38 protein-coding genes and 3 pseudogenes (1 of these 41 only partly in view) are annotated in these 41,401 nt (G+C 64.3%); 20 read left to right on the top strand and 21 right to left on the bottom strand.

What is annotated here, in order from left to right; genetic code table 11:
• Positions 1-65: 65 nt before the first annotated feature.
• A pseudogene (locus ACFTOW_RS11745) lies at positions 66-674 on the top strand (mechanosensitive ion channel family protein); the annotation flags it as partial.
• A gap of 94 nt (positions 675-768) precedes the next feature.
• On the opposite strand, the gene ACFTOW_RS11740 reads toward ACFTOW_RS11745, so the two are convergent.
• Together ACFTOW_RS11740 and ACFTOW_RS11735 are read right to left on the bottom strand one after the other, a co-directional pair.
• Positions 769-1,548 carry an enoyl-CoA hydratase-related protein gene (locus ACFTOW_RS11740; protein WP_379915872.1) on the bottom strand — a complete coding sequence of 260 codons (780 nt, stop codon included), beginning with the start codon at positions 1,546-1,548 and terminating at the stop codon, positions 769-771.
• Between the two features lie 48 nt (positions 1,549-1,596).
• Positions 1,597-3,333: a class I adenylate-forming enzyme family protein gene (locus tag ACFTOW_RS11735; RefSeq protein WP_379915870.1), complete on the bottom strand. Its 1,737-nt coding sequence runs from the start codon at positions 3,331-3,333 to the stop codon at positions 1,597-1,599.
• 421 nt (positions 3,334-3,754) lie between these two features.
• Here ACFTOW_RS11735 and ACFTOW_RS11730 point away from each other — a divergent pair, with 421 nt between their 5' ends.
• Positions 3,755-4,945, top strand: a complete 1,191-nt coding sequence (locus ACFTOW_RS11730) for a TAXI family TRAP transporter solute-binding subunit (protein ID WP_379915868.1) — start codon at positions 3,755-3,757, stop codon at positions 4,943-4,945.
• Between the two features lie 171 nt (positions 4,946-5,116).
• Complete coding sequence (locus tag ACFTOW_RS11725) at positions 5,117-7,003, top strand: TRAP transporter permease (protein ID WP_379915866.1); 1,887 nt, start codon at positions 5,117-5,119, stop codon at positions 7,001-7,003.
• Positions 7,004-7,064: 61 nt separating this feature from the next.
• Here ACFTOW_RS11725 and ACFTOW_RS11720 read toward each other — a convergent pair whose 3' ends face one another.
• The 4 genes from ACFTOW_RS11720 to ACFTOW_RS11705 form a co-directional block, all read right to left on the bottom strand.
• Positions 7,065-8,072 (bottom strand): LLM class flavin-dependent oxidoreductase, encoded by a 1,008-nt coding sequence (locus ACFTOW_RS11720; protein ID WP_379915864.1) that lies wholly within the window; start codon positions 8,070-8,072, stop codon positions 7,065-7,067.
• A gap of 102 nt (positions 8,073-8,174) precedes the next feature.
• Positions 8,175-8,723, bottom strand: coding sequence for an ABC transporter ATP-binding protein (locus ACFTOW_RS11715; protein ID WP_379915862.1), 549 nt, complete (start codon positions 8,721-8,723; stop codon positions 8,175-8,177).
• 31 nt (positions 8,724-8,754) lie between these two features.
• Positions 8,755-8,973, bottom strand: a complete 219-nt coding sequence (locus tag ACFTOW_RS11710) for a hypothetical protein (RefSeq protein ID WP_379915860.1) — start codon at positions 8,971-8,973, stop codon at positions 8,755-8,757.
• Positions 8,937-9,266, bottom strand: coding sequence for a hypothetical protein (locus ACFTOW_RS11705; protein WP_379915858.1), 330 nt, complete (start codon positions 9,264-9,266; stop codon positions 8,937-8,939). Before ACFTOW_RS11705 ends, ACFTOW_RS11710 begins: the two co-directional genes overlap by 37 nt.
• A gap of 105 nt (positions 9,267-9,371) precedes the next feature.
• Between ACFTOW_RS11705 and ACFTOW_RS11700 the strand changes: the two genes are divergently transcribed.
• Positions 9,372-10,235, top strand: a complete 864-nt coding sequence (locus ACFTOW_RS11700; protein ID WP_379915855.1) for a YihY/virulence factor BrkB family protein — start codon at positions 9,372-9,374, stop codon at positions 10,233-10,235.
• A 93-nt stretch (positions 10,236-10,328) separates the two neighbouring features.
• The gene (locus tag ACFTOW_RS11695) at positions 10,329-10,745 is read left to right on the top strand and encodes a DUF1801 domain-containing protein (RefSeq protein WP_379915853.1); all 417 of its coding nucleotides are present in this window, start codon (positions 10,329-10,331) and stop codon (positions 10,743-10,745) included.
• A gap of 84 nt (positions 10,746-10,829) precedes the next feature.
• Here ACFTOW_RS11695 and ACFTOW_RS11690 read toward each other — a convergent pair whose 3' ends face one another.
• The 8 genes from ACFTOW_RS11690 to ACFTOW_RS11655 all read right to left on the bottom strand — a co-directional run bounded on the left by ACFTOW_RS11690 (position 10,830) and on the right by ACFTOW_RS11655 (position 18,746).
• A complete protein-coding gene (locus ACFTOW_RS11690; protein ID WP_379915851.1) occupies positions 10,830-11,852 on the bottom strand; it encodes an aspartate-semialdehyde dehydrogenase in 1,023 nt (340 codons plus the stop codon).
• A gap of 67 nt (positions 11,853-11,919) precedes the next feature.
• Positions 11,920-13,098, bottom strand: coding sequence for an MFS transporter (locus ACFTOW_RS11685; RefSeq protein WP_379915849.1), 1,179 nt, complete (start codon positions 13,096-13,098; stop codon positions 11,920-11,922).
• A 73-nt stretch (positions 13,099-13,171) separates the two neighbouring features.
• The gene (locus tag ACFTOW_RS11680) at positions 13,172-14,233 is read right to left on the bottom strand and encodes a branched-chain amino acid ABC transporter permease (RefSeq protein WP_379915847.1); all 1,062 of its coding nucleotides are present in this window, start codon (positions 14,231-14,233) and stop codon (positions 13,172-13,174) included.
• Positions 14,230-15,261 (bottom strand): branched-chain amino acid ABC transporter permease, encoded by a 1,032-nt coding sequence (locus ACFTOW_RS11675; protein WP_379915845.1) that lies wholly within the window; start codon positions 15,259-15,261, stop codon positions 14,230-14,232. The genes ACFTOW_RS11680 and ACFTOW_RS11675 overlap by 4 nt, the downstream gene beginning before the upstream one ends.
• 118 nt (positions 15,262-15,379) lie before the next feature.
• Positions 15,380-16,117 carry an ABC transporter ATP-binding protein gene (locus tag ACFTOW_RS11670; protein WP_379915843.1) on the bottom strand — a complete coding sequence of 246 codons (738 nt, stop codon included), beginning with the start codon at positions 16,115-16,117 and terminating at the stop codon, positions 15,380-15,382.
• Complete coding sequence (locus ACFTOW_RS11665) at positions 16,110-16,874, bottom strand: ABC transporter ATP-binding protein (protein ID WP_379915840.1); 765 nt, start codon at positions 16,872-16,874, stop codon at positions 16,110-16,112. The genes ACFTOW_RS11670 and ACFTOW_RS11665 overlap by 8 nt, the downstream gene beginning before the upstream one ends.
• Positions 16,875-16,928: 54 nt before the next feature.
• Positions 16,929-18,104: a substrate-binding domain-containing protein gene (locus tag ACFTOW_RS11660; protein ID WP_379915838.1), complete on the bottom strand. Its 1,176-nt coding sequence runs from the start codon at positions 18,102-18,104 to the stop codon at positions 16,929-16,931.
• A 99-nt stretch (positions 18,105-18,203) separates the two neighbouring features.
• Complete coding sequence (locus ACFTOW_RS11655) at positions 18,204-18,746, bottom strand: helix-turn-helix transcriptional regulator (protein ID WP_379915836.1); 543 nt, start codon at positions 18,744-18,746, stop codon at positions 18,204-18,206.
• A gap of 75 nt (positions 18,747-18,821) precedes the next feature.
• On the opposite strand from ACFTOW_RS11655, the gene ACFTOW_RS11650 reads away from it, so the two are divergent.
• The 11 genes and pseudogenes from ACFTOW_RS11650 (at position 18,822) to ACFTOW_RS11600 (ending at position 31,831) form a co-directional block, all read left to right on the top strand.
• Entirely contained in the window at positions 18,822-20,117 is a 1,296-nt protein-coding gene (locus ACFTOW_RS11650) for an acetylornithine deacetylase/succinyl-diaminopimelate desuccinylase family protein (protein WP_379915878.1), read from the top strand.
• An 80-nt stretch (positions 20,118-20,197) separates the two neighbouring features.
• Positions 20,198-21,673 (top strand): annotated as a pseudogene (locus tag ACFTOW_RS11645) (ABC transporter substrate-binding protein).
• 138 nt (positions 21,674-21,811) lie between these two features.
• Complete coding sequence (locus ACFTOW_RS11640) at positions 21,812-22,759, top strand: ABC transporter permease (RefSeq protein WP_379915833.1); 948 nt, start codon at positions 21,812-21,814, stop codon at positions 22,757-22,759.
• The gene (locus tag ACFTOW_RS11635; RefSeq protein WP_379915831.1) at positions 22,756-23,571 is read left to right on the top strand and encodes an ABC transporter permease; all 816 of its coding nucleotides are present in this window, start codon (positions 22,756-22,758) and stop codon (positions 23,569-23,571) included. The genes ACFTOW_RS11640 and ACFTOW_RS11635 overlap by 4 nt, the downstream gene beginning before the upstream one ends.
• Positions 23,568-25,175, top strand: a complete 1,608-nt coding sequence (locus ACFTOW_RS11630; RefSeq protein WP_379915828.1) for an ABC transporter ATP-binding protein — start codon at positions 23,568-23,570, stop codon at positions 25,173-25,175. Before ACFTOW_RS11635 ends, ACFTOW_RS11630 begins: the two co-directional genes overlap by 4 nt.
• Positions 25,165-26,619 (top strand): aldehyde dehydrogenase family protein, encoded by a 1,455-nt coding sequence (locus ACFTOW_RS11625; RefSeq protein WP_379915826.1) that lies wholly within the window; start codon positions 25,165-25,167, stop codon positions 26,617-26,619. Before ACFTOW_RS11630 ends, ACFTOW_RS11625 begins: the two co-directional genes overlap by 11 nt.
• Positions 26,616-27,773: a winged helix-turn-helix domain-containing protein gene (locus ACFTOW_RS11620; RefSeq protein WP_379915824.1), complete on the top strand. Its 1,158-nt coding sequence runs from the start codon at positions 26,616-26,618 to the stop codon at positions 27,771-27,773. The genes ACFTOW_RS11625 and ACFTOW_RS11620 overlap by 4 nt, the downstream gene beginning before the upstream one ends.
• A 27-nt stretch (positions 27,774-27,800) precedes the next feature.
• On the top strand, positions 27,801-28,544 hold the full coding sequence (locus ACFTOW_RS11615) for an SDR family oxidoreductase (RefSeq protein ID WP_379915822.1): 744 nt from the start codon (positions 27,801-27,803) through the stop codon (positions 28,542-28,544).
• Between the two features lie 229 nt (positions 28,545-28,773).
• Positions 28,774-30,129, top strand: coding sequence for an arylsulfotransferase family protein (locus ACFTOW_RS11610; RefSeq protein WP_379915820.1), 1,356 nt, complete (start codon positions 28,774-28,776; stop codon positions 30,127-30,129).
• Positions 30,126-30,365, top strand: a complete 240-nt coding sequence (locus tag ACFTOW_RS11605) for a hypothetical protein (RefSeq protein ID WP_379915818.1) — start codon at positions 30,126-30,128, stop codon at positions 30,363-30,365. Before ACFTOW_RS11610 ends, ACFTOW_RS11605 begins: the two co-directional genes overlap by 4 nt.
• The gene (locus tag ACFTOW_RS11600) at positions 30,362-31,831 is read left to right on the top strand and encodes a sulfotransferase (RefSeq protein ID WP_379915816.1); all 1,470 of its coding nucleotides are present in this window, start codon (positions 30,362-30,364) and stop codon (positions 31,829-31,831) included. The genes ACFTOW_RS11605 and ACFTOW_RS11600 overlap by 4 nt, the downstream gene beginning before the upstream one ends.
• A 428-nt stretch (positions 31,832-32,259) precedes the next feature.
• Here ACFTOW_RS11600 and ACFTOW_RS11595 read toward each other — a convergent pair whose 3' ends face one another.
• From ACFTOW_RS11595 to ACFTOW_RS11580, 4 genes are all read right to left on the bottom strand, one after another.
• Positions 32,260-32,565: a helix-hairpin-helix domain-containing protein gene (locus tag ACFTOW_RS11595; protein ID WP_379915814.1), complete on the bottom strand. Its 306-nt coding sequence runs from the start codon at positions 32,563-32,565 to the stop codon at positions 32,260-32,262.
• 61 nt (positions 32,566-32,626) lie between these two features.
• Positions 32,627-34,153: a hypothetical protein gene (locus tag ACFTOW_RS11590; protein WP_379915812.1), complete on the bottom strand. Its 1,527-nt coding sequence runs from the start codon at positions 34,151-34,153 to the stop codon at positions 32,627-32,629.
• Positions 34,150-34,314, bottom strand: a complete 165-nt coding sequence (locus ACFTOW_RS11585; RefSeq protein ID WP_379915810.1) for a hypothetical protein — start codon at positions 34,312-34,314, stop codon at positions 34,150-34,152. Before ACFTOW_RS11585 ends, ACFTOW_RS11590 begins: the two co-directional genes overlap by 4 nt.
• 78 nt (positions 34,315-34,392) lie before the next feature.
• Positions 34,393-35,331 carry a hypothetical protein gene (locus tag ACFTOW_RS11580; protein WP_379915807.1) on the bottom strand — a complete coding sequence of 313 codons (939 nt, stop codon included), beginning with the start codon at positions 35,329-35,331 and terminating at the stop codon, positions 34,393-34,395.
• 363 nt (positions 35,332-35,694) lie between these two features.
• Between ACFTOW_RS11580 and ACFTOW_RS11575 the strand changes: the two genes are divergently transcribed.
• Positions 35,695-36,573: a response regulator gene (locus ACFTOW_RS11575; protein WP_379915805.1), complete on the top strand. Its 879-nt coding sequence runs from the start codon at positions 35,695-35,697 to the stop codon at positions 36,571-36,573.
• 88 nt (positions 36,574-36,661) lie between these two features.
• Here the strand turns inward: ACFTOW_RS11575 and ACFTOW_RS11570 are convergent, their stop codons facing one another.
• Positions 36,662-37,972, bottom strand: coding sequence for a sensor histidine kinase (locus ACFTOW_RS11570; RefSeq protein WP_379915803.1), 1,311 nt, complete (start codon positions 37,970-37,972; stop codon positions 36,662-36,664).
• Positions 37,969-38,517, bottom strand: coding sequence for a putative pterin-binding protein (locus ACFTOW_RS11565; RefSeq protein ID WP_379915801.1), 549 nt, complete (start codon positions 38,515-38,517; stop codon positions 37,969-37,971). The genes ACFTOW_RS11570 and ACFTOW_RS11565 overlap by 4 nt, the downstream gene beginning before the upstream one ends.
• Positions 38,518-38,678: 161 nt before the next feature.
• Here ACFTOW_RS11565 and ACFTOW_RS11560 point away from each other — a divergent pair, with 161 nt between their 5' ends.
• Entirely contained in the window at positions 38,679-39,404 is a 726-nt protein-coding gene (locus ACFTOW_RS11560) for a hypothetical protein (protein ID WP_379915799.1), read from the top strand.
• A gap of 163 nt (positions 39,405-39,567) precedes the next feature.
• Here the strand turns inward: ACFTOW_RS11560 and ACFTOW_RS11555 are convergent, their stop codons facing one another.
• Complete coding sequence (locus ACFTOW_RS11555) at positions 39,568-39,774, bottom strand: ParD-like family protein (RefSeq protein WP_379915797.1); 207 nt, start codon at positions 39,772-39,774, stop codon at positions 39,568-39,570.
• 116 nt (positions 39,775-39,890) lie between these two features.
• Here ACFTOW_RS11555 and map point away from each other — a divergent pair.
• Positions 39,891-40,744 (top strand): annotated as a pseudogene (map, locus tag ACFTOW_RS11550) (type I methionyl aminopeptidase).
• Between the two features lie 164 nt (positions 40,745-40,908).
• Positions 40,909-41,401, top strand: the 5' end (the start) of a protein-coding gene (locus tag ACFTOW_RS11545; protein ID WP_379915795.1) for a LacI family DNA-binding transcriptional regulator. It continues 596 nt past the right edge of the window; 493 of the gene's 1,089 nt are visible here — the first part of the coding sequence; its start codon is at positions 40,909-40,911; the stop codon falls past the right edge of the window.

Raw genomic sequence — 41,401 nt, 5'->3', positions numbered from 1 at the left:
CTACCCCCCGGGTGGGTCATTTTTAAATGATCACGATGGGTCAGTTTTGAATGCAGATTGACACCTCTGCCGGTGTTCTGGGCCTTGCCATCGGTTTCGGCGCGCAGAAGATGGTGCAGGACATCATCACCGGCATCTTCATCCAGTTGGAAAATGCGATGAACGTGGGCGACGTTGTGACCGTTGGCGGGGTGACCGGCACGGTCGAACGGCTGACGATCAGGTCCGCCAGCCTGCGCGATGTTCAGGGTGTGTATCACATCATTCCCTTCTCGTCGGTCGACATGGTGTCGAACTACGTCAAGGATTACGGCTATTTCGTCTGCGACATGGGCGTGGCCTATCGCGAGAACGTGGACGAGGCGAAGCAGGCCATGCTGGACGCCTTTGCCGAGTTGAAGGGTGACCCGGATCAGGAGAGCGGCATTCTGGACGATCTGGAATGGTTCGGCTTGAACAGTTTCGGCGACAGCGCCGTGATTCTGCGCGCCCGGATCAAATGTGTGCCCGGACGCCAATGGGGGATCGGGCGGGCCTACAACGGCGTGCTCAAGAGGGTGTTCGATGACCGCAACATCGAAATCCCTTTTCCGCACCAGACGATCTATTTCGGCGAGTCCAAGGATGGCAACACGCAAAGCGTCAAGGTCGATCTGGAGCAGCAGCCGGCCTGACCAGGGAAAGCACAGTCGGTTTCGCCAAGGCGAAAATGTATCACGCTGAACCTCGCAGGGTCACACCGGCTGCCACTAGCTTGATGCGGTCGCCCTATCGGTTGACCCAATTGGCGGGGCGCTTTTCGACAAAGGCCCTGACCCCTTCGGCGAAATCCTCGGTCTTGGCCAGATCGCGCTGCACCTCGCGCGAATAGGTCAGGCTTTCGGGCAGGCCCTCGGCAACAGCCATGCTGTTCAGGATCCGCTTGGTGGCCTTTACCGACGATGGTGACACGGTGCAGATGTGGTCCGCCAGTTCCAGCGCGCGGGACAATACCTGATCGTGCGGCACCACCTCGTTGCAGCAGCCCAGCCGCAAGGCCTCGGCCGCCTCGATCGTGCGACCAGTCAGCATCAGCTCCTGCGCCGCCAGCCGCCCGATGTAGCGTGACAGCCGCTGCACGCCCGAGGCCGAGGCGAAAAAGCCGACCTTGACCTCGGGCAGCGCAAACTTTGCCCGCTCGGATGCGATGATGATGTCGCACGAAAGCGCGGTTTCAAACCCGCCGCCCATGGCGAAACCGTTGACCGCCGCGATGATCGGTTTTTCCAGATCAAACCGTGACGACAGGCCCGAAAATCCCGTTTCAGGCATGCCACGGGCGGTTCCGCCCGTCGCGGTGGCCTTCAGATCGTTGCCGGCACAGAACGCCTTGTCCCCGGCCCCGGTCAAAACCGCGACCCACAGGTCGTCATCGGCGGCAAAGGCATCCCAGCAGGCGGCCAGTTCGTAATGCATGTCGGCATGGACCGCGTTGTAGACGTCGGGGCGGTTCAGGGTCACGATCAGAATGTGATCGCGCCGTTCGGTGGTGATGAAATCATAGCTCATTCGCGGGTCCTTTCCTGGGATGTGCATTGCATGCCGGTTGCTTGCGGGTCAGGTGTTCAGCCCAAGGCACCTGGCACGGATCGCACGACGGTCGGTCTTTTCGGTGCTGGCGCGCGGCAGGGCATCGTGCTGGCACCAGATCTTTTCCGGGATTTTGTAATGCGCGACGGTGCCTTGCAGGAACTCTGCAATCTGCGACGCCGTCAGATGCGCGCCTGCCCGCAGATGCAGGGCCGCCCCGACCACCTCGCCCAGCCGGTCATCGGGCACGGCAAAGGCGCAGGCCTCGATCACGTCGGGATGCCGGTGCAGCGCGCCCTCGACATCCAGACAGGCGATGTTTTCGCCCCCCCGGATGATGATGTTCTTCTTGCGGTCCAGAATGGTCACGAACCCTTCGGCGTCGATGCAGCCCAGATCACCGGTCAGCAGCCAGCCGTCGCGCAGCGTTTCGGCAGTGGCGTCGGGCTGGTTCAGATAGCAACGCATGACTGCCGGGCTCTTGACCGTGATCTCGCCGATCTCGCCCGTTGGCACCTCGTTTCCGTCGTCATCGGTGATGCGCAATTCCTGCACCGGGGGGTGCAGGCGACCGGCGGCATCGGGGCGCAGGATGTAATCCTCACCGCCCATGCCGATTCCCAGCGCGCAGGTCTCGGTCATGCCCCAGCCCGTGGCGACGACGGCCCGTGGAAAGCGCGCAGCAAGCGAGGCCACCTGCGCCGCCGGGCGTTTTGCACCGCCCGCCCCCATAAAGCGCAGCGATGGCAGGTCCTGCCCGCTGGTTTCCAAAGCCTCCAGCAGGTCTGCCGACTGGGTGGGCACGCCCAGAAACCGCGTGACCTGTTCCTGCTTGATGACTCGGATCGCGTCGTTTGCGTCCCACTTGTGCATCAGTATGATCTTGGCCCCGGCAGGCAGGCTGAGCAGGAACAGCGGATACAGGGCCGTGACATGAAACAGCGGCGTCGTCACCAGTGCCGAGGGGCGCAGGACGGGCGGGTCATCCGGCCCCGGCGGCGCGACCAAGGGGGCCAGAGCGGCCTGCATCAGCCAGCTGTATACTGCCGAAATCGCGGCGCGATGGGTCTGCACCACGCCCTTGGGCGATCCGGTCGTGCCCGAGGAATACATGATCGCGAAATCGTCATCAGGCCCCAGCGTGACCGCGCGCAGCCCCCCGGCACGCCCCTGATCGCGCAGGTCGGAATAGGTCATAGCGGCACCTTCCTCGCCGTCGCGCACCCCGACAAGCGTCCGCCTGGCATGCTGCGGCAACGAGGCGATCGCGGCCCGTCGCGGACCATCCGCAAAAACCACGGCGGGTCCGCTGTCGTGCAGGGCATAGTCCAGTTCAGTCGCGGTCCACCATGCGTTCATGAACACCACCACAGCCCCGATCGAAGCGGCCGCAAGCGTCAGCACCAGCATCTCGGGGTAGTTGCGCATCGCGATGGCCACGCGGTCGCCCGGGGCCAGGCCACACTGGCTTTGCAGGGCCTCGGCCACCCGGTCCACCTCGTCGGTGAAGGCATCGAAGGTCCAGCGTTCGACACCATAGACCAGATAATCCGCAGCCCCGTTATCCTGTGCGCCGCGCGACTGCGACAGCAGCGCAGCCACGGTATCGGGGCAGTTGCGAAACGCCTTGTAGCGAACCCCGTTCAAGGTGATTTCCGTCAGTGCAAACGCAGGCTCATTCGCGACCAGATGGTCGATCGCCTGTTGCAGCGTCATGGGCGGTGCGGCTGCCGCGGCCATGGCCGGTGCGACGTCTTCAGACATGATTTCCTCCCCTTCGGACCCCGCGATACTGGCATGCAACCTGGCCCGATGCCTCCCTTTGAAAAACGGTAGAGCAAAAAAGCTTGACTGGAAATACCGCAATACGGAAGGATATTCCGCAAGAGGAGAAGGCAAAGCGCGCCAGCCATCACGCCAGCATTCCAGAGGAGGGAAGGCCGGGCTGCACGCTGAATTCGGACGCAGAAGTCATGCCACAAGGCCACGCCGCACACGGCGGGCGCGAATGGCTGGCATCGCTGCGGGCAACGGACCGGCAAGGACGACCGGCGCATCGCCGTCAATCCGAGCCGGAGCACCCAAGCCTTATCCGGCACATGCCGGGTCCGGTCACGGACGGGAAGAGTGCAAGGGCACCGGCCGTCCGACCACAGCACCAGTGACATCCATGGGAGGAGAACACATGCAACGAAACAAGATTACGGCCACGCTCATCGGGTCTTTTGCCCTTGCGCTCGGCCTGTCCGGTGCCGCGCAGGCTCAGGACGATTTCAGCTGGCCGCGCCTGCTGGTCATCGCCACCCCCGGCACGTCCTCGGGCAGCTTTGCCTCGACCAATGGCTGGGCCCCCATCCTGCAAGAGCAAAAGGGCGTCACTGTGCGTGTCGTGCCCGAAGACAGCGAACCGATGCGCCACCGTCGTCTGGTCGACCGTCGCGATATCGCGATCGCCTCTGTCTCGGGGGCCGAAATGCGCTCGCAGGCCGAAGGCACCGGAGGCTATGCCCCGATGACACCCGCCTCGCAGCGGATCATGTGGCACCACAACGACACGCCCTGGGGCTTTGTCGTGTCGGGCAATTCCGACATCGAGTCGCTGGACGACCTCAAGAAAGGCGGCTACCGGGTCACAAACGGCATCTTTTCGCCGACCATCGTGGAAACCATCACCGTCGGTCTGCCGGATTATCTGGATCTGACGCAGGACGAAGCTCAGGACCTGATCACCTTCGTTCCGGCATCCAGTTATGCGGAAAGCTGCCGCTCGGTCGTCGAAGGCCGGTCAGACGTGGCCTATTGCGCGCCGATCAGCTCGGTCCTGTCCGAAATGGAAGGCGCGCCCGGCGGAATCCGCTGGCTGGAAATGCCGGCGTCGAACACCGAGGGCTGGGGCCGCCTGCTGGCAACCCGGTCGATGCTGGTGCCGGCCACGATCAGCATGGGCGTGCAATCCGCACGCGGGATCGAATCCGCGACATCCAACTTCGTCTACGCGGTGCCCACCGACGCGGATACCGATTTCGTCTACAACATGGCCAAGTGGATGCACGAGGCCCATGACGACTACAAGGGCACCCATCCCCTTGCCACGCGCATGTCGCTGGAGGAGTTCCGCAACTACCTGGACAACACCCCCATACCCGTACACGAGGGCACTGTCCGCTACCTGAGGGAAATCGACGCCTGGACCGACGAGGACGACGCCTGGAACAACGCGGCGATCGAGTTGATGGACGCCTGGATCGCGGCACGTCAGGAGGCCCTGGACGAAGCGCGCGAAAAGCGGATCGACATCGCCTTCGACAATCCCGAGTTTCTGGAGATTCTCGAGGCCAAGACCGAAGGTCTGGAGATCTTCCGCTCGCGTCTCTGACGTTCCTTGATGATCCCGGGGCAAGGCGGCGCTGCCGTCTTGCCCTGTCCACGGCCATTCGGCCGTCAGCGCACTCAAATTGCGGGAAAACTCATGTCAGGCTTGTCGTCCCACTCCTCCGCTCCGTCCCCTGCACAGCCATCGCCGACGCAGGTTGTACCGCCCGACGAGGTGGCCAACACGCGCCTGGGTGATCTGTATTCGTTCTGGAGCATCGTCTTTGTCATACTGTGTGTATTGGGCGTAACTGCGGGTATCGTCTATATCTTCGGCATTCAGGTCGCGGGTCAGCGGCTGCTGGAAGGTCAGTATTACTGGGTTTTCATCGGGCTGTTCAGTGCGGCGGCGTTCATCGCGTTGCCCGCCTACCGCGGTCAGACGAACGTGCCGTTCTATGATGTGATCGCCGCGATCACGGTGCTGGGCATCAGCCTGTATTTCTCCTCGCACGCCTGGGAGATGATGCAGTCAAGCTGGACCAACTTTCCCATGGGCGTCGTCACCTGGGTGCTGATGCTTGAGATCGCGCGCCGGTCGGGCGGCATGCCGTTCCTGCTGGTCTGTCTGCTGCTTGGGCTATACCCGCTGGTGGCTGACCGCTTTCCCGGCCTGTTGATGGGCATCCCCTATTCGTTCGAGAACATGATCGAGGCGCATATCTTTCGCGTCGAGGGGATGATGGGCATCACGACAAAGATCGTGGCTGAAATCGTGCTGGGCTTTCTGGTCTTTGCCGGCGTTCTGATCGCCACCGGGGCCGGGGATTTCTTTATCAAGCTGGCCAGCGCCGGTTTCGGAAAGTACCGCGGCGGACCGGCCAAGGTGTCGGTCGTCGCCTCGGGCTTTTTCGGCTCGTTGTCAGGGTCGGTCTTTTCCAACATCGCTGGCACCGGGTCGATCACCATCCCGACGATGAAAAAGGTGGGCTATCCGCCGCATTACGCCGGCGCGATCGAGGCCTGCGCCTCGACCGGGGGGGTGCTGATGCCGCCCGTGATGGGGGCTATCGCCTTTGTCATGGCCATCACCATCGGGGTCGACTACGCCACCGTCATGATCGCGGCGATCCTGCCGTCGCTGCTGTTCTATTTCGGTGTGCTGCTGCAGGTCGATGCCTATGCCGCGCGCAAGGGGCTTGCCGGTGTCATCGATCCAACGCTGCCAAAGGCGCGCGTCATCCTTGCCCGCGGCTGGCTGTTCCTGCTGGTGCTGGCCTTTCTGGTCTGGGGCCTGCTGTACATGCGCTGGGAGTTCTACGCGCCATGGTACGCCTGCGTCCTGCTGATCGCGCTGTCGTTCCTGCAGGGCCACACCCGCATGAACCTGCGCCAGATGTTCGAGATGGTGCGCCAGACCGGCACGCTGGTCACCCAGACCACGGCGATCATCCTGCCCATCGCCTTTGTGGTCAGCGCCCTGACGATCACCGGGGTGACAGGTTCGGTCACGTCGGGATTGATCGCGCTGGGGGGCGGCAACATCTTTCTGGTCATCCTGTTCGGCGTGCTGGCCTGTTTCATCATGGGGATGGCCGGGCTGGCCATCGTGGCCTACATCTTTCTTGCGGTCACCCTTGCCCCGGCAATCATCGAGGTGGGCGGCCTGAACACCATCGCGGTGCATTTCTTCATCATCTACTACGCGATGCTGTCGGGCATCACGCCGCCGGTGGGGGCCGCCGCGTTTCTTGCCGCCACCATCGCCGGCGCGCGCCCGATGCGGACCTGTTTCACCGCCATGCGGCTGGGGGTGGTGATCTACTTCATCCCGCTGTTCTTTCTGTTCCAGCCCGCGCTTGTTCTGCAGGGCGATCTGACGCCGCTGATCTATGTGCTGCCCTCGATCATCGTCGGGATCATCATGCTGTCCGGCGGGCTTGAAGGATTCTTGCTGGGTGTCGGCCATGTGCGCGGCATCCTGCGTGTCCCGCTGGGCGTGGCGGGCTTTGCGTTCAGCTTTCCGGGCATGCTGACCACGCTGATTGCCGGTGCCGCCTCGATCGCGATTGTCGGGCTGATCTGGATGGACAACCGCAAGACCAGTCCCGACCCGGCCTGATCCCGGGTCGCGGCGCGCTTGACGAAGAGGGCTGGCCCGATGATCCGGGCCAGTTGCAGTGTTACGCTGCCGCCGGGGCGCGGCGCAGGTCCGCCAGGACATCGGCGGCAATTTCGAACGACCTGACCCGCGCGGCGTGGTCATGGATCATCCCGGTGACCATCAGCTCGTCGGGCTGGAACGTGTCGATCAGCAGGCCAAGCTGCTTTTTCACCGTCGCGGGCGAACCGGTGGCGGAACATGACAGCGACTGCTGCACCTGCTGCATGACGGGTGCCGGAATCTCGGCCTCGACTTCGTGGATCGGGCGCGGCAGCTTGCCGGGCCGACCGGTCCGCAATCGCGCGAACGCCAGCAGTTGCGACGAGCGCAGGAACGCCGCCTCGGCATCGGTGTCGGCGGCGCAGACCCCGGCGGCCATCATCACATGAGGTTTGTCCAGATGCGCGGATGGTCGGAAGGTGCTGCGATAGACCGCCAGCGCCTGCTCCAGCATGGCCGGGGCGAAATGCGACGCAAAGGCATAGGGCAGACCCAGATAGGCGGCCAGTTGTGCACCATAAAGGCTGGACCCGAGAATCCAGACCGGAACATGGGTGCCGGTGCCGGGGATGGCGCGCACCTGCGGGGTGTCGGAGGCATCATCGAAATAACCGATCAGCTCCTGCACGTCCTGGGGAAAGCTGTCCTCGGGGGCCATGTGACGGCGCAGCGCGCGGGCCGTGGCCATGTCGGTGCCGGGCGCGCGGCCCAGCCCCAGATCGATCCGCCCCGGATAGAGCGTGGCAAGCGTGCCGAACTGCTCGGCAACCACAAGCGGCGCGTGGTTGGGCAGCATGATGCCCCCTGCCCCGATCCGCATGGTCCGCGTCGCGGCGGCCACATGGCCGATCACCACTGCAGTCGCCGCACTCGCGATGCCCGGCATGTTGTGATGCTCGGCCAGCCAGTAGCGGTGATAGCCGGACCGCTCGGCCGCACGCGCCAGATCGACGGTCGCGGCAAGGGCATCGGCGGCGGTCTTGCCCTCGGGGATGGGCGAGAGATCGAGGAGTGAGAAATTTTGCATGCAAGCCTCCGTTTGCAGAATAGGTAATCATCCCGCACGGTCGCGCCAAGGCCATTGTGGTTTTGCCATACCTTGTAAGCAGGTTCACCGGGCGGGAAAAGGCTAGGCCAGCATCCCGATCACCTCGCGCTGCGTGATCGGATCAAGGCGCGAGGTCGGTTCGTCCGCGAACAGGAAACGCGGCTTGGCCAGCATGGTCCGCAGCAGGGCAAGCCGCGGCAGCTCACCCCCAGATACGGCACCGGGGCGATGGGCCAGTAACACATCGCCAAGGCTGATTTTACCGCAGCCGGATGGCCCGGTTACGCCAAGGATGCGACCGGTCTTCAGCGCCAGATCCAGCCCTTGGACCTGTCTTTGCCCGCCACGTGACAGGGCAAGCCCCTGCGCTTGCAGAACGGTGTCATCGCTGCCCGAATGTGGCACCGGCGCTGGCCAATGCTGCGGGTTCGCCGCGATCAGGTCGCGCGTATAGCCTGCCTTTGGTTTCGCGAAAACCTCGGCGGTGGTGCCGGTTTCGACCACGGCACCCTGCCGCAGCACGATCATCCGCCGGCCGATCATCCGGGCAAGCGCCAGGTCATGGGTGATCACCAGCAGCCCGCCGCCCTTGCGCAACTCGCCCAGCAACAGGGCCGTCGCGCAATTCAAACCGCCAGGTCAGACCGTCTTCGGACATGCTTCAGTCGGTTGCCAGCCCGGGACGCAGCCATCCCTGAGGGTCTGCGTCGACCGGCGCTTCGGAAATGCCCATGCGGATGAAGATATGCCCACTGGTCGAAGGTTCGGGCGACTGGATCTCGAACGGGGCCACCACGTCGATGGATGTGTCTGCAAGCGCAGGCAGGCCAAGCCCAAGACAGATCAGCGTGGCAAGGAGCGGGCGCTTGATGTGCTGCAATTCGTCATCCTTGGTTTTGTGTTCCGATCACCCGGCGGATCACATGCATCACGGGAAATTATGTTAAAATTTGCCATGCTATAACATAACGTATTGCAAGACCGATTTCGCAGGATGCCTGCGGCCAGCCCGCCGATATCCAGCGCGGCGCGTTCGATCTGCGCCAGCACCATGAGGGCCAACTTGGTAAGGCGCAGGCCGACAGGCGTCAGATACAGCCTGTTGCGGTCGCGCATCACGATGAGACTGCCGACGATCTTCTCCAGATCCGCGATCTGCTTGCGATGCTGCAAACGGTCTGACAGGCACGGCCGGCTTTCCGCATCATGTGAAGCGACTGTGCGGAACCTTGCCGGTCCTCTCAACGTTGACCCTCAACGACTTCAAAAGGAGAGCTCATGGGCAGTGCCCGCACGACTGACGATACTGACGGTTCGAAACGCCAACGGGCGATCGGGCTGGGCAAGCGGCTCTGGACCCAGGTGAACGAGGATCACGTGGGGCTGATCACGGCGGGCGTCGCGTTCTATGGCCTCCTTGCCCTGTTCCCGGCAATCACCGCGCTGATGGCGATTGCCGGCTTGCTGGTGGACCCCGATCGCATCGTGGCGCAGTTGCAGCAGTTTTCCGACATCGTGCCCCAAGAGGTCATGTCGATCGTTGTCGGGCAGGCGTCGGCCATTTCGGGCAGTGGCGGCGGTGGTCTGGGGCTTGCGGCGATGCTTGGTATCGGCTTTGCGGTCTGGTCGGCATCCCGGGGCATGGCCTCGCTGATCGAAGGGATGAACGTGGCCTATGGCGAAAAGGAAACGCGTGGCATCGTCAAACTGAAGGCGGTGACGCTGGCGCTGACCCTGCTGGTGGTGATCGGAATCATCATCGGGATGCTGGCGACCATGGCGGTGCCGGTGGCGCTGTCCTTTGTCCAGCTTGGCACCCTTGGCAATGTCGTCAGTTTCGCCCTTGCCTGGGGAGTGCTGCTGATCTTCACCTTCGGGGGGCTGTCGGTGATCTATCGCTTTGGCCCGGACCATGCCAGACCCCGCAGCCAGAACCACATGACACCGGGCGCGCCGGTGGCCTGCCTGCTGTGGGTTCTGGCATCGGGTGGATTTGCCTTCTACGTCAGCAATTTCGGGTCCTACAACGAAAGCTTTGGCGCGCTGTCGGGGGTGATCGTGCTGCTGTTGTGGCTCTGGATCTCGGCCTATGTTATCCTGCTCGGGGCCGAACTGAACGCCGTGACCAGACCGCGCCCGTGATGTGATCTGCACAGCCATTCCTTCAACGGCAAACTTTCTATACCGCACAAACCGTCATTCGACCGCTGCGGACCCGGATGATATAGTCGCACCATGCAAGACAGCGCGAACCCGAACCTTTCCTCCAGCGGCAATCCCAAAATCGCCAAGGGTGATGGCGATGCGCCGGTCAAGGCCTATCTGGACGCGATGCCCGGTTGGAAAAGCGGGGTCGGGCACCGGCTGGACCAGATCGTCGTGCGGTCCCTGCCAGATGTCCGCAAGGCCGTCCGATGGAACACGCCCCTTTATGGCAAGGACGACGGATGGTTCTTTGCCATGTACTGCTACAAGAAATATGTGCAGCTTACGTTCTTTCGCGGCGAAGATCTGATTCCGGCTCCACCCAAAGGGTCCAAGGTGGAGGGTGTCCGATATTTCAATATTCACGAAAGTGATGCGTGGGACGAGGCCATGATGGCCGACTGGATGGCGCAGGCGATCAAGCTGCCGGGCGTCAAGCTGTGGTAGCTTGCGTGTCGCTGTCCCTCGGCCCCACCAACGCAAAAGGCCGGACGCTTTCGCGCCCGGCCCCGGCTGGTTCCGTCGCAGGACTCAGCCCTTTTTCAGAACCTCACGGCCCAGCAGTTCGGCGATCTGCACCGCGTTCAGGGCAGCGCCCTTGCGCAGGTTGTCGCTGACGCACCACAGGTTCAGGCCGTTGTCGATGGTGCTGTCCTGCCGGATGCGGCTGATAAACGTGGCGAAATCGCCCACGCATTCGGTCGGCGTGACGTAGCCGCCATCCTCGCGCTTGTCGATCACCATGATGCCCGGGGCCTCGCGCAGGATATCGCGGGCCTCATCCTCGTCCAGATGATCCTCGAACTCGATGTTGATCGCCTCGGCGTGGCCAACAAAGACCGGCACGCGCACGCAGGTCGCGGTGACCTTGATGCTTGGATCGACGATCTTTTTCGTCTCGACGACCATCTTCCATTCTTCCTTGGTCGACCCGTCTTCCATGAACACGTCGATCTGCGGGATGACGTTGAAGGCGATCTGCTTCTGGAACTTCTTGGGCGGCACCTCGGACGTGGGGTTGTAGACCGACTTGGTCTGGTCCCACAGCTCGTCCATGCCATCCTTTCCGGCACCGGACACGGATTGATAGGTGCTGACCACCACGCGCTTGACCGTGGCCCGGTCATGCAGCGGCTTCAGCGCCACCACCATCTGCGCGGTCGAGCAGTTGGGATTGGCAATGATGTTCTTTTTCGAATAGCCGTGGATGGCCTGCGGGTTCACCTCGGGGACGATCAGGGGAATGTCCGCGTCGTAGCGATACAGGCTGCTGTTGTCGATCACGACGCAGCCGACCTTGGCCGCCTTGGGTGCATAGGTCTTGGTCGCGTCCGAGCCGATGGCGAACAGCGCGATGTCCCATCCGGTGAAATCGAATGTGTCCAGATCCTCGGTCTTGAGCGTTCTGTCGCCAAAGCTGACCTCGGTGCCGAGGCTGCGGCGGCTGGCCAGCACGGCGATCTTGTCCACCGGAAACTGGCGTTCCGCGAGGATGTTCAGCATTTCCCGGCCCACATTACCCGTGGCACCGACGACGACGACGTTATACCCCATTTCGGGTGCTCCTTTCGTTTCAGGACGCGCGTTACCTACAGGACGCGCGCGGTAAGGGAAAGGGGGGTCAGTCCAGCCGGTCCTGACAGAAGGCATAGACCAGCAGCCCCACCGCCAGCAGCGCCGCGAAAAACCCGAACAGCACCTGATATGGATAGACCGGCCCCTGCCCCGCCGCCACGGCCCCGGCATGAAGCTGCCCGGTGATCACCTGGAACACGCCGACACCGCCGATGGAAAACAGGTTCATCAGCGTCACACCCCGCCCGGTCAGATGCGCGGGCACAAAGCTGCGGCCATGGGCCATGATGACGGGAAAGGACAGGCCGAACATGCCGATCACCGCACACAGCGCCACCGACAGCCAGAACCCGCCCTCGGGCATGAAGGCCAGCACGGCACAGGACAGCATCACCACCGCGTTGCCACCAAAGATCACCCATTTGCGCGTGCCAAGCAGGCGATCCAGCGGACCATACAGGAACGTGCCCACGATCATCGCCACCCCCATCAGCAGCGTGGCCTGCCCCAGCACCGCCGGGTTCGCGCCGTACACATCGGTCATGTACGGCCCGATCCACAGGCCCCGGATACCGGCGGCCGGTGCGTAGTTGACGGTCACCAGCGGCAGGATCAGCCAAAGTGCCGGGATGCGCAGCACGTCCAACACCGACCCGCGCGGCTGATCCACCAGCTTGGGCGGGTCTTGCACCGTTGCCAGAACGCCGCCCGCGATCAGCACCGCAACGGCGGACAGGCCCCACAGGCTTTCGCGCCAGCCGAAAGTCTCGACCGCCCATGTCAGCGGTGCCGCGCTGGCAAGGTTACCGATCGAGCCGGTGCCGATCATCACCGCGCCCAGCGTGGCGAACATGGCAGGGGCGAACATGCGGGCAAAGATGTAATACGAGGCCATCAACACCGGCGCACAGCCCACCCCGATCAGCGACATGGCGATCCAGATATGCGCAGGCGTGGTGGCCACGGCGAATATCGCCGCACCGCCTCCGCCGCCGATGGCCAGCAGCACAGCGGCCGTCAGGCGCGGACCGACCCGGTCCAGCGCCTCGCCGATGGGCAGTTGCATCAGCGCGAAGGTCAGGAACCACATGCCCGAGGCAAAGGCCAGATCGTCGGGTGTGACCCCCAGATCGGTTTGCAGGATGCCGGACAGAACCGCCAGAAAGGCGCGGAAGAACTGGCTGAGAACATAGGCCGCACACAGCAGCACCAAGCCTGCGATCATCGTCCCGCCCTCCCCTGCAACGCGATGCGCCGTGTGGGTCGCATGGCGCCGGGCAAGATGCAAGGCCGTGAGGTTACGGCCTGCGACCCTGCCGCAACCGCCCCACGATGCCGGTGGGAAAGAAATAGATGCTGAGGATGAACAGCACGCCCAGCCACAGCAGCCAGCGGTCTGCGTTCAGAAGATCGGGCAGGATCGGCACGCCCGCCACGGCCCCTGCGGCCACGCCCATCAGCCCCTGCAGATAGTTCTGCGCCAGCACCAGCAGCACCGCGCCGATCACCGCGCCATACATCGTGCCCATGCCGCCGATCACCACCATCAGCAGGATATCGACCATGATGTCGAAACTCAGCACCGTGTCGGGCCCGACATAGCGCAGCCAGATCGCATAGAGCGCCCCGGCCAGCGCCGCGACAAAGGCCGACAGGCAGGTGACGGTGACCCGATAGGCAACAACGCGATAGCCGATCGCCTCGGCCCGGAAATCGTTTTCGCGGATCGCCTGCAACACCCGGCCAAAAGGCGAGTTGACCACCCGCAGCATCAGCAGAAACAGGATCAGCGCGCTGAAGAAGATCAGGTAATAGGCCAGCAGCCGCCCGTTCAGCCGCACGCCGAACAGCTCGTCCCCGAACCGGAACGCCGGGGTCAGTTCGCGCGGGATGCTGAAGCTCAGACCGTCCTCGCCCCCGGTCAGCGCCGACAACTGGCTGACCAGAACCGCCACCGCGCTGGCCACGGCCAGGGTGATCATGGCAAAGAAGATCGCGCGCACCCGCAGGCTGAACAGCCCGATCAGGAACGCAATCGCAGCCGCCAGCAGCGCGCCTGCCAATGCACCGACCGCCACAGCATCAAACCCGCGGCCCATATGGGTGCTGGCCAGCGCCACGCCATAAGCCCCCATGCCAAAGAACATCGTGTGGGCAAAGCTGACGATGCCGCCATAGCCCAGCATCAGGTCATAGCTGGCCACCAGAACGATGAAGATGCAGATCCGCGCCGCCGTATCGACCGAGCGGATGCCAGGAAACAGGAACGGGGCCGCGGCCAAGGCCACCAGGATCACCAGCAGAACCACCGCCAGAACGGGCGACCGCGGCGTATCGCCGGACAGAAGTTTCACGATCATTTCGCTTTCACCACCGGAATCATGCCCTGCGGGCGCCACATCAGGATGGCGACCATCAGGGCGATATTGGAAATCAGCGCCAGCTTGGGTTCCAGAAAGGCGGTGTAGTTCTGCAACAACCCCACCAGCAGCGCGCCAATGAAGCAGCCCTCGACACTGCCAAGGCCGCCGATGATGACCACGATGAAGATCAGGATCATCAGATGCTGGCCCATATGGGCGGTGATCACCTCCTGATACAGCCCCCACATCACGCCGCCCAGACCGGCAAGGGCCGAGCCTGCAATGAACACGCCGATGAACACCAGCCGCAGACGATAGCCCAACGCCTCGACCATCTCGCCATTCTCGACGCCCGCGCGCACGATCAGGCCAATCTTCGTCCGGCGCAGGGTGAACCGCATGGCCAGGAAAAGCACCAGACCGATGCCCACCGCCAACAGGCGGTATTTCTCGACCGCAGCCCCCCAGAAGGTGAACGCGCCCTTCAGCGCCTCGGGACGCAGCAGGTAGATCTCTTCGGGCCCCCACAGCACGATGATCATCTGCTCCACAACGATCAGGCCGCCCATGGTGACAAGGATCTGCTTGAGATGCGCGCCATAGACGGGTTTGACGATCACGCGCTCGAACGCCCAGCCCAGAACACCGGTGGCCACCATCGCCGCCGCCACGGCCGCCAGGATCGCCAGCAAATTCAGCGTCAGCGACGGCGCCTCGGTCATGTGGCCCAGCAAAAGCAGGATCGAGATGCCCACGAACGCACCCACCGAAATGAACACGCCATGGCCAAAGTTGATCACATCCATCAGGCCGAACACCAGTGTCATGCCCGATGCCATGATGAAGATCATCATCCCCATCGCCAGACCCGACACGGTCAGCGTCAGCCAGGATGACATCGACGGGATCGCCAGCAGGCCAAACAGCATGATCGCGGGGATCAGCAGAACGGGGACATGCGGGCCCAGACGCTCGGCCAGACCGGCGCGCGACATGGTGGGCCGGTGGTCGGGTGCAGCGGTCATCGTGGTCCCCTGTTCATCTTGCCGGAAAAACTCCCGCCGGAGGCGCGGAAAATTTCCGATTTTCCGCGGAAATTTCTTTTCAAGAAATTTTCCGCCGCTTCGATTGACTGCCGTGCGATCAATGCCCCGCCTCCATGCTCAATCCCATCAGCCGTTCCTGCAAGGCCGCATCCCCCGCCAGTTCGGCCATCGCCCCGGTCCAGACGACGCGGCCGTCATCCATCACCACCGCGCGGTCGCCCAGCGCGCGGGCGACGCTGAAATTCTGCTCCACCAGCAGGATCGAGGCACCCTGCGACTTGAGCTGCCTCAGCGCGTTCGCCATGGTGGACACGATCGCCGGGGCCAGCCCCTTGGTGGGCTCGTCGATCAGGTACAACCGGCGCTCCTCGACCATGGCGCGGGCGATCGACAGCATCTGCTTCTGCCCGCCCGACAGGTTGCCGGCATGCCCCTTCCAGAAGGTCTTGAGCGGCGGAAAAACGGTGAACAGCCAGTCCAGACGCGCCGCATCAACCGGGCCCGAGCTGGCGGCCAGCACCATGTTCTCTTCGACTGTCAGATCGCTGAACACGCCCATGTTTTCCGGCACATAGCCCACGCCCAGCCGCGCGATCGCGGGCGTGGGCAGCGCCGCGATATCCTGCCCGTCCAGCACGATCTGGCCGGATTTGGCCCGCCAGTGGCCCATGATGCTGCGCAGGGTCGTGGTCTTGCCCACGCCGTTGCGGCCCAGAACCATGGTGACCTGCCCGCGCGGCACATCAAACTCTACCCCTTGCAGGATATGGTACTGCGCGATGTCGGTATGAACGCCCGACAGGCGCAGCATCGGGTCCGCTTCGGTGTCAGACATCGGCCAGTTCCTTGCCCATGTAAGCCTCCTGCACAACGTCGCTGGCCATCACGGTGGCCGGTTCGCCATCGGCGGCCAACTGGCCGTTGTGCAGAACGATGATGCGGTCCGACAGCCGCGCGATCACGTCCATCTTGTGCTCCACCAGCAGGATGGTCCGGTCCTTCTGCGCCTTCAGCTCGGCAATCAGGTCCAGCACCACCGGGGCCTCGTCCACGCTCATGCCGGCCGTTGGTTCGTCGAACATGTATACCGCCGGGTCCAGCGCGATCAGCAGCGCCACCTCCAGCTTGCGCTGATCGCCGTGCGACAGCTCCGACACCAGCTGCGCGCGCTTGTCATGCAGGCGGACACGGGTCAGGATCGCCACCGCCTTGTCCGTCACCTCGGAATGGCCGGACGCCATGGACAAAAGACGAAACCCCAGCCCGGCCTTGGACTGGATCACCAGCCGCACGTTCTCCAGCACGGACAGGTTGGGAAACAGGTTCGTCAACTGGAACGCCCGGCCAATCCCCGCCCGCGTGCGATGCGAAATGCCGTCGCGGGTAATGTCGCGCCCGTTCAGCACAACGCGCCCCGCGCTGACCGGTATCTGCCCGGAGATCAGATTGAAATAGGTGGTCTTGCCCGCACCGTTGGGGCCAACGATGGCCGTCAGTTGCCCGGCATTGAACGAACATGTCACGGCATCGACCGCCACATGCCCGCCAAAGCGCACGGTCAGATCGTGCGTTTCCAGAATGACCCTGCTCATGAAGAAACCTTTTTGCGCGCGGGGCCGGGCGTGCCAGCCCCGCGCGGTTTGCGATTACTGGTTGCGGATCGGGATCGGCAGATCGTCGATGGTCAGTTCCCTGACCAGTTCCGGTATCGCCCATTCCACGCCGTCATCCACGCGGATCTTGAAGTGATACATGGACTGCAGCGCCTGGTGATCCTCGGCACGGAACTGCATCATGCCCTTGGGGGTCATCCATTCCATGCCCTTCATCGCGGCGATCAGGTCTTCTGTATCCGTGCTGCCCGCCTTCTTGATCGCCTCGACCACGGCGATGCCGGTGGTCATGCCGCCCGCGGTGAAGAAATCGGGCGGGCTGCCGAACCGTTCCTGATGCTGCTCTACCAGCCAGTCGTTCACCTCGTTGTCGGGCAGTTCATAGTAGTAATAGATCGCGCCCTCCATGCCCGGGAATTCCTTGTAGCCGCTCATCGCGGCAAGGATGTTGCCCCCGGTGGCCAGTTCGATGCCAAAGCGGCCGGGATCCATCGCGTTCAGCTTGCCCATCGGGTTGTTGCCGCCCGCCCAGAGGACAAAGATCTTCTTGTCGCCTTCGATATCCTTCATCGCGTTGAAGATACGCTCGCCCGCCGCGGTAAAGTCGGTGGTGTCCGTGGGCACGTATTCCTGATGCACGATCTCGGTCCCGGTGCCTTCCAGCGCCTCTTCGAACGCCGCGACGCCATCGCGACCAAAGGCATAGTCCTGCGCCAGTGTTGCGATCTTCACGTCGGGGCCGGCCATGGCAATCGCCTGTGCTACCGCATCATGGCTGCTGTTGCGCCCGGTGCGAAAGATAAAGCGGTTCCAGTTCTCGCCGGTGATGCTGTCGGCCACGGCCGGATGCACGATCAGCAGCTTTTCATACTCTTCCGCAACCGGCAGCATGGCCAGCGCCACGCCGGAACTGACCGGGCCGATGGCCAGCGCCACGTCGTCGTCGCCATAGGCCTCTTCCAGCAGGGCCTTGCCGTTCTCGGGCTTGAGCTGGGTGTCCTTTTCGATCACGACGATCTTTTCGCCGTTGATCTCCATCGTGCCGCCGGTGGCGTATTCCAGCCCCAGCATCAGCCCGTCATGCGATTGCTTGGCATAGGCCTCAAGCGCGCCGGTCTTGCCGTAGATATGGGCGATGGTGATATCGGCCATGGCCGCATTGGTCAGCGCGATGGCCGAGACCATGCCTGCCGCAAAAATGCGTTTCATCTGATGTCCTCCCTTGCGGCGATTTTGCCGCGTTCTCTGCCGCCCATCATGGGGCCAAGGAGGCACTGCCTGTCAATGCGTAGAACTGCGTAAGCCCGTTCATCCCAGGCGGCTGAGCCGCGCCAGAAGACGCGCGGCGTTGGGCACGTCGAACTTTCGCAGCAGACGCGCGCGCACATCCTCGACCGTGCGGGGCGACAGGTGCAGTTTCTGCGCGATTTCCTTGGATGTCATGCCCCGCGCCAGCCACATCAGCACATCGCGCTCGCGCGGCGTCAGGGCCGGGCCGGCGGCGGCCCCGGCCATGGGCGCAAAGCTCAGGACCATGCGCGCCAGCGGCGCATCGGGTGTCAGGGTGCGGGCGCGAAACCGGCACCACACCCGGCTGCCATCTGCGCGCCGCAACATGCGCTCGTCGCAATAGGCCCCGTCCCGGCGCAGCGCGTCCAGCCCGATGTCGCGGACCTGCGCAAACTCGGCCTCGGTGTCATAGAACAGGCGGAAACTCTGCCCCACCAGCGTCTGTGCCGCATGGCCCGACATCTCGGCAAAGGTCGCGTTGACCGCCTGGATCACGCGATCCTCGGTCAGCACCAGCCCGATGGGGGCGGCATCGAAGGCGATATGGGACAGATTGTTCATCGCCGTAGTCCTACGGTATTCACACCGTACTGTCATCCCGCCATCATGCCCGACAGCCAGACAGGGGGACAGATGATGGACCAGCAAGACCGGTTGATGCAGGAAATCGAGGCGCGGCGCGAGGATCTGACCGCGCTGTGTCAGGATCTGATCCGCATCCCCACCCTCAACCCCCCGGGCGACAATTACCGCGCAATCTGTGAATTCCTGGAGCGTCGCCTGACGAAATCGGGCTTTGAGTGCGAGTTCATCCGCGCCCACGGGGCCAAGGGCGACAGCGACAAATACCCCCGCTGGAATCTTGTCGCCCGCCGCGAAGGCGCGCATCCCGGCGACTGCGTGCATTTCAACAGCCACACCGACGTGGTCGAGGTCGGGCGCGGCTGGACGACCGATCCGTTCGGCGGCGAGGTCAAGGATGGCAAGGTCTATGGCCGCGGGGCCTGCGACATGAAGGGCGGGCTGGCCGCCAGCATCGTCGCCGCCGAGGCCTTCATCGCAGTCTGCCCCGATTACGCTGGCGCGATAGAGATCAGCGGCACCGCAGACGAGGAATCCGGCGGGTTTGGCGGCGTCGCCTATCTGGCCGAACAGGGCTATTTCAGCCCCCAGCGCGTGCAGCACGTCATCATCCCCGAGCCGCTGAACAAGGACCGCATCTGCCTTGGCCATCGCGGCGTGTGGTGGGCCGAGATCGAAACCTATGGCGAGATCGCCCACGGCTCGATGCCGTTCCTCGGCGACTGCGCCGTGCGCCACATGGGTGCCGTGGTGCACGAGATGGAGGAAACCCTGTTTCCGGCCCTCGCGCTGAAACGCACCGACATGCCGGTGGTGCCCGAGGGGGCCAAGCAGTCGACGATGAACATCAATTCCATCCATGGCGGCGAAAACGAGCAGGAGGCCGATTACACCGGCCTGCCCAGCCCTTGCGTGCCCGACAGTTGCCGGATGGTCATCGACCGCCGTTTCCTGATCGAGGAAAACATCGACGACGTGCAGGCCGAGATCCACGCCGTCCTGCAGGCGGTCAAGGACCGGCGCGCGACCTTTTCCTACGATGTGCGCGAGTTGCAGCGCGTCCTGCCCAGCATGACCGAGAAAAGCGCCCCGGTGGTGCAGACCGTGGCCCGCGCGATCACCCGCGTGATGGGCACCGACCCGCAATACGTGGTCAGCCCCGGCACCTATGACCAGAAACACATCGACCGGATCGGACGGTTGCAGAACTGCATCGCCTATGGCCCCGGCATCCTGGATCTGGCGCACAAGCCCGACGAATACGTGGGCATTCAGGACATGGTCGATTCCGCCAAGGTGATGGCCAGCGGCCTGCTGGATCTGCTGGGGCCGCCTGCTGCGGCTTCTTGATCCTGCGCCGCTTTGGCGCGACACTGGTCGCAGATGATCCGATCCGGGGCAGCCGGACGGCAATGACAGGGAGTTTGACAATGAAACTGACAAAACTTGGCACGGCGGCGGTTCTGGCCGGTCTGCTGGCCACAACGGCCCACGCCCGCACCGACATCATCGTCGGCATGCAGCTTGAACCACCGCATCTGGACCCGACCAGCGCCGCCGCCGGGGCCATCGACAGCGTGCTTTACGCCAACGTGTTCGAAGGTCTGACGCGGTTCATGTCCGACGGCTCGGTCGTGCCCGGTCTGGCCGAAAGCTGGGATATCTCCGAGGACGGCACCGTCTATACCTTCAATCTGCGCAGCGGCGTGACCTTTCACGACGGCACCGATTTCGATGCCGAGGACGTGAAGTTCAGCCTCGACCGCGCCCGCGCCGAGGACAGCCAGAACGCGCAAAAGGCACTGTTCGCCGATATCGACACGGTCGAGGTGGTGGACCCGCAGACCGTGCGCATGACCCTGTCGGCACCCAACGGCGCGTTTCTGTTCAACATGGCCTGGGGCGACGCGGTGATCGTCGCGCCCGAAAGCATCGACAACATCAAGCAGCAGCCCATCGGCACCGGCGCGTTCAAGTTCTCGAACTGGGTGCAGGGCGACCGGATCGACATCGTGAAGAACCCCGACTACTGGGGCGAACCGGCCAAACTGGACCGAGCAACCTTCAAGTTCATCAGCGATCCGACCGCCGCCTTTGCCTCGGTCATGGCCTAGGACGTGCATGTCTTCTACGGCTTTCCCGCGCCGGAAAACCTGCCGCAGTTCGAGGCCGATCCGCGGTTTCAGGTCATCGTCGGCTCGACCGAGGGTGAGACGATCCTGAGCACGAACAACAAGATGCCCCCGTTCGACAACATCAAGGTGCGTCAGGCGCTGGCCCATGCGATCGACCGGCAGGCCATCATCGACGGTGCGATGTTCGGGCTGGGCACGCCCATCGGTACGCATTTCGCGCCGCACAACCCCGATTACGTGGACCTGACCGGGATGTCCGAATACGACCCCGAGAAGTCCAGGGCGCTGCTGGCCGAGGCCGGGTTTGCCGATGGCTTTACCACCACGCTGAAACTGCCGCCGCCGTCCTATGCGCGGCGCGGGGGCGAGATCATCGCCGCCCAACTGCGCGACGTGGGGATCGAGACCGAGGTGACCAACCTGGAATGGCCGCAATGGCTGGAACAGGTGTTCACCGGCAAGGATTTCGGCCTGACCATCGTCAGCCACACCGAACCCGCCGACATCAACATCTATGCCCGGCCCGATTACTATTTCCAGTATGACAATCCCGAGTTCCAGCAGTTGATGACCGATCTGGACCTGACCGCCGATCCCGAAGGCCGCTCGGAGATCCTGAAATCCGCACAGGAAATGATCGCCCGCGACTACGTCAACGGCTACCTGTTCCAGCTGGCGCAGATCAGCGTGGCCAATGCAGATGTGCAGGGCCTGTGGGAAAACGCGCCCACGCAGGCCACCGACCTGACGGCGGTGTCCTGGGCTGAGTGACGCAAACGCCGCTGGCGCCTGCGCTGGCGGTCCCCGTCGGAGCCTCCGGCGGGAGTTTATCTGGCAAGATGAAGGGGGAGGGCACGCCCTGCCCCTTTTTCATCGCACCTTTCATGGCGACGATCGGAACAGGGCAGCATGCTGCGATTTGCACTCAAAAGACTGGTGACGCTGCTGCTGACGCTATGGGTGGCGTCGCTGGTGATCTTCCTGTCGTTGCAGGTGGTTCCGGGTGATCCGGCGGCCTTCATGCTGGGCATGAACGCACAGCCCGACACGGTGGCCGCCCTGCGCGCCGAACTAGGGCTGGATCAGGGACCGGCGCAGCGATATCTGACCTGGGTCGGCGGCATGCTGGTGGGCGATTTCGGCACGTCCTATACCTATCGCACGCCGGTGGCACAGATGATCGCCGACCGGGTGCAGGTCAGCCTGCCACTGGCGCTGTATGCGCTGACGCTGTCCACGCTGATCGCCTTTCCCGCCGGGATCTGGGCCGCGTCGCGCCGGGGCCGGGCGGCGGATGTGACGGTGATGGGGGTCACGCAACTGGGCGTGGCGATCCCGAATTTCTGGTTCGCCATGATCATGGTGCTGATTTTCGCCATCAACCTGCGCTGGTTCAGCGCGGGCGGCTTTGCCGGATGGGACGCAGGCGTGTTGCCCGCGATGAAGTCTCTGACCCTGCCCGCCATCGCCCTGGCCCTGCCGCAGGCCAGCATCCTTGCGCGGGTGATGCGGTCTTCGCTGCTCGATACCCTGTCCGAGGATTTCATCCGCACCGCCCGCGCCAAGGGGCTGACCAAGGGCCAGGCGCTGTGGCGCCATGCCCTGCGCAACGCGCTGATCCCGGTGCTGACCATCATCGGGCTGCAATTCGCATTTCTTCTGGCGGGGGCCATCATCATCGAAAACGTGTTCTTTCTGCCGGGCCTCGGGCGGCTGGTGTTCCAGGCGATCAGTTCGCGCGACATCATCGTGGTGCAATCGGTGGTGATGCTGCTGGTCTTTGCCGTGGTGATGGTGAATTTCGCCGTCGATCTGGCCTATGCCGCCGTTGACCCGCGGCTGAGGGGGCAGGCATGACCCGCAGCCTTATCCTTGGGGCGGCCCTGACCGCCGTGTTCGTGCTGGCCGCGCTGATCAGCCTGATCTGGGTGCCGTTCGACGTGACGCAGATGGACATCGCCAACAAGATCAAGCCGCCCAGCGCCGCGCATCCGCTGGGCACCGACCACTTTGGCCGCGATATCCTGAGCATGATCATGGTCGGCGCGCGCACCTCGATTGCCGTGGCGCTGGTGGCGGTGGCCATCGGCATGGGGCTGGGCGTGCCGCTGGGTCTGGCCGCTGCTGCGCGCAAGGGCGGCTGGCTGGACGAACTGATCATGCGGGCCAACGATCTGGTCTTTGCCTTTCCCTCGCTGCTGATCGCCATCATGATCACCGCCGTTTTCGGCGCATCGGCGCTGAATGCGATCATCGCCATCGGGATTTTCAACATCCCGGTCTTTGCCCGTCTGACCCGCTCGGGCGCGCTCTCGCTGTGGACCCGCGATTTCGTGCTGGCCGCGCGGGTGGCCGGCAAGAATTCGGCGCGCATCAGCGTCGAGCATATCCTGCCCAACGTCACCAACCTGCTGATCGTGCAGGGCACGATCCAGTTCAGCCTTGGCATTCTGGCCGAGGCGGGCCTGTCCTATGTCGGCCTTGGCGCGCAGCCGCCCACGCCCAGTTGGCGCCGGATGCTGGCCGACAGTCAGACCATGGTCAGCTTTGCACCCCACATGGCGCTGTTTCCCGGCCTTGCGATCCTGCTGACGGTGCTGGGGCTGAACCTGATGGGCGACGGTCTGCGCGACATGTTCGACCCCAAACTGCGGCGGGTGCGGACATGACCCTTTTGCGTATCGACAACCTGTCGCTGGACATTCACACCATGCCCATCCTGCGCGACGTGTCGCTGTCGGTGGATGCCGGGCAGATCGTCGGCGTGATCGGCGAAAGCGGCTCGGGCAAGTCGATGACCGCGTTTTCCGTCACCCAGCTTCTGCCGCAGGGCGCGGTATGTTCGGGGCGGATCGCGCTGTCCGGCCATGAAATCCTGACCCTGTCCGAGGCGCATCTGTGCCGCCTGCGCGGGCGCGAGGTGTCGATGGTGTTCCAGGAACCGATGACCGCGCTGAACCCGTTGCAAAGCATCGGCGATCAGGTGGCCGAGACGATCCTGATCCACGAACGCACCACCCGCGCGGCGGCGATGGAGCGTGCCGCCGAGGCGCTGGCCCGGGTAGAACTGCCGCAGGATCGCTTTCCGCTGTCGCGCTATCCGCACGAGCTTTCGGGCGGGCAGCGCCAGCGCGTGGTGATCGCCATGGCCATCGCGCTGCGCCCCAAACTGCTGATCGCGGACGAGCCGACAACCGCGCTGGACGTGACCACACAGGCGGAAATCCTGCATCTGCTGAAACGGCTGGTGCAAGAGGACGGCATGGGCCTGCTGCTGATCAGCCATGATCTGGCAGTGGTGGCCGACATGGCCGACCATCTGGTCATCATGCGCCATGGCGAGGTGGTCGAACAGGGCCCCGCGCAGACCCTGCTGCGCGAGATGCGCCACCCGTATTCGCTGGCGCTGCTGGCGGCGTCCGATCACGTGCCCGACCGGCAGGGCCAGCCGCAGGAAACGCCCTTGCTGCGGGTGCAGGACGTGGTCCGCGACTATGCCACCCCGCGCAAGGGACTGTGGGGCAGCCCCGGCACGTTCCGTGCGGTGGGCGGTGTGTCCTTCGACATCCATCGCGGTGAAAACCTGGGCCTTGTGGGCGAATCCGGCTGCGGCAAATCAACCCTGACGCGGGCGATTCTGGGGCTGGAACAGGTGCAGGGCGGCTCCATCACGCTGGACGGCGAGCCGGTGTTCACAGGGCACACCCCCAACCGCGCCGTGCGTCGGCGCATGCAGGTGGTGTTTCAGGACCCCTACGGCAGCTTCAACCCCCGCCACAAGGTTTCGCGCCTGATCTGCGAACCCTTCCACCTGCTGGACGACCCACCCAAAGGGCCCGCGCGCGACGCCGCGATTGCCGGGGCGCTGGAAAGCGTTGGGCTGACCGCAGCAGATGCCGACAAGTATATCCACGAATTTTCCGGCGGTCAGCGGCAGCGTATCGCGATCGCCCGCGCCCTGATCATCAAGCCCGACCTGATCATCCTGGACGAGGCGGTGTCGGCGCTGGACGTATCCGTGCGCGCGCAGGTTCTGGACCTGCTGGCAGACCTGTCCGACCGCTTTGGACTGACCTATCTGTTCATCAGCCATGACCTGTCAGTTGTGCGCTCGATCACCGACCGCGTGCTGGTGATGCAAGCGGGCGAGATCGTCGAGCAAGGCAAGACCGGACAGGTCTTTGCCAACCCCCAACACCCCTATACGAAACAACTGATCGCAGCCGCGCCGCAGCTGCCCGACGACGTAAGGAAACAGGCCAATGCACGCTGATCTCTCTCTCTGGTTCGACCCGTCGAAATGCCTGATCGCGGGCCAATGGGTCGCCCCGGCGCAGCGCGGCACCCTGCCGCTGTTCAACCCCTCGACCGGCGCGCAGATCGGTGACATCGCCCGTGGCACCGCCGACGACATCGACGCCGCCGTGCAGGCCGCCGAGGAGGCCCGCCACGGCCCATGGGCGCGCCTGTCCGCCGCCGAGCGCGGGCGCATCCTGCTGCGCCTTGGGCAACTGGTGACCGAACGGATCGACGATCTGGCCCGGATCGAGGCGCTGGATGTCGGCAAGCCGCTGAAACAGGCGCGCGCCGATGCGGTGGCGCTGGCGCGCTATTGCGAATTCTATGGCGGGGCGGCGGACAAGCTGATGGGCAGCACCATCCCCTACCTGGATGGCTACACCGTCTATACCCTGCGCGAACCGCATGGGGTGACAGGCCATATCGTGCCCTGGAACTATCCGATGCAGATCATCGGACGCTCGGTGGGCGCGGCGCTGGCCACCGGCAACACCTGCGTGTTGAAACCGGCCGAGGATGCCTGCCTGACCGCGCTGGCCTTTGCCGAGATGGCCAAGGACGCGGGCCTGCCCGATGGCGTGCTGAACGTGGTGCCGGGGCTGGGGTCCGAGGCGGGCGCGGCACTGACAGCCCATCCCGGCATCCACCACATCAGCTTTACCGGATCGGTCGGCACCGGCATCATGGTGCAGACGGCGGCGGCGCAGAACGTGGTGCCGGTGACGCTGGAACTGGGCGGCAAATCCCCGCAGATCGTGTTCGACGATGCCGATCTGGACGCGGCCCTGCCGTTTCTTGTCAACGCGGGCGTGCAGAACTGCGGTCAGACCTGCTCGGCCTCGTCGCGCATCCTTGTGCACCGCTCGGTCCACGATCAGCTGCTGGAGCGTATGGCCGCGCGTTACAACGCCCTGCGCGTCGGCGCGGCGATGGACGATCTGGATGTCGGGCCGCTGATCTCGGCCAAGCAGCAGGGCATCGTCGCGGGCTTTCTGGCGCAGGGGGCCGATCTGGAAACCGCCGCACAGGCCACGCTGCGCGACCTGCCCGAACAGGGCTATTACCTGCCGCCCACCCTGTTTTCCGGTGTCACCGCCGATCATGCTTTGGCCCAGACCGAGATTTTCGGCCCGGTGCAGGTGGTCATCCCCTTCGATGACGAGGAGCAGGCGGTGCAGATCGCCAACGGCACCGACTATGGGCTGGTGGCAAGCGTCTGGACACAGAACGGCGCACGGCAGATGCGTCTGGCACGCCGTGTGCGCGCGGGGCAGATCTTCATCAACAATTACGGCGCGGGCGGCGGGGTCGAACTCCCCTTCGGCGGCATGGGCAAATCCGGCCATGGCCGCGAAAAGGGGTTCGAGGCGCTCTATGGCTTCACCACGCTGAAAACCGTCGCCGCGTTCCACGGGTGACCGCGCCTCTTGCAATACCCAACCGCGATGCGCGGCGGCTGTGGCTGTGGTCGAACGGGCTGGCCCCCGCGCCCACCGGGCCGCTGGACGTGGCAGGCACGATCCGCGCGCTGGGTCTGTTGCAGATCGACACCATCCGCAACGTGACCCGCGCGCACAACCACATCCTGTGGACCCGCAACCAGAATTACCGCGAGGGGATGCTGTGGCCCCTGCTGGAACAGCGCCGGTTGTTCGAGCATTTCACCCATGATGCCAGCCTGCTGCCGACCGAATTGCTGCCATACTGGTCCGTACAGTTTCGTCGCCTGGGCGACCGCGCCGTCCGCGCGCCCTGGTATCAATCGGGGCTGGGCCAGGCCGAGGTCGCCCGCATCCGCGACCGCATCGCGCAAGAAGGACCGCTTTCGACCCACGCCTTTGACACCAAGGCGGAAAGCCGCGAAATGTGGGCACGACCACCGCACAAAAAGGCGCTGGACCAGATGTGGTACGCGGGCACGCTGGCCACGTCCCACCGTCAGAACTTTGTCAAATACTACGATCTGGGCGCACGGGTGTTCCCCGATCACGACGCCCCGCCCGAGCATGAGGCCCTGACCCGGATCAGCGATGATGCGCTGAACCGTCTTGCCATCGCCACGCCCGGCGAGGTGCAGCGGTTCTGGGCAGTCGCCACCGCGCCGGAAATCCGCGACTGGGCGGCGCGGGCCGAAACCGTGCCGGTGCGCGTGCAGGCGGCGGATGGCACATGGCGCGACGCACTGGCCCATCCCGACATCGAAACCCGGCTGGCCATCGCGCCCGCGCCAACCACACGCCTGCGTATCCTAAACCCGTTCGACCCGGCCATCCGGGACCGCGCGCGGCTGGAGCGCCTGTTCGGGTTCGAGTATCGCAACGAGATGTTCGTGCCCGCCGATCAGCGCCGCTGGGGCTATTACGTCTATCCGCTGCTGCAAGGCGACCGCTTCGTGGGCCGGATCGAGATCAAGGCCGACCGCGCCGCAGGCTGGCTGCGGGTCACAGGCTTCTGGCCCGAGCCGGGTGTCGCGTGGGGCGCGCCACGCGCTGAAAAACTGGACGCCGAACTGGCACGCTTTGCCCGTATGGTGGGCCTGACCGACATTCAATGGAGCACGGCCCGTCCCTGACGCGCCAAACTTGAGGGAGAGAACGATATGAGACTCAGCGGAAAGACAGCCATCGTGACCGGCGGGGCCAGCGGATTCGGCGCAGGCATCGTGCGCAAATTCGTGGCCGAAGGCGCGCAGGTGATGATCGTCGACCTGAATGCCGATGGCGCGGACGCGCTGGCGGCCGAAGTCGGCAACGACAGCTTTGGCCATGCCTGCAATGTCGCCAACGGCGGCGCGGTGGACGAGATGGCCAAGGTCGCGCTGGAGCGCATGGGCCATGTCGACATCCTGATCAACAACGCCGGCGTCACCCATCTGCCCAAACCGATGGAAGAGGTCACCGACGAAGAATTCGACCGCGTCTTTCTGGTCAACTGCAAATCGGTCTACCTGACCGCGCGCGCGCTGGTGCCGCACATGAAAACCCGGGGCGGCGCGATCCTGAACGTGGCCTCGACCGCCGGTTTGTCGCCCCGCCCCAACCTGAACTGGTACAACGCGTCCAAAGGCTGGATGGTGACGGCGACCAAGACCATGGCCGTGGAACTGGCCCCGCGTCAGGTCCGGGTCAACGCGCTCTGCCCTGTGGCCGGGGAAACGCCCCTGCTGTCCAGTTTCATGGGCGAGGACACGCCGGAAATGCGCGCGAAATTCCTGTCCACCATCCCCATCGGGCGGTTCTCCACCCCCGAGGACATGGGCAACGCCGCCTGTTTCCTGTGCTCGGACGAGGCCAGCATGATCACTGGCGTGGCCATGGAAGTCGACGGCGGGCGCTGCATCTGATCTTGGCCCGTTCGGCCACCACGCGGGGCCACCAGCCCCGCGACACGGCCCCGTTGCGGCGGGCGACAGTTGTGTGGGCAGTGGCAAGATGCGGTTGCGAGAACCCGCTCGGGCCAAGCCGGGGGTGGGCGCTTCAGCGTCGCGCCAGAGCGCCGGTCTGCGGTCAAGCTCCCTTCCTCTTGCCTGAAAACCCTTGAAAAACGGCCCACATCGGCCAGACTCCTGTCGAATGACCGGCAGAGCAGGTGCCATGAGCAGGGATCCCGAAGCACGCGCGAAACGTCTCTTTCAGGTCAGCGTCACGCTGGTCGCCGCCATGGCGCTGTTTGGCTACGGCGTTGTCGCGGGCATCAACCGGTTGCCACCGGTGCCAGCGATGACGGATCTTTACCAGATGGTGTCCGAGGTGCTGAACCCCTCCGACCGCATTCTCGAGACTGCGGCGCCGACCCCGGAGGAGCCTGCGGCCCGGGCGCTGCTGCCCGAGGCGATGGCTCCGGGCCTGACCATGGTGGCGGGCATCTCGCGGGGGCGTGACACGCGGGTCATGGTCATTGATGCCGCGGGCGAGGTGCATCAGCAATGGGACGTCGCCTGGGCAGAGGTCTGGGCTGACCACGAAGGCAGCTTTCCCGACGAACGACGGCCGACGAAAGGTATGTATCTGCATGGCGTGACCCTGCTGCCCGGGGGCGACCTTGTTGCCAACTTCGAGCACCTGAGCACCTTTCGCATGGATCCCTGCGGCGAGGTGATCTGGAAGCTCGACAACCTCGGCCACCATTCAGCCCATTATTCAGCCGCGGATGACACCATCTGGGTTTCAGCCGAACGCTACATCACCGAGCCGCCGACGGGCTATCCCCTGCACGACACACCCCTGCGGTCGTGGACGGCACAGCAGCTCTCGCCCGAGGGCGAGGTGCTGCGGGACATCCCCGTGATCGACATCCTGATCCAGAACGATCTCCAAGGGCTTCTCTACCTTTCGTCGTTGCGCAATGCCGCGCCCTTCCCCGTCTCGGGGGACACGCTGCACCTCAACGATGTCGAGGTCTTTCCCGCCGGGCTGGATTCCACGGTCTTCGCCACCGGCGATCTGATGCTCTCGCTGCGCAACATCAACACCGTTCTGGTCGTCGATCCCGAGACCCTTGCGCTCAAGTTCATCAGCACCGGTGCCGTGGTGCGCCATCATGACCCGGATTTCATGGCCGGAGACGTCATCTCGGTTTTCGACAACCGGACCTTCACCCTCGACGGCGCGGGCGCAACACCCGCCAGCCGCATCATCGAGATCAATGCAGCCACCGGCGCGCGCCGCACGGTCCTGGGCGACAGGCCCGCGTCCGCCTTCTTCACCAACATCATGGGCACGCATCAGCGGCTGCCCAACGGCAACATCCTGATCAACGAGAGCGAGCGCGGCCGGATCCTGGAATTCACACCGGACGGCACCCTGGCCTTCGCCTATGACAATCGTATCGGCGAAGGGCGCAACGGCCGGACCTTCGCGGCCCGGCGCCTGCCGCCAGACATGGACGTCGCCTTCTTTGCCGGGAAACAGCAGGAGTGCACGCAATGACCCCAAAGGCCCCTCTTCAGCTTGCAACCGCGAGCCTTGCCACGTTTGCGGCGACGGCATCGCCCGCCGCCGCCTACATCGGCCCCGGGGCCGGCCTGGGGGCTATCGCGGTCACCGTGGCCCTGATCCTTGGAGTTTTCTTGTTGATCGCGGGTCTGGTCTGGTTTCCCCTCAAGCGGATGTACAAGAGCCGGACCCGCAAGGGCGCCTCCGACCAGACCGACAAAGGGGAATGAGCCTCGCGCTGACGATTTCGCTGCTGGCCGTTCTGGGCTTCGGGGCGATGCTCTGGCTGACCGGGATCGGCGCCACGGCGCTGGCCCTTCTGCACGAGACGCAGGCCGGGGTCGCAGCCATGACCGACCGCGAGCTTGATGACGACGCCAAGGAGCGTGCCGTCCGTCGCGCCGGGTTGCGGCTGATCGGGGGCGCGGCAGGTCTGGCCTGGCGCATCGCCCTTGCGCTTGGGGCGGCCGCCGCGCCGATCCTGCTGGCCGATTGGCTTGGGCTGGCGCGCCTCGACACCGTGCTGGCCCTGATGCTGCGCTGGGACTACATCCTTTTGGTCTCGCTCGTTGCGATGGGCCTCGGCGCGGGGCTGCGTCGCGTTCGGGGCAATCGCGCCCGCGATGCCAAGGCAACCGGCGCAGCAGCGCGCTATTCCGCGGCCGACCGCATGGTTCACAATCTGGCCTTTTCCAGCCCGGTGGTTCTGCGCGCGGCGGGCTGGATCGAGGATCGCGCGGTCCGCGCGCCCGAGCCGGGTGACGCCGAGGCCCCGATCCTCGTGACCTCGCTTGCACGCGGCGGGACAACCGCGTTGCTGGCCGCGCTGCACGATGTCCCCGGCGTCGCCACCCATCTCTACCGCGACATGCCCTTCCTGACGGCGCCCGTGCTCTGGAACAGGCTCTCTGGCGGGCAAAGGCGTCGCGTCACGCGGCGCCAGCGCGCGCATGGCGACGGTCTTGAGATCGATCTGGAGACCCCCGAAGCCTTCGAAGAGGTGCTGTGGCAGATGCACTGGCCCGACAAGTTCGGTGACAGCGGCATCACCCTCTTCGACACGGCGGACCGAGACCCTCGTGCCGAGGCCGCCCTGCGCCACCACATGGCCCGGATCGTCTGCGCCCGGCGCCTGCAGGGTGCCCCGGCCACCCGCTATTGCTCAAAGAACAATGCCAGTATCTCCCGATTGCCCTTTCTGGCAGAGGCTTTCCCGGACGCGCGCCTTGTCATCTTGCTGCGTCAGCCCGTGGCCCATGCGGCCTCGCTCCTGCGCCAGCACCGCAATTTCCTCGACCAGCAGACGCGCGATCCCTTCGTGCGCCGCTACATGCAGGACATCGGACATTTCGAGTTCGGGCATATCCACAAGCCGTTGCTTTTTCCCGGGATGCGGTCTCGGGCAAAAGACCCCGGATCGCCGGATTACTGGCTGGCCTACTGGATCGCCGCCTTTCGCTACGTCGCCGACCATGCCGAGACCTGCCAGATCGTGCTGCAGGACGACCTGCGCGCAGCGCCGGGGGCCACGATGGCCCGGCTTTGCGCTGCGCTGGACCTGAACCCGGGGCAAACCCGCTTCGAGGGCCGGTTCCACAGCACAGCTGACAGGGCGGATGCCACGCCCTTCGACCCGGGGCTGCGCAGAGAGGCCGAAACGCTCTATGCCCGCCTGGCCATCCGCGCCCTTGCCTGACGTCCGCCTGACCGGGCAAACGGCAGAAAACAGCGCCAGCGTCTGTTGCTTTCCAATCAGAAACGAGGGGCTTTCGGTAATACTCCACCCACCTTGAGGAGGTTTTTCGGGGCTTGGGTCAAGGCACGACTGCCTTCTTTCCTGCGCCGCTACGGCTGCACCGGCTTTGAACCGAAAGCTGTCATTTCCAGTCTCGACGATGCAGCAGCCGGTCGAGGTGTGCGGGTGTCGGTCGCCATGACACCCCCCGCAGTCGAGACCTTCCTAAATCCCCGTCAAGGTCGTGATGATCTGGCACGGAACATGCGCAAACGTATGGCAGGCCGAGACAGCTGTCTTCGACTACATCAACGGCTTGCACAAATGCGTTTCAAGATACCGATGCACTGGCATCCCGGAGCACAGCCGGCTGCAAGCCATGGCACCAGCTACCGCATCGACTGGCGTAATTTCCGCTGCATCTGGCGTGCCCGGTCAGGGTCGATTTCGAGGATACGGCCAACCAGTTCAGGATCGGCCGAGACCAGATCGCGGGCGGTGTCGATCCCCTGACCAGCGAAATCGCGCAGGCGCTTGGGCGTGAAGGTGTCACCGGGGATCTCTCGCAATCCGGTATCTGGTGTGAAGGCATCGCCGGGAATGGCCTTCTTTTCCTGAGCGGTCAGCGCCTCGGGTGATGCGCCCACCGCCAATACGGTCACAAGGGCGATGGCGAGAGAAGTCCGAAAGGGCATGTGTCCTCCATTGTTTTGCATGGACGGTGGTTGATTTGAACCCGACCGCACCGGGCCAGCGTCACTCGGCGACCACGAGGGGCTTTTCGACCAGCAGGCGCTGATCGTCCCCGGCGTGATAGCGCAGCAGGTAGCTTCCGGGAGTCTCGGGGGCGGTGCGGGTGATCGCACGCTCGTCACCATCGACAGAATTCTTCATGCGATCATACCGAGACACGATATCGTCCTGCGGGCGGTCGTCCTCGACGATCACGACATAACCGGAAATACCCCCGTCGATGGACACCTCGAATTCGGCCTCGGGCCCCACTTCGCCGGGAGCTTCCATGCGGGTCGCGGCGGGCACGACGGTCAGCGCGCGGCGCGCCGCGATGGTGTGGTCGCGTGAAAGATAGTAACGCAGGTCATAGTTTCCGGGCTCGGACGGGGCGGTGTATTCGCGCGTGCCATCACCGCCCACGCGGTTGTCCATGCGCTGGTAGCGGCTGGCCTCTTCCGGGCTGCCCGCACGCGCGATAAGCAGGTAATCCGTGTCGCTATCCGCGCCATCGACCGTAATCTCGAAAGGCGCGCCTGCCGTGACCTCGGAGGGCGCGGTCAGGTCCACGTCGACCGCGGGTGCGGCAAGCGCAACGTCGATGCGCGGGTCTTCATCAAGCGTTGCACTGAGAGAGGTCGCGCCGGTCATGTCCCCGACTGACCCTTCGATGCGATACGCACCCGGAGGCAGGAGCAGACGGACATACCCGCCGTCTTCGTTCACGGTCTCGACCGCGGTCTCGGTTTCGACATTCAGCGCAAGCCATTCCACACCTTGCAGCGTCTCGCCCGTCGTCGCGTCCTCGGCCCGCAGGTAGAGGGTCGCCTTTGTCTTTTCCATCGTGATCTCTATGGAGGAGGCATGACCATCGGGCACGGTGAATCGCGCCTCGCCCACAAAGCCGGGTGCGCCGACATCGGCGACATAGTCGCCCGGCCTCAGGTCCAGCGCGACGCGGCCACGGTCGCGTCCGGTGAACACGGTCTCGCCGCTCTCCGCGCCCACCTCCCAGGTCGCCGACGGGAGTATCTCGCCATTGCGCGCGTCCACCGCTTTCAGGGTCACGTCCTGGGCGACTGGCGCGGGCTGGGCCACTTCGGTCAGCGCGGCAGCCAGCTCGGCGCCCGATTGCGTGGTGAAAAGCTGCCCGCCCGTCTGTTCGGGCACGCAGGACAGCGTCTCGACCGCCTCGGCCTCCATCGCGAAACCGACCACATGCGCACGCAGGTCGATCCCCTCGGCCGCGAACTCTGCCGCCAAAGCACACGGATCGCCGCCGCAGTTTTCCAGACCGTCGGTGATCAGGATGATATCCGCCGATTCGGCGGTGCGCGGCAGCAGGTCACGCGCCTGTGCCATCGCGTCGGTCAGAGGTGTCTTGCCGCTCGGGTTCAGTGCGCGGATCGTCGCCTCAAGATCGCCGGCGGCATGTTGACCGACGGGCAGAACCGTTTCGATGTCGCCGCAATCCCCGCGCCGCGCGTGTCCGTAGGTGACCACACCGATGGGCTTATCCGCATCGCGCTCGGCCGCGAAACCCCCGATCACATCGCGGGAAACTTGATGCGGGATTGACCGTCTTCAAGCTGCGTCCACATCGAGCCCGAGGCATCGAACACGATCACGCTGGCGGACTCGGCATGGGATGTGGTCACGAACAGGGCCGACAGGCACGCGGCTGTCAGCGCCGTGAATACGGGTTTTGCCATTGTCATATCCTCGTCTTGTCAGGCATGTCTCACGCTTGCCGCGGTCGGGGCCTGCCGGATATCCGACAGGCCTGCGGATCAGAATGCGGCGCTGCCCGCAGGCTCGGGGTCGATCGCAGATACCGCCTTTTCCTTGAGCTTGCGGAACTTCGCCGAAAGACTGTCGAGCCGGTTTTCCCAGGCCGGATCCGGTGTCTGGCCCTCGATGGTGCGGAAATAGACCTGCATCATGCAGGCGATGGCAAAGGGCTCCAGCAGGGCAACCTTGACGCTCCAGGCAAAGAGCAGGGCAAAGACCATGCCGCCCGCCGACCACGCGCCGGGGATCAGGTAGACGGCCAGCCCGGCAGGTGCCAGCATGATCAGGAACACCACGAAGGACAGCCCATAGACGATCAGCGCAAGCCAGGCCGCGTTCTTGAGCATCACCTTGTAATTCTGCCCATAAAGCACCAGCCCCTCGCGGGCCGATTGCCAGGCGTTGGTGGACCGGGTGCGCATGGCATAGGCCAGGATCACCTCGTCGATGAAGCCCACCGCGATCCGCAGAAAGCCCTGCACCACGGTCACGATCTGACGCGCGCCGGGAACGGGAATGATGCTCATCATGCCGCGCAACAGGCCCGTGATCGCCTTCAGCACGCCCTTGATCAACTGGTCGACGGCAAAGAGCGTGCTGGTCTGGCCAAACCGCGCCGTCACCTCTGCACGGGCATGGGCGATCTGCGACCGGCCCTGCGACAGCGTCTTGCCATCCATCAGGTCGACCAGCACGGCGATGTGGCCCGCCTTGACCACATAAAGCAGGTACTCGCGCAGAAAGTACATGACCGCCGCGGTGATGCCGAAGCCCGCGAAACCGCCCCAGAGCGTCGCACCCGCCCTGAATCCTTCGTCTCCAAAGCCGCCCACGCCCCAGCCGACACCCGCGCCGACGCCGGTCATCAGCATGTAGGCGAGGGCCACACCGAAATAGACCGCCATCCGAAACAGGATGAACGGCGCGGTCCGCGCCATCATGGCCAAGGCTTGTCGTACCGAGAAATCCCACATCCGCTCAACTTTCCCTGAAATATCTGAACTGGTTGACAGCTAACCCGGCGCGCGCTGTGCTGTCCCCGTTCGAATGAAGGGGGCGGCCGTCCGCATCCGGTGTGGCAAGCCTGCACCGTGCAAGCGACGGGCCGCCCGGAATGCAGGGCGTTGAAGAATGACATGTCCAGCAAGGCAGACCGCAAGGAAAAGCCTGATCCTGTGTGTCGAGGATGAGCCGAACCTGCGCGCCGATATCGTGGAAGAGCTGTGCGCGGCAGGCCACGACACCATGCAGGCCGCAGACGGGCACGAGGCCTGGGCCATGCTGCGGTCGTCCCCCCGGATATGGTTCTGTGCGACATCACCATGCCGGGCATGGACGGGCACGACCTGCTGGCCGCGATGCGTGCGCCCGACAGCGGCATGAGGGATATCCCCATCATCTTCCTGACTGCCCGGGACACCCGCGAGGATCTTCTCGAAGGCAAGCGATCGGGCGCAGAGGATTATCTCGTCAAGCCGGTAGATTTCGAACTCATGCTTGCCAGTGTTGATGCGCGCCTTGCCCACGCGCGCCGCCTGTCCGACCGCGACGCGCAGGCGGATGCGGGTTTCGGCCCCGACGGGATGCAAGGCGAGCGGATCAAGCTGGCGCTGCTTGACCGGCTGAGCGTCGGCGTCCTGCTTGTCGATCCCGAAGGGCAAATCGGCTTTGCCAACGACCGGGCCCGTGCCCTGGCGGCCCGGACAGGCGCCTTTTTCCTTGATGATCGCCTGCGCATGGCAACCGCCAACCTCACAACGCAGTTGCGTGAGATGATTGCCACTGTCGCCCACGCCGCCGCGCGCGGCGAGGATCTGCTGCGCGGCATGACCGTGCCCTGCAGGTCCGGCGACCGGGACGGGGGCGATCTGTCCCTGATCTGCATGCCCGTCGACGCGGGCATGGGGCAAGCGGGCGTTGCCATTTTCCTGTCCGACCCGGCGCATCCCTTTGCCTGCCCGCCCGACGCGCTGTCCTGCCTGTTCGGCCTGACCCGGGCCGAGGCACAGGTGACGCAGGCGCTGGTCAGCGGCCGTCAAAGGGCCGAAGTGGCGCAGGATCTTGGCATAAGCCAGACCACCGTTGCCTTCCACCTGCGCAATATCTTCGAGAAAACCGGCACCAATCGACAGGCCGAACTTGTCGGCCGCATCATGAGGGCCTTTGCCGCCATCGGTTGACGCGCCGACGGTCGAAGGCAGCGAACGGACAGGGGCAACCCTCGGAAAAGATCCGCGGTGTCCACCAGACCGACATTGCCACGCCCTGTCACATCGGCAGTTCGATCACGAAGGTCGAGCCGACACCGGCGGTGCTCTGCGCCCGTATCTCGCCCCCCATGAGGCGCGCCAGTTGCCGCGACAGATGCAGCCCCATCCCGGAGCCCTGGGTCTGTGCGGTCCTGCTCGCCCGGAAGAAGGGTTCGAACACCATCGGCATGTCCGCCTGTGAAATCCCGGTCCCGCGATCCATCACCAAGATCCGGACATGGCCCGCGCTGGCGGTGACATGCATGTCCACGGGTTCGTTGCGCGGCGAATAGGCAATGGCATTCGACAACAGATTGCCGACGATCTGGTGCAGCAGGCCCCGGTCGGTCACCAGGGTGGCAGGAACGCTTTCGTCCACGTCCAGTCGAACTTCGCGCCCGGGGTGGGCATCAATCTGGCTCTGGCGCGCCAGGTCGAGTTCGGCCGCAATCTCGCATCGCGTCGGCCGCACGTCGATCTGGCCCGCATCCAGCCTTACGGATTCACGCGTGGCGCGCATCAGCTCCGTCAGCTGCGCCACGGTATGCCGCACCCTTCGGGCACGCTGCCAGATCTCGTCGCGTGCCATCGCATCACCCTTGCGCAGGATGCGCTGCATCGAGGAATCGATTGCCGCAAGCGGTGTCTGGAACTGATGGGCCACCAGCGCCACAAACCCCCGGTAGGCCTCGCGCATCTCGCGTTCGCGCAGGAGCGATCGTTGCGCCCGGTATTCCGCCTGCAACGAGGCCAGCATCCGCCACGAGATCAGCGCGCCGATCCCGACGATGGCGAGGGTCGCGCCGATCACCTGCAATATGGCGCCATGCTGACGATCCAGCAGCCCGCCGATCTGGTCCAGTTGTGCCACCATGGCCTCGTTGGCGGCGCGCCCGGTCGCGGTCGCATAGTCGTCGAGAAGCGCATGCAAGTCCGCCGGGTTTGTTGCACCCGCGCCCAGGAAAGCCGCCTGCTGCGCGCGGATCCCATTGGCGAGGCTCTCGATGGCCGCGCGTTGGCCGAGCATCTCGAGGTATCTCTCTTGCGGTCCGTCCTCGAGCAGCGCCATGCGGCTCAGCAACACGTTGTAGCGCAGGCGCAAGCTGTCGTCGCCCAGTTCACCCTGCCGGGCCCGCCCCAATGACGCATCCAGACGGTAGGCCGCAACTTGCGCCTGTGAGATCGTCCAGAGCATGTTGTCGCCCGCCGCGCCGCGCAGATCGGCCTCCTGGTCCAGCAGACGCCACAGGGCAAAGACGAGCAGCCCGGCAAAAACCACGACCCCCACAAGGCTGAAGGGATAGGCGACAATCCCGCGTCGGCGCATCATCTGATCTCGAGGTGGTCCAACTGCCAGACCCAGCGATAGTCATAGCGCAGGTCTTGCAGTTCGGCATGGTCGTCGCGCGGGTAGACGATCCATAACGGCCCCTTGTTCCATGGCTCCAGGCGTGTGTCGTCCATATGCGTGGCCACGATCACGTCGAAGCGTTGAAAATCCTTCCACGGGATCTCGATCTCGTAATCATTGAGGGCGCTGGCCACCACTTTTTTGCCCTCGGCGCCCAGCAGCTCCAGCAGGTCGCGCATGTAGAAGCCGGTGAATCGGCGCACCCCGTCGGTCACCACCGTCTCGGTCTCAAGCGTCGCGCGTGGCAGCGACGCCAGCATCGCGCGGTCAAGCGCCGCGCCCTCGTCCGTGTTGCGGCGCGCGATCTGGCCTTCGACGTTCAGCAGGACCTCACCTGTCGGCGCCGAAAGATCACGCTCGGCGGCCACCGTCACCGCGGACAACACCAGCCACGCCACCGAAAGCAACACCATTACCACGGACTTGATACGGGGAAATGCATGCGCTTGCGTCGCTTGATCCATGGCGCGGTTCCTTTCAACGGTCGACGGGTTTTCCGCCCCATCCTGTTCTTCCGGATGGGGCCGACCCGAGCGTAATTTGTCAAACAGAGGAAATGAAGCCGGGATTCTGCGGAGGTTTGACCATGTTGCCGACCACATTCGACACCAGGCACGCGCTCGCCGTGTTGGTCGCATCTGTCGCGCTGGTAGGATCGGCCGTGGCCGAGGCTGACGGGCCGGATGCATGGCGCGTCGTCGATGTCGCGCCCGACGATACCCTGAACGCGCGGATGGGCCCGGGGACGGAATACAAGGTCATCGGCACATTCGCCCATGATGCGCGGGGGCTGCTTCAGATCACCTGCGTACCGCTGCTGTCCGGCGGGATCTACTTTACCCTGACCGAGGCCGAGCGTGAAAACCTGCCACCGCGATGGTGCCTGATGCAAAGCCCCGACTTCCGCGTCAAGGGCTGGGTCTCGCAAAGATATCTGGAGGGTGACATGGAGCCTTCATCATCTTCCGAGGCCGAGCATGGGCCGACTGTGGCCGAAGCCTTGCAGATCGTGCAGCGGCTTTACCGCGATCACCTGCGCGCCTCGCAAAGGCCTGACATCACGGGGCCGCTTCACCCGTCGCATGTGCGGGATTTCCTCGCTCCGTCCCTCGCGGCGGCGATCACGGACACCCAATTGCAGGCCGATCCGCTGTTCGATGCGCAGGATTTCCAGATCACCGATCTTACCATTCGCCCCGATGACGACCGCGCCATGTTTCGTGGCATGATCACCGTGAATGTCGATTACCGCAATTTCGGGCATCCGCACAGGGCCGTTGTCCGCCTGCGTGTGCAGGATGGCAGCCCGCGCATCATCCGCATCGAACACGAGGGATGGCGTCTCGAATAGCCATGGGCATCGTAGAGGCGGCGGCCTGCGAGGATCCCGTGCCGACCCTGCCAAAGGCGCAGACGGTCTTTCGCCTGCCTGCCCAAAGGCTTTTGGCAGATCGCTGACGGTCCTTGCGGGTGTAACGGGAAGCCTGCGGCACCCGTCTCATCCACTCCACACTTCAGGCGGCTTCGATCCCCGGCACCTGCACATCGGCATCCTTGAGTTGCCGCGCCATGATTTCGGTGAAGGACAGGGTCGGGTTCGCCTCGGCCAGCATGCCGACCTTCATCCAGAACTCTGCCTGAGCGTTGATCGACCGGCACATGACCCCGCTGGACTTGCGCAGCTCCTCGTGCAGATCATCCCCGATTTTCACGATACCCATCGACATGCCTCCTGTTGCTTTATATACGAAATATATATGATTCGTATATTTCGGGATAGTCCCTGGGTCAAACTTCCTCGGTCGCCAAGGCGCAGATTACGCAGAAAGGGCAGCAGGTGGACAGCTATATCGACGTGCCTGTCGCGCCGCCGGCACATGCCGCGCGGAGAACCGAGCGCATCAAGCTTTACGGACCCGATGCCTTTGCAGGGATGCGCCGCGCCGGGGCGTTGACCGCCACCTGTCTGGACGGCGTGTCAGACCTGATCTGCGACGGCACACCCCTGGCCGAAATCAACACTTTGTTCTCGATTTCGCCGCGACGCACGGCGCGACGCCCGCAACCCTGGGCTATCTGGGCTATGAATACGCCTGCTGCACATCGGTCAATCACGTGGTCTGCCACGGATTCCCGAACGACAAGAAACTGCGCGACGGCGATATCGTGAATGTCGATGTCACGCTGATCCTTGACGGGTGGTATGGCGATTCCAGCCGCATGTATGCCGTCGGAAAACCCAAACGCGCGGCCGAGCGGCTGATCCGGATCGCGCATGAGGCGATGATGCGCGGGATCGGGGCCGTACGTCCGGGCGCGCGACTGGGCGATATCGGCCATGCCATCCAGACATACGCAGAATCCGAACGCTGCTCGGTCGTCCGTGAATTTTGTGGGCACGGCATCGGTCAGGTGTTTCACGACTCGCCGAACATCCTGAATTTCGGAAGGCCCGGAACCGGCCCGGAGCTGCGAGAAGGCATGATCTTTACCGTCGAGCCGATGATCAATCTGGGCCGCGCCGATGTGAAGATGCTTTCCGATGACTGGACCGCCGTGACGCGCGACAGGTCTTTGTCGGCACAGTTCGAGCATTCGATCGGGGTGACAGCCGAGGGGTTCGAGATCTTTACGCTCTCGCCCAGGGCGCTCCACGCGCCGGGGATCGAGATCAAGGCTGCCCCTGCATAAAAGACATGGGTGCCATCGCAGCCATCTGCCAACCGGATCGACGCGGAGCAAGGTAAACCTGCGCCCTGTCGGCATGGGCGCACCTGCAAAAATTTCCGGTTGTCATACTCCTGTTGAGAATCATCAGTATCCCTTTTGGAAACGTTTCCACATGGAATGCAGCGATGGAATCTCGGCTGAAGGTCACAATCAAGGACGTCGCGCGCGAGGCCGGTTGCGGGATCGCCACGGCCAGCCGCGTGCTGAACAATTCCGGTCCGGCGAGCGCCGAGGTGCGGGAACGGGTCGAGACGGCAGCGCGCGATCTGGGGTTTTCCTTCAGTGCCATCGGACGCGCGTTGCAGGGTGGTCGCAGCATGACAATCGGGTGTCTTGTGCCGTCCCTCGCCAACCCGGTCTTCGCCGAAGCGGTGCAGGGCGTGCAGGATGCGCTGTCGGGCAGCGGGTATCAGCTTTTGATTGCAAGTTCGAACTATGACGGCGATGCCGACAACGAAGCGATCGCGACCCTTGCCGCGAAAGAGGTCGATGGCCTGATCGTGACCATGGTGGCCCCCGAACGCAGTGCGACCTTGAAACAGGCGCGCCGACGCGGCCTGCCCGTGTCGCTGATGTTTCATGACCCCATCGACGGCTTTCTGACCGCCCATGTGGACA

The sequence above is a fragment of the Lacimonas salitolerans genome, from assembly GCF_042677865.1.
Classification (GTDB): domain Bacteria; phylum Pseudomonadota; class Alphaproteobacteria; order Rhodobacterales; family Rhodobacteraceae; genus Lutimaribacter; species Lutimaribacter salitolerans.
The sequence above is the reverse complement of the archived record's forward strand: the minus strand, read 5'-3'. Positions and strand labels throughout refer to the sequence as shown.

Coding starts and splice junctions, on each gene's coding strand:
- ACFTOW_RS11740 (WP_379915872.1), bottom strand. CDS start 1,548: ATGAGCTATGATTTCATCACCACCGAACGGCGCGATCACATTCTGATC.
- ACFTOW_RS11735 (WP_379915870.1), bottom strand. CDS start 3,333: ATGTCTGAAGACGTCGCACCGGCCATGGCCGCGGCAGCCGCACCGCCC.
- ACFTOW_RS11730 (WP_379915868.1), top strand. CDS start 3,755: ATGCAACGAAACAAGATTACGGCCACGCTCATCGGGTCTTTTGCCCTT.
- ACFTOW_RS11720 (WP_379915864.1), bottom strand. CDS start 8,072: ATGCAAAATTTCTCACTCCTCGATCTCTCGCCCATCCCCGAGGGCAAG.
- ACFTOW_RS11700 (WP_379915855.1), top strand. CDS start 9,372: ATGGGCAGTGCCCGCACGACTGACGATACTGACGGTTCGAAACGCCAA.
- ACFTOW_RS11695 (WP_379915853.1), top strand. CDS start 10,329: ATGCAAGACAGCGCGAACCCGAACCTTTCCTCCAGCGGCAATCCCAAA.
- ACFTOW_RS11690 (WP_379915851.1), bottom strand. CDS start 11,852: ATGGGGTATAACGTCGTCGTCGTCGGTGCCACGGGTAATGTGGGCCGG.
- ACFTOW_RS11685 (WP_379915849.1), bottom strand. CDS start 13,098: ATGATCGCAGGCTTGGTGCTGCTGTGTGCGGCCTATGTTCTCAGCCAG.
- ACFTOW_RS11680 (WP_379915847.1), bottom strand. CDS start 14,233: ATGATCGTGAAACTTCTGTCCGGCGATACGCCGCGGTCGCCCGTTCTG.
- ACFTOW_RS11675 (WP_379915845.1), bottom strand. CDS start 15,261: ATGACCGCTGCACCCGACCACCGGCCCACCATGTCGCGCGCCGGTCTG.
- ACFTOW_RS11670 (WP_379915843.1), bottom strand. CDS start 16,117: ATGTCTGACACCGAAGCGGACCCGATGCTGCGCCTGTCGGGCGTTCAT.
- ACFTOW_RS11665 (WP_379915840.1), bottom strand. CDS start 16,874: ATGAGCAGGGTCATTCTGGAAACGCACGATCTGACCGTGCGCTTTGGC.
- ACFTOW_RS11660 (WP_379915838.1), bottom strand. CDS start 18,104: ATGAAACGCATTTTTGCGGCAGGCATGGTCTCGGCCATCGCGCTGACC.
- ACFTOW_RS11655 (WP_379915836.1), bottom strand. CDS start 18,746: ATGAACAATCTGTCCCATATCGCCTTCGATGCCGCCCCCATCGGGCTG.
- ACFTOW_RS11650 (WP_379915878.1), top strand. CDS start 18,822: ATGGACCAGCAAGACCGGTTGATGCAGGAAATCGAGGCGCGGCGCGAG.
- ACFTOW_RS11640 (WP_379915833.1), top strand. CDS start 21,812: ATGCTGCGATTTGCACTCAAAAGACTGGTGACGCTGCTGCTGACGCTA.
- ACFTOW_RS11635 (WP_379915831.1), top strand. CDS start 22,756: ATGACCCGCAGCCTTATCCTTGGGGCGGCCCTGACCGCCGTGTTCGTG.
- ACFTOW_RS11630 (WP_379915828.1), top strand. CDS start 23,568: ATGACCCTTTTGCGTATCGACAACCTGTCGCTGGACATTCACACCATG.
- ACFTOW_RS11625 (WP_379915826.1), top strand. CDS start 25,165: ATGCACGCTGATCTCTCTCTCTGGTTCGACCCGTCGAAATGCCTGATC.
- ACFTOW_RS11615 (WP_379915822.1), top strand. CDS start 27,801: ATGAGACTCAGCGGAAAGACAGCCATCGTGACCGGCGGGGCCAGCGGA.
- ACFTOW_RS11610 (WP_379915820.1), top strand. CDS start 28,774: ATGACCGGCAGAGCAGGTGCCATGAGCAGGGATCCCGAAGCACGCGCG.
- ACFTOW_RS11605 (WP_379915818.1), top strand. CDS start 30,126: ATGACCCCAAAGGCCCCTCTTCAGCTTGCAACCGCGAGCCTTGCCACG.
- ACFTOW_RS11600 (WP_379915816.1), top strand. CDS start 30,362: ATGAGCCTCGCGCTGACGATTTCGCTGCTGGCCGTTCTGGGCTTCGGG.
- ACFTOW_RS11595 (WP_379915814.1), bottom strand. CDS start 32,565: ATGCCCTTTCGGACTTCTCTCGCCATCGCCCTTGTGACCGTATTGGCG.
- ACFTOW_RS11585 (WP_379915810.1), bottom strand. CDS start 34,314: ATGGCAAAACCCGTATTCACGGCGCTGACAGCCGCGTGCCTGTCGGCC.
- ACFTOW_RS11580 (WP_379915807.1), bottom strand. CDS start 35,331: ATGGCGCGGACCGCGCCGTTCATCCTGTTTCGGATGGCGGTCTATTTC.
- ACFTOW_RS11575 (WP_379915805.1), top strand. CDS start 35,695: ATGGTTCTGTGCGACATCACCATGCCGGGCATGGACGGGCACGACCTG.
- ACFTOW_RS11570 (WP_379915803.1), bottom strand. CDS start 37,972: ATGATGCGCCGACGCGGGATTGTCGCCTATCCCTTCAGCCTTGTGGGG.
- ACFTOW_RS11565 (WP_379915801.1), bottom strand. CDS start 38,517: ATGGATCAAGCGACGCAAGCGCATGCATTTCCCCGTATCAAGTCCGTG.
- ACFTOW_RS11555 (WP_379915797.1), bottom strand. CDS start 39,774: ATGGGTATCGTGAAAATCGGGGATGATCTGCACGAGGAGCTGCGCAAG.